Genomic DNA, 43,173 nt, shown 5'->3' with positions numbered 1-43,173 from the left:
ATGCACCACATGGGAGCGGTACGCCGCCAGCGAGCGCAATAAGGTGCAGAAATGCACCACATGTGAGCGGAATGCTACCAACGAGCGCAATAAGGTGCAAAAATGCACCACATGTGAGCGGTACGCCGCCAGCGAGGCAATAAGGTGCAGAAATGCACCATATGAGTGTCCAACTACCGCCCACGCGCCTCCGCCCAGCGCCCCCTTAATATAGTGAACGCCATCTAAGCCGTTTAACTGCAAGCTTTTCTCCACCAGCTTGTCATGCTCGTCAAGCTAGTCTGCATATTTGGCCAAGTCTGCACATAGACATGTTATCAGTTGTTCACACAAAGTGCTGAAGGGGTTGATCGCATGCGTCGGATCGTATTGATCACGGCCATTATGATGCTCATCACGGTGGTGGCATCCGCCTGCGGAGCTAAAAATGCAGACTCGGTCGTAAAAGAACTGGACAAGGTGCAGAACAAGCTGCAAAGTTACCAAGCAAAAGGAACGATGACGCTCAACACAAGCCAGCAGCCGCTCGAGTACAAGGTAGAGGTATGGTACCAGAAGGATCATTATTATCGGATTGCTCTGACGAATGCCAAGAAGGATATTACGCAAATTGTGCTTCGTAACGATGACGGCGTGTTCGTGCTGACCCCTAGATTGAACAAAGTGTTCCGTTTCCAAAGCGACTGGCCGGACAACCAAGGACAGGTTTACCTGTACCAAACGCTGCTGTCCAGCATCCTGCTCGACCAATCGAGACAGTTCGCAACCGAGAACGATTCGTACGTATTCGACGTTATGGCCAACTACCAGAACGGATCGCTCGCTCGGCAAAAAATTTGGCTGAACAAAGAGGACTTCGCGCCTCGCCAAGTCGAAGTGTCCGATACAAACGCGGCGGTGATGGTGAAAGTGACGTTCGATGAGTTCAACTTCGATCCGAAGTTTGAGAAGAACGCCTTCGATACGCAGGCTAACCTGAATACCGGCAGCAGCACGCCGTCGACGGGTGATCAAGCCGGAACGACAGATAATACGAATACGCAGCAGCCTTCCAAGGATAATACAGCGACTAATGGAACGGAAGAGCAAGGCGGCAACACGGACACGACGGGCGATCAAGGGGTTAAGGATGAGCAAACGGATGAGCAGGAAGCGGATGAAACGACAGCGCAGCCGCTTGACTTCCTCGAGCTCGACCCAATGTATCTGCCGGACGGCGTAGCGTTCAAGGATTCGCAGGAAATTACGTTCGGCGGCAACCCGGGCATCATGCAGCGTTATCAAGGAACGTACAACTTCAGTATCATTCAGACGCAGCCGAAGGATGTCGCAACTTCCTATATACCAGGCTATCTGCGCGACCTCGGCTTTACGATGGGCTCCATCAGCGATGGCGAAGAGCAGCAGACGCTGACGTGGACCTATCAAGGCATTGAATACCGCCTGACGAGCGCGGACCTGCCAGAGGACGAAATGGTGCTTATCGCCCAATCGATGGATGAAGGCGCGACGAAGTAATTCGGCAGTACAATAAGGACAGCGTGATCCGATGAGGGTCGCGCTGTCTTTTTTACGCATAACTTACCCTAGGCGGGGATGCGCATCATCGATTAGCATTAGCAGCATCCCTGTTCATTTCAAATTTCTTCCGTACGGAAAACGGTTCAGTTTCATTGACACTGCTAGCCTCAACCTTTAACATAGTTTTTATTGGATTTGTTACGGCATGAGAAGAAGGTGACGATGAGTGGAAGCTTTTTATCGCGCAACGCGAGCGGAAATTTCGCTGAATGCGCTGCGCAGCAATTTGACGGCATTTCGACAAGCGATTCCAAGTGACATGCTGCTGATGGCATCTGTGAAAGCGAATGCTTATGGACATGGTGCAGTACAGATTGCGCGGGAAGCGGAAGCGTTCGGCGTTGATTACATGGGGGTTGCATTTCTGGATGAGGCGCTGCAACTGCGGCTCAGCGGGATTCGCACTCCGATTCTAGTGTTAGGCTATGTACCTCCTGCAGGGCTTGCCGTTGCTCGGGAGCATAATATTGCGATTGCCTTGTTTCGAGATGATATTCTCGAGGCTGCGGCTGCACTGCCGGATAACGGGAAGAAGCTTAAGGTGCATATTAAGATCGATTCCGGCATGGGCCGACTTGGGAAGCTGGCGGGCGGCGAAGCGGAAGCGTTCATCGAGCGAGCGCTGAAGGTGCAGCAGATCGAAGTCGAAGCCTTATTCACCCATTACTCCAAAGCGGATGAGCTGGACAAAACGTATACGGCGCAGCAGCATGAGCGATTCCGGGGCGTAGTTGACTACGTGAAGAAGAATGCGCTGCCGATCCGATTGTTTCATGCAGCGAACAGTGCGACGGGGATCGATACGCCCGAATGGGGACTCGGCATGCTCCGACTTGGCATTGGCATGTACGGCATTTATCCTTCTGAAGAAGTGAATAAGCAGCGTATCCAGCTTGAACCCGTCATGTCGCTGAAGACAGCGATTGCTATGACGAAGACAGCCCCGCAAGGCTGGGGGATCAGCTACGGTGCGCGTTATATAACGTCCGGCGAAGAACGAATCGGCACGCTGCCAATCGGATATGCAGACGGCTACAGCCGAATGCTGACCGGCAAAGCAGAGGCGCTCGTGCGCGGCGTACGTGTTCCGGTGCTCGGATCGATCTGTATGGATCAATGCATGATCGCGCTTGGACCTGCTGAGGCTGACGGCTGCGCGATCGCGCCAGATGAAGAGGTTGTGCTGCTTGGACGCCAAGGCGAAGAATGGATAACGGCGGATCAAATCGCAGAGCAGCTAGGCACGATTCCTTATGAAGTGACCTGCATGCTCGCAGCGCGCGTGCCTCGCGTCTACAGAAGAGGCGAAGAAGTGACAGCAGTTGTCAATCCATTATTGGACTAGTATTAATTTCCTTTGCGTAAATTGTGATTTGCAGCAGGAATATTGCATTTTACCTCGAAATTTATTGCAATCAGATTTAAAGTGGCTTATCCGGCGTCCATTCTCGAATAGGAATACATGCAGCAACTAGACCGTTGCATAACGCTTCTATTCGCTTCATAAGTATGTGGAGTATAGCGCCATCGTTAATTTGACATAATGGTTATAAGGGTCTGGAAAAGTTTTGGAGGTGCGAGTTCGGTGGCCAATTTGCAGAACACCAAGAGGATCATGATCAGCTTGCCGGATCAGCTGCTGGAGGAAGTCGACGGCATCGTCGCCAAAGAAAATTCCAACCGCAGCGAATTTATCCGTCAGGCTATGAAGCTGTATCTGATGGAGCGAAAGAAGCGGCAAATCCGCGAATCGATGCAGCGCGGATATATGGAGATGGCTAAGATCAACTTGAATATGGCCTCGGAAGCATTTCACGCGGAGGAAGATGCCGATCATACGCTCGGCCGTCTCGTAAGCGGGGTGTAAAGCTTGATCGTAAAACGCGGCGATGTATTTTTTGCGGACTTGTCACCCGTTGTGGGGTCTGAGCAAGGCGGCGTTCGTCCCGTACTCGTTATCCAAAATGATATCGGCAACCGATTCAGCCCGACGGTCATCGTGGCAGCCATTACCGCTCAGATCCAGAAGGCGAAGCTGCCTACGCATGTCGAGATCGAAGCGGAATCGCACGGCTTCGATCGGGATTCCGTTGTGCTGCTCGAACAGATCCGTACAATCGACAAACAGCGGCTCACGGACAAAATTACGCATTTGGACGACGAAATGATGCGTAAAGTCGATGAAGCGCTGCAAATCAGCGTTGGATTAATCGATTTCTAAATCAACCTCTTCAGCCTCTGACGACATTCGTCAGAGGCTTCTTGTTTTCCTTTTTGTACGTCAATTGTTCGGGCAAATCCTGCTATGTGGGAAAACAGGACTGCGTATTCCGCGCCTAGAAGGTACGATTACAGCATAGAGAAGACTTGAATCCGGTACGCGGATGACGTTTGGAGGGAATCGCATGAAGGTGCTGGCACTGAAACATTTTGAATTCGATGATACGATGGCGCTGGAGCAGTGGACATCCCTTGGCGCGCATGAGCTGCTTATCGTGGACCCGGCTAATGGGTTAGTAGAAGCGTGGCTGGAAGCGGCCGAGCTGCTCGTCATTCTCGGCGGTCCGATGAGTGCATACGATGACGAGAAGCTCGATTGGCTCGTAGAAGAGAAGCGGTTTATTGCACGGGCGATTGAGCAGGATAAGAAAATATTAGGCATTTGCCTCGGGGCGCAGCTATTAGCGGAGCTTCTAGGCGGCAGTGTGCATCGTCACGAAACGAAGGAGATTGGATGGCATCGGATCGAGCGGACGGCGGAGCGGCATCCTTGGGTTGATGATCTGCCGGAGGCGTTTCATTCGTTCCAGTGGCATGGCGATACCTACGTTCTGCCGAAGGAAGCGCGCCGTCTGGCGGAGTCGGAAGCATGCGGACAGCAGGCTTTCGCTTGGGGCGATCGCATTCTAGCGCTGCAGTTCCATCTCGAGACGACGCCTGCCTGCATCGATCAGATGCTTACGCGTTGGGCGAATGAGTTGGTGTCGGCGCCCTATGTGCAGGATGCGGCTCACATTCGCTCGGAGATCGGCCGGAGCAGCGAATCGTTCCGTATGCTTCACATGATTTTGGATCGCATTGCGGCGAGTTAGCCCTATTTCTATTCAAAAAGGCCCAGCAGCATACCGTGCTGCTGGGGCTTCTTTCGTTTCGTTGCTATTTCTGACCCAAAGCTGCCTTGCCGTGCTCGCCGGTTCGTATTCGGACCACGTCAGCGATTTCGGTGACGAAGATCTTTCCGTCGCCGATCGAGCCGGTACGTGCTGCGTCGACGATCGCTTCGAGCGCTGGTTCATAGATGTCGTCGCTGACGACGGTTTCGATCTTATTTTTGAGCACAAAATCGGTCTGGTACTCAACGCCGCGATACTGAGTGCGCACTCCTTTCTGAATGCCCTGGCCGCGCACATCGCTGATCGTCATGCCGCTAATGCCGACTGAGTGGAGGGCAGCTGTTACATTGCTCAGCTTCTCGGGTCGAACGATGATCGTTAGCAGTTTCATGCGTTGTTAGACTCCTTTCATCTCTGGGATGGCCGCAACCGGGGAGCCGCCTGGGCTGAAGTCGCCTTGTCCAAGCGGTCTAGGCAGCTCGCTGCGAACCGCTTCGAACGTGTTATACGCATTCTCGCCGTGGAGGCTTAAATCGAGGCCGGTCAGCTCTTGTTCTTCGGTAACGCGGAGAGGAGTGAACAAGGAGATGACTTTCAGGATAACGAACGTGCCGACCGAAGCAAGACCGACTGCAACGAGCACGTCGACCGCTTGAATGCCAACCTGCGCGGCATTGCCGTGGATTAGGCCGTCCGCACCAGCTGGATTCACTTTCGTGCTGGAGAAAATACCGGTCGCAATCGCGCCCCAGATGCCGCCGATGCCGTGAATGCCGAAGACATCGAGCGAATCGTCGTATTGCAGCTTTGCTTTAACGACATGAAGTCCCCAGTAGCAGATGACGCTTGCGAGCGCGCCGATCGGAATCGCCGACAATACCGATACGAAGCCTGCTGCAGGCGTAATCGCGACCAGTCCGGCAATGACGCCGGTAACGCCGCCGCCGAGCGTCGCTTTTCCGCGCAGCATCTTCCCCATTGCCATCCAGAGAACGCCGCCTGCTGCTGCAGCTACTTGCGTCGTAACAACTGCGAGGCTTGCCAGACCGCCCGATGCAAGAGCGCTGCCGGCATTGAAGCCGAACCAGCCGAACCAGAGACACATGCCGCCGACCATGAAGAAGATGAGGTTGTGCGGTGGCAGCGTCTTGTTCGGGAAGGAGCGGCGCTTACCGACGACTAAGGCAGCGACCAGTGCGCTGACGCCCGAGAGGATATGAACGACGGTACCGCCTGCGAAGTCCAGACCGCCAAGCTTGGACAGCCAGCCGCCGCCCCAAGCCCAGAACGCCATCGGCGCGTACACCAGCGATACCCACAGGATGCAGAAGGGAACCCATGCCGAGAAGCGAATCCGTTCCGCGACGCCGCCGGAGATGAGGGCGGTTGTAATGGCGGCGAACATGCCTTGATAACACGCGAATATGAGGTGAGGAATCGTGAGGCCGTCTTTGGCATCCATGCCTACACCATCGAAGCCGAGGAAGTCGAATCCGCCGAACATGCCGCCTATCCCTGGGCCGAAGGCGAAGCTGTATCCCCATAGTACCCATACTAAGGTGACAATGACGAATGCGCTTAAGCTGTGCATGACCGTCGATAGAATGTTACGTTGACCGACGAGTCCCCCATAGAATAAGGCAAGTCCGGGCATGAACATGAACATGACAAGCACGGTCGATACGATAATCCAAGTCGTGTCTCCTGTGTCGATCGCAGATGTCGCGGCAGCCGCATCTTCTGCGAATGCCGCCATTGGCAGCGCCGTGAGGCTAAGCACGAGTAAAGCCAGAACGAATACATACTTCTTCCAACCATTGAACCTTCTCGTTGATCGCATCGTTCAATCCCTCCTAATATTTATGTAAGAATTACTGACACGATTATGGCCTAAAGTCGCAGGTCTCGTACATTGAACTATCCCATTATGTGATAATTGGTCAGAGTTTTCAGAATTTACTTTCTTTTATCTCGATATGCGGGAAATGAGTATTTGAGGTTGTTCTTTTACGGGATATGATTGTCACATAAGTTAACATCACAAACGAAAAGTGAGGGAGAAACATGACACAACTTTCTGTAACGTTAGCGAATCACCCGCTTGAGCCGCTCTCGCGTGAAGAGCTGAAGGCAGCCGTACAAATTCTGAAGGATCAGCGTCAGCTGACCGAAGCGGACCGCTTCGTATCCGTATCGCTGAAAGAGCCGAAGAAGGAAGTTGTGATCGGGTTTGATGGGACGCAGCCGTTCGATCGCGAAGTGTTCATTATTATTCTGAACAAACAGGACAATGCGACGTACGAGGCAGTTGTATCGCTCGCTTCTCAGCAAGTCGTATCTTGGGTTCATGTGCCTGGGGTGCAGCCGATGATTATGCTCGATGAACAAGTCGAATGCGAGGCGGCCGTTCGCAAGAGCTTGCTGTTTATTGAAGCGCTCGAACGTCTCGGCATCGATACGCCGGAGCTTGTTATGGTCGATCTGTGGTCGCCGGGCAACTGGGGGACGGAAGAGGATGCGACGGAACGCTTGGCGCGGCCGCTTTGCTTCCTTCGCAGCGATGAGAAGGATAATGGATACGCTCGTCCGCTCCCGATTGTGCCTATTGTGGATCTGAACAAGATGGAAGTGCTTCGAGTAGAGGAATACGAATACACGGCGATTCCATCGAAAGCCTTCAACTATACGCCAGACCGAGTAGGTCCGCTGCGCAGTACGATCAAGCCGGTAGAGATTACGCAGCCGGAAGGTCCAAGCTTTGCAATCAACGGCCATGAAGTTGAATGGGAGAAATGGAAGTTCCGCATCGGCTTCAACGCCCGTGAAGGCTTGACGCTCCATACGCTTTCATACAACGATCAAGGCCGCGAGCGGCCGGTCATGTACCGCGGCTCGTTGTCGGAGATGGTTGTTCCGTACGGTGATCCTGGTCCGATCCAGAACCGTAAGAATGCATTCGACAGCGGCGAGTACGGCATCGGCCAGCTGGCGAACAGCTTGGAGCTCGGCTGCGACTGTGTCGGGTATATCAAATATTTCGACGGCGTTATGTCCGACAGCAAAGGCGAGCTTTTTGTCATCAAAAATGCGATCTGCATGCACGAAGAAGACTTCGGCATTCTGTGGAAGCACACGGACTGGCGGACAAACGATGTGGAAGTAAGACGTTCCCGCAGATTGGTCGTCTCCTCGATTTCGACCGTTGCGAACTACGAGTACGGTTTCTTCTGGTACCTGTATCAAGACGGCAACATTCAATTCGAGGTGAAGCTGACGGGCATTCTGTCTACTGCCGGTCTGCACCCTGGCGAGAAGCCGAAGTACGGCAATATGGTAGGCCCAGAGCTTTATGCGCCGAACCACCAGCATTTCTTCAACGTGCGGATGGATATGCAGCTGGACGGCAATGAGAACTCGGTGTACGAGGTGAACGTTGTCTCTGAGGAGCTTGGGCCGGACAATCCGCGCGAGAACGCGTTTTATGCGAAGTCGACGCTGCTCGAAACCGAGCAGCAGGCGAAACGCGACATTAAGCTGGAGACGGCTCGTTATTGGAAGTTCGTGAACGATAATGTGAAGAATGAGCTGGGCCAATCGGTCGGGTACAAAATCGTAACGGGGGAGAACTGCTTCCCGTTCGCGTCGGACAATTCGAGTCTTCTGAAGCGCGCTGGCTTCATCAAACACCACTTGTGGGTTACGCCTTACAACGAAGATGAAATGTACGCTTCCGGCAAATACCCGAATCAGCATATTGGCGGGGATGGACTATCGAAGTGGGCGGAACAAGACCGCAGCATTAAGAATACCGACATCGTCGTCTGGTACACGATGGGGCATACGCACGTGCCGCGTCCGGAGGACTGGCCGGTTATGCCTGCGGCTTATATCGGCTTCATGCTGAAACCGGTCAGCTTCTTCAATCAAAGTCCGGCGCTGGATCTGCCTGCGCAGCCGAAGAAGAACTACTGCGGCAGCAAGATGAAAGCGGACGGCTGTCAGAGCTAATCGTTCAAGTCCTTGGCAGAACAATCGATATAATGGGATGGTGGTGTCTGTGTCGCAGCTTGGCATGCGTTGGTTGGGGTCGCGAAACGCCACGCTCTCTGTTTATTCCGCCGCAGGCGCAGCTGCGCTGCATCTTGTGCATTATCTGTCTGCTCCAATCTTGCTGGGATCGGCAGCGGAGATGCATGCGGGACATCATGGGATGGGGCATGAAGCGGCAGGCGATGGTTCGTCGCTCATGATGAATATACTGATGCTGCTGCTCTTCGTGATCAATCTCGTCGGTATGTATTTCGCAGGGCGTCAATTAAGCGAGGCGTATCGCCAGAGGAGCCGATTTACGCAGCATACGATGTTGTGCAGCGGCATCTCGCTCCTTGTTCTTGCCGTCGGTATTTATACGATTATAACGTTATGATGATGGAAGGCTGGTGCGTGTGCTGCATCAGCCTTTCTGCTCCTGACTTAGAGTGAAGGGGGAAAAATTTACACAAACATACCTAACTCTCTTGAACATACAGGTAGATCATACGTTATAATATTGGTGATGTTAGATTACTTAACGTGAATATAACAGTCGGATTGATTTGGGAGGTGCGGTCGTGTCCGTCATTGCAAAAGCAATTCAGATCTTAGACATGCTGGTTCCACAAGGCAGCGACAAAGAAGTCAGCGTCACGACGATTAGTCGAGAGCTGGATATGCCGGTTCAGAGCGTGCATCGTATTCTGAACTCACTCTCGGAGCATGGCTTCGTCGCTCAGAATCAGAAGACGAAGAAATATAAGCTTGGCCTATCCATTATGAAATACGGCTTCCTTATGTGGGATAGCCTGATGTTCCGCTCGGTCTCCCGCCCGTTCATGGAGGAGCTGAGCCGCCATACGAAGGAGACGATTTATCTCGCCTCCCGGGAGAATACCGAAGGCGTCTACATCGATTGCATCGACTCGCCGCAAATTCTCAAGATATCCGAGCCGATCGGGCTTAAGCTGCCCCTCTTCATCGGCGCCTCGAATCGTGTCATTCTAGCTTACATGCCTCAGCCGCTGCGCGATGCGATTTTGTCCGAGACGGACTGGATCGACCATCCAGCGCTGAAGCCGCTGACGCGCGAATATATCGAGAAGGATATGGAGCTGATTCGTAACCGGGGGTACGCCATTACGGACGGAGAGATGACGGAGGGGACGACGGGAATCGCGGCGCCGATCTTCTCATACGAGAATACCGTCATCGGCTCGCTCAACATTGCGGGACCATCCATCCGGTTTACGCCGGACAATATCGAGAAGTACAGCTACTTCGTGAAGAAGTATGCCGATCAGATCTCCAAGGAGCTTGGCTATAGGAACCTGTACCGAATAAGGGACTAATATTTCCGCTATGTAAAATAAGGCTGGCCTAACGAAGCAGTGTAACTACTTCTTCGTTAAGCCAGCCTTTGTTGCTTCTATCGAGTGTTGTCGGGCGTCTACTCTAAATTCGCGTGGTTGCCGAACATGGCGTCAGCGCGCTGACCGGTTCGCTCCATTAGCCGCAGAATGACTGCGTCGAGGATGAGCAGCATGCTCTGTTCGAACAAGCTTCCCATCGGCTGAATGGACGCTGCCGTCGTACCGGCTTCTTTGGTCGCTGCGGGTACATGAATGAGCGTCGAAGCCAGCTTGCCGATCGAGGAAACAGGCACGACCGTGATGGCCGCGACATTCGCCTGCATCGACTGTGCTTTCAATGCCATCGAGACGAGTCCCTTCGTCTCGCCGGAGCCAGAGCCGATGAGCAGCAGATCGCCAGCGGCAATCCCTGGCGTAACCGTCTCGCCCACCACATAGGCTCGGACCCCCAAGTGCATCAGACGCATCGCGAATGCGCGCATCATAAGCCCGGAACGGCCGGCACCTGCGACGAAGACGGCGCCAGCGTCCGTGATGCGATCAGCGAGCTTATCGATCTGCTGATTGTCGACGGACTTAAGCGTCCGCTGCAGCTCCAGCAGGATGGACGGGATAGGCGCGGCAGCAGTGGCGCTCATCGATTAGGCCTGTTTAATCAGCTGCTGCATTTGGGCAGCGACTGCTTTCTTATCCGATTGGCTTGTAATGCCGCCGCCAACGATGACGAGGTCTGGCTTCGCGCTAATCACTTCAGGCAGCGTGTCGAGCTTGATTCCGCCGGCGATTGCCGTTTTGGCATTGCGCACAACACGCTTGATCGTCTCGAGATCTTGGAAGGAGTTGATTCCGGCCGCTTGATGATCGTAGCCGGAGTGAACGCAGATGTAATCGACGCCGAGTGCGTCAATCTCTTGTGCACGCGCGGCCATGTCCTTCACGTTGATCATGTCGACCATAATTTCTTTGTTCTGCTTGCGTGCTTCTACGACAGCGCCTTTGATCGTCGAATCGTCAGACACGCCAAGAACCGTGATGATGTCGGCGCCGGCTTCGGATGCTTTCATCACTTCGTAGCCGCCGGCATCCATGATTTTGAGATCGGCGAGCACTTGAAGCGAAGGGAATGCGTTCTTCAGTTCTTGAACCGCACGCAGACCTTCGTTGATGACAACCGGAGTACCGATCTCAACGATATCGATATATTCAGCAACCTCTTGGACAACCTCTACAGCTTCCGGAATGTTAACGAGATCAAGCGCTAATTGCAGTTTCATATGGGTAATCTCTCCTTTGGGATAATGGATTTCATCGGATGTGTCCATCTTAGTCCGTCAGGAGAGATTGCGGAAGAACGCACTTTGAAGTAATGGGGTTACCTCGGCGTTACTGGGGCAGGCTGTTTGAGCTTACTTGATCCGATCCCACTTCACGACATTTTCTACGACTAGTACGAGCAGAACGCCGATAACCAGGCCGTTAGACAGCAGCGGCGTCAGCAGCGGCGGGAGGTCCGAGAAGGCCGATGCCGGCAAATTCATAACGCAAATGCCTGTCAGAATCGGCAGCGCAATGCGGTAAATCGTCTTCGGCGTATACGTCGTGCTGGACAACGTACGGAATGCGGTGCCGAACATTTGGAGGTATGCGGCGAACAGCGCCGCACCGCCAACGGACAGCGGAAGCTGGACAAGCCATCCGCTTAAAGCCGGAACGGCACCGATGATAATGAACAGGCTTGCACCGACGATGAGCGCACTCCGCCGCAGTACGCGTGTATTTTCGAGAAAACCGATTGATGATGCGAATGTTCCGAATGGAATAAGCCCGAAGCAGCCTGCGATAATGGAGAACAGGTTGGTGAATACGACGGATTTGACTGCTTCTTTGTCAGTCGATTCACGTCCGTAGAGCGTACTTGCAGCTGTTAGGCTCGTCAGCGTATTCATCATGTTCACAATACCGGCGAGCATGCTGACGACGAGAATGCCGGGATCGATATGCGGCGTGCCCCACGGCAGCCAGTGCCAGATCGAGATGACATCGGTGCCTGCGGCATCGATGCGGCTTGATTGTCCGAATAGCAGAACGTATGCGATCCAACCGAACACAATGCCGCCAAGCAGCGAGAATTGGCCGAATGCGCCTTTGCCCTTAATGTGAATGAGGGCGACGACAGCGATAATAACGACGGATAAGCCTGCGATCGGCAGGTCGAACCGACCGCCTACGTCGAAGCCGACCATTCCTTTGAAGAACGTGTTCTCGAGCTGGAAGGCGATCAGGAATAAGAAGACGCCCATTACACTCGGGGAAAATAATCGTTTCATCACGCTGAGGAAGCCGCATACCGCTAATACGATGACGAGTGTCCCAGACAGAATGAAACCGCTGGCTAGGCTTGCGGCGACCGTGCCAAGGTCCATGCCCATCGCTGGCGCAGAGGCGCATATGCTGAGCACAAGTCCCCACCAGACGCCGGCGGGGCCGTCCATTAATGCGAATCGGTGTCCCCATGCAGCCTGAACAATGCAGACCGCGCCGGTCAAGATGAAGGAGCGCTGCATCGATTCGGCGATGTCGGCAGGCGATAATCCCAGCGCATGTCCGATCGACAGCGGCACCATGACCGTATTGGTGAAAATAAAGAACAGCCATTGCACGCCGGCAAGCAGCACGCTGGCTGTTGATTGAGAAGTATTTCGTTCCAACATTGTTACTCCAGCTTTCTTCTAGGATGTGCGCATTATGAATGCTGCACCTATGGTATCATGGGAGTAAGTATATGAATAATATGAATAAAGTTCATAATGTATATGATAATCATATAGATAACATTGCCGACAGGGGCTGTAACTTCATGGATATAAAACAGTTGCGATACTTTATCGCGCTTGCAGAGGAGCTGCAAGTCACATCGGCCGCGAATCGGCTGCATATGTCCCAGCCGCCGCTCAGTCAGCAGCTGAAGTTGATGGAGACCGAGCTTGGCGTTCCGTTATTCAACCGCAGCGGTCGTCATCTGGAGCTGACAACCCCAGGTCAGACGTTGTATGAATACGCGCTGACGATTACGCGGCTGATGGATCAAGCGCAAGCGGAGGTGCGCGAATCGGGACTCGGACTGCGAGGCAAACTAGCCGTTGGCGTCAACACGTTATCGGACGAGCGGCTGCCGCGCGTGCTCAGCATCTTTCGCGCGTTGTATCCGCATGTTACGTTCCGTATACAACAGAACGAGACGAGGATGCTGGCCAAGCTTGTGAAAGAAAAAGCGCTGGATTTGGCTGTTGTACGTCTTCCGATCGCGCTTGACGATTTTGATTACGTGGAGCTGGGCGCTGAGCCGCTTTATTTTGTCACGTTAGATCCTTTAGAGCGGCTTCCTGCAGAGGCGGTTACCTATGCAGAGATCGCAGAGCATTCGCTTGTGCTGCCCAGCACGGAAGGACTCGGCTTGTACCATCTCATTCTGGAGCAGTTCCACGTGAGAGGATTGTCGCCTGTCGTTGCAGCGGAATGCTCCGATATCGGGATGCTGATCGAGCTTGTCGCTTCGGGTTTCGGGGCTTCGATACTGCCCGCCGCGTCGCTTCGACGATATGGCGGTCTGCATCTGCATGCCTATCCGATTGACGGTCCGCAGGAGCTGTCGCGCTCGGCTTTAATTTGGCCCAAAAAGCAATATTTGAGTAAGGCGGCGCATCGGTTAATCGAGCTGCTCCAATCGCATTCGGACGATATTCGACAAAATGCACAAAATTAGGATAGACAAATGTCTACACAGTTGTTAATATATAGACAAATTTAGCAAGTCGTCGATGACGAGGCTGCTCTATACAGGAACGGATGCGAAGAACGCATGCCAACACGTACGAATACGTGCGATGGCTGCGTTCTTTTTGCGTTCCAGAGTGCAAGCGGCGTCTGTCCTTTAGTTAGCGCTAAACTGTCGAGAGAGAGGAGATTCATCGTTCCATGAATAGAAAACGGAATACGGCAATCAGCTTGGCGGCTGCAGTATTGTCGGGCGTGCTCGTGTATAGCATTTATGTCGTACAGCTGCGGCATGTGCAGGAGCAGGAGATGGTGCGTGTCGTCGTGCCGAAACGATTTATAGCGGCCGGCGAGCGGATTGCCGCTGAGGATTTGACTTATATGCCGCTGTCTCGATCCGCGGTCAATGAGGCGATGCTGCTGCAGCCGCAGGAGGCGGATGGCTGGGAAGCGGTCGTTCCGCTCGGAGTCGATGAGCCTGTGCTGAAGTGGAAGCTGGATCGTTACCGTCTCATGCCGAATCGATCGGAGTCTACGTTCCAGATTCCGCGCAGCTATGTGTTGTCCGTGTCTAACGGCATTCGTGCCGGAGACCGTGTCATGGTGTATGTGACAGGCGAGAATACCGCTTCTGTCCGATTGTTCGATGAGCCCGTAACCGTCGCTTCCGTGAAGTCATCGAACAATGTCGAAGTCGACAACGCGGATCAATCCAATCTCATGTCGCTCGCGGATAACGATAAGGAGCGGATGTATGCTTCGCGTCGCGATGCGAATGCGATGATCGATTACGTGAACTTGAATTTGACAGAGGAACAGTGGATGCGAATCGATGAGCAGTGCAAAGGCGGCGGAAAGCTCGTTATCGCCTATAGTCCGACCTCGTTTGATGCGGTGCAGGACGGGAGGAGTGAAGAGCAATGACAGCGGGTGCCGCTCCTCTGCTCGTTTTCGTTGGAACGACTCCGAACATCGGTACGACGATCGCGGCTTTTGCCGCGGCGTGCCGAATCGCCGAGAGCAGCGATGCCAAGATCGGATATCTCTGTTTGAACTTAAAGAGCGCCAAGCTGCAGCGGTACATCGGCGTGGACCGGCCGGCGGTAGGAATGGAGCATATTCGTCCAGAGCTGCGTGACCGCTCGCTCCGGCCGGAGCAGTTGGTTCGATGCACCTATCCGGTTAGAGGCGTATCCGGGCTTCATGTATTGTTCGGCAACATGGATCGGGATCAGGCAGAGTTCTATACATCGGATCAGATCGAATATTTGCTGGAGACAGCCAGACGGGCGTTCGATATTGTGGTCGCGGACGTCGGCGCATATTGGGATAATGCCGCTACGGTCTGCGCTGTACGCGAGGCATCTTCGCGGGTGCTCGTAACGACGAATGCACTGTCACACTTTCAAGAGGATTGCAGCCGTTGGATTGGTCAAATATCGCCGTTGTTCGGTGTTCCATCCGACGGCTACGAGCTGTTAGTCATTCATTCGCCATGGGCAACGGGGGGATTTCGTGTGAAAGATGTGAGCAAAGAGACGGGGCTTCCGCTCGCTGGTGAGCTTCAGTTGACCAAGCCGCTCCTTATGCAGCTGGATAGCGGGCAGTACGATCAATGGCTCACTGCTGCCGAAGGGCAAGCGGTTATGAAACAACCTGCGAAGCAGTGGATGCAGCAGTATGGCATTCAGCGGGCGCAGAAGGTGCATCGCCAGCCCTGGTATCGCAAGCTGCTCGCTCATCGCAATGGGGTGGGCTCATGAGCAGTGGCGTTCGGCAAGGTCAGGAACGATTCTCGCCGGCGGGTTACTCTTCTAGACTACGATCAGAGGGGATGCCGGCCGAGCGGGTGGCCGCTGGAAGAAGCGGAGATGAGGAGGATAGCAGCGGCTTCGCCAGAATTGCCGACGAGGTGCGAACCTACTTATCGGTACCGCGCGGCATGACCGAAGAGGAGCGACGCCAGTACAGCGAACGGCTGAACCGTGCCGTACTAGGTTTCGCGAAGGATCGGGAGCATGTGCTGGCGCTTATTAATGACTGGTTGATTCGGCATCGCATTCACGATATGCCGGAAGTCAGCCATCCGTATGAATCGCTGGCAGAGGCGTTGTTCGCCGAAGTTATCGGCCTGAATGTGTTGGAGCGGGTGCTTGCGGAGCGGTCGGGGCTCGAAGAGATTCAAGTGATCGGTACGCGAATTTATGAGGTTCGCGGCGGCATGCCGGTTCTATCGCGCTATTCGTTCATATCGGTTCGCGATGTTGAACGGATTCAGCAAAACCTTGTTCTGTACAACAACGACCGAATAAATCCGCGCAAACGTTGGGCGGAGGTGATGCTGCGCGACGGCTCACGCGTCACGATGACCGGCTTCGGCTTTACGGCTTCGCCGACGCTGACCATTCGATTCTATACGGTGCAAGTGTTTCGGCTGCAGGCCTTATGCGAGCCTTCTTATGGAACGATGAATGAAATCGTTCGCCAGTTGCTGCTTCAGGTTCTTGAGGCCCGATTCAATCTCGTGATCATCGGACCAACGAACTCAGGGAAGACGCATCTGATGAAATCGCTCATTGCGGAGCTGCCTGATGAGGAACGGATTATAACATTGGAGAATCGGCTTGAGATGATGATTCACCGCGATTTTCCGAACAAGAATGCCGTGGAGTACGAGTTCGATGAAGAGGACTCCTCGCATCGTTCGGCGCAGGCGTTCAAGCTTGCGCTTCGGCAGTCTCCTCAGCGAATCGTACATGCAGAAATTCGCGATCAGGACGCTAATATCTATGTGCGTGCCTGCACGCGTGGACATGAAGGGAGCATGACGACCGTTCATGCGAACACATTGGAGGACGTTCCGGAGGCAGTCAGCGACATGTGCATGCTCGACGGACGGGGAATGAATCCAGAGCGGCTGACGAAGCGGATTGCGGAATATGTGACACAGCTAGGGATCGAGCTTCGAATCGTGAACGGTAAACGCGTTATTCATCGGATTGGCGAGATTGGCTGGAAGGACGGCGCAGTAACTGTGAACGACTGGGTGCGGTATGACGAAGCAAGCAGGGAATGGACGTATCCCGAGCAGCCTACGACGTCAGCGATGGAGCGGTTTCGGCGTCATGGCGTCCGATCGTTTCTTTCCGAGATGCTTAAGTTGACCGATGGTATGCAGGAATTGAATGCGGAGCATGCCGATGCTTGAGCAGCCGCCATTGATCATGCTGCTCGTGCTGGCACTGTTTTTAATGATCTTCATCGTCATTCGTGTTGTTCTTGCAGGGCTGCTTGCGCACAATCATCGCACCGGCAGACTGCACTATAGGCAGAAGCAGGGGTGGATCGGAACGTTGGAAGCACTGCTTGTGCGGCAGGAGCGGCTGTATCGGCATCTGTCCGATCTGCTGGAGTCGGTGCGAGCGCCGCTTGCTCCATTGTCCTTCGCTGCCTTATCGATGGTGCTTGGCATTGTCTGTTGCGTTATAGGCCTGCTTTTGTTCCAAAGTGCGAAGGGAACGCTGATGCTTGCTGCGATTGGCGGGTTGATGCCTTATACAATCATTCGAATGGCTTTGCTTCAGCATCAGATTCAGGTCAGAATTGATTTTCTGCCTTCAGTCGAGCTGTTCTATCAGAGTTATCTGGTCACGGGAGAACGGCATATCCGTTACGCACTGCAGCGAACGATTGAGGAGCGGAGGCTGTCAGCCCGAATGCAGCCTGTGTTCGACCAGCTGTACCGCAACTTGTCGGTCCGAGGTGATGACGAGACGAGTCTGCGGATTTTTGCCGGAGCGCTTGGCCATGTGTGGGGAGAGTATTTTGTAAACCTATTGCGCGTTTCGTTAATGGAGGGGAGCTCGATTAGCGATGGTCTTCGCGAACTGCTGACCGATATGCGTAGATCGCGGCGTGCGAATGAACAGGAGCGGAACAAGCTGCTGGAAATTCGGATCGCCAATTTTACACCTGTGTTGTTCCTTATCTTGTTCGTTGGATTAAACGTCCATTACAGCCCTAAGAACGCATATCACTACTATCTCGTTGACCCGAAGGGACGCGATCTGATACTGAATGCGATCGTACTTATCTTCGGTTCATTCTTAATGGGCATCTGGCTGTCCCGCAGGAAGATGTAACAGCCTGCTAGAGGAAAGGAGGATTGGAATGTCCGCATCGATCTGGATTGGCGCTATTGTGCAAGGAGCGGGCGTGGCTGCGCAATTCGTCTTGCTGTTCTTTGGGTTATATATGCTGCTCCGTCTATTGCCGAAGCGCAAGCAGCGTTGGCAGCACTTGAGCAGCCTCAACTGGCGGACGACGACCGTATCCGATCGTTGGCTGAGGAAGCTGCGGTTGGCAAGAAATCAGGCCTCGTTCATGGAGCGAGAAGCACTGCTCAGCGGCTGCGGGGTTGAAGGAGATCCGGCGCTGTACATTGCACTGAGAAGAATCGTGCTGACCGTTGTAGTGCCGGCTGCAGCGGTCGTTATCGCCTATTGGCGAATAAGAGTGGGAAGCTGGCCGTCTATCTTTATTCTTGGCGGAGTGGCTATTGCGGTACTGCTGCTGTACTTTGATCTGCCTTGGCTTCGCTCCGTTCATCGGATGCGTTCGCATCGGATCACGAAGGATGTGTTTCAGATCAGCAATCAGCTGCTGTATTTCGCAGGATCGAATTTACATCTGCATACGAAGCTTTCGCGTTGTGTGCCGTTCGCCTCGGTCGTGCAAGGCGATCTGCAGCGGCTTCTCGCGGAATGGTATCACGATGCGGAAGAAGCGCTGCGACGGTTCAAGCAGCGGCTCGGCACAGACGATGGCGCCAGCTTCGTAGAGACGCTGGACTCGCTTCGCTTGCATGATAGTGAAGAGTTCTACAAGCTTCTTCGCCAGCGCATTCAAGATTATAAGGAGAAACTGGAACTGGCGAAGGAAAGCCGCAAAGAGACGACCTCGTACGTATTGTTCACGGTCGCAGGTTTGCCAATCATGTACATGTTTGAAGTGTTTCTCTACCCGTGGGTACGGGAAGGGCAGCAGCTCTTCCAGTCTTTGAACTGAAGAGGCGAGCAACGTTTCAGTGAAGTTATTAAAGGAGGTGAGGCGGATGCGCAATATCCTGATGGCGGTCATGATGATTGTTGTTGTAATCGTACTGTTCAATACGATTATTGCTGGCGACACAACAGGCACGAAGCAGCAGATTCTTACCCAGGGCTCGACGGCGAACGGGAAGATTTCTTCGCTCGCGCCGTAAGCGTTCATCCCAGAGAATAGGAGGCATGCAGGATGAGATCGATATTGATGACGCTGCTCCTGCTGCTGGCCGTCATAGCCATTTACGAACAGGTAGTGGAAGGGGAAGAAGGAACGAACAAGCAGCTGCGGAATAGCGGCAGTCATATGCGCGACTCCATACAACGAATGAACCCGTAATAGGCAGGGCATTGAGCAAGGAACAGCTTATGACGTGATCACCTAATGGCGAAGGGAGGACGGGCATGCGAAGCATATTAGTATTCGTTTTGTTCGCGGGGATGTTGTGCTGGATGATGTTCTCGCCTATTTACAAACATATACTCATCGTTCGCCAGGCGGCGCTTCAGCAGGAGGTTGATTATATGCTGGAGATCGGCGCGAACGGCAGTCACGGTTATATTGATGAACTCATGATCGAGCAATCCAAGCAGCGGCTTGCATCGCTTGGGCTGGATCCTGAAGCTTTGGCGTATACCGTGGAATCGAGCGATGGCAGTAACGCAGCGAACGCATCCGCTCCTCTTGTTCGCGGTATCGGGCTGTCCTTAACGATCAGTTATCCCTATGAAGGGTTGTTCACGCTTGATCGGTTGATTGGCGTCGAGCCGCCGCCTTCGACCGATCGAATGAGTGCACGCGGCATGAAGATGAGTGAATATGTACCATAGGATGAAATGGGGTGTCGAGTGAATGGAGAAGCTGCTGCTGTTTGCGCTGATGGCTGTTGTGTGGGTAACGGCGCATGCGCAGCAGATAGACGAAGAGCTCGCCATGAAGGCGCTGTTTCAAGCGAAGCATGCGGTTAACCGCGCAGCGCATGCTGCCGCGCAACAGCTGGACGAGGAGCAGCTGGCGCATGGGAATGTGTGGATTGATTCCGAGCGGGCTTCGGCTGCGGCTAAGACGTATCTCATGGGAAACTTGCAGCTGGACAACAGCTTGAAGCCGATTGCGGGATCGTTCTTGCACCGGCCCGTGGAGATCGTGGTCTTCAAGGTCGTTAATAGCGATGAGATGTTTCCTTATACGTATCGCAATATGTCGTATAACTACGAGGTTACGCTCTGGCATCCCGGCGTCATTCTCATTATTCATCTGCATTATCCGCGAGTGTTTGGTGCGCTGGAGCCGATTGATTGGTATGTGAAGGGGGCGGCGGAGCTAAGCGGTTGACGGCATACTTGAAAACTGTTGTAATGTGGGGGATGATTGATGAATCGGAGTTGATGCATAATGACTGATGCGAATGAGTTTGCTGCGGAGCAAGCGGCGTATGATCATATTCCAGCGGATGAGGTTGCGGGCAGAATCCGTCATTTGCAGCAACAGCTTGCCGCTGACAAGCTGGATGCTGTACTCGTCACGCATAACGTTTCCATTCTCTACTGGACAGGGACGATGCAGACTGGTTATTTGCTCGTGCCGGCCGTGGGGGACCCTACCCTGTACGTTCGACGGAGTGTAGAACGGGCGAAGCGGGAGTCTTCGATTCGAACGGTTCCGCTTGGTTCATTCAGCCGGTTCGGCCAGACGCTTCGGCAGGATTATACTTCATTGTTCGAGAGTGAAGCGCCGCCGCGTATTGGTGCGGATCTCGATACGCTGCCTGCTTCGACCTATTTGAAGCTGGCGTCATTCATAGCGGAAGCCTATGACGGGGGTAAGGGAGGAGCGGCGCTTCCGGATCGCGGTTTGAGCAGACTGTCGGACGCATCTCCCCAGCTTCGCCGAGCTAGAATGGTGAAGTCGGCTTGGGAGATTGAACGAATTGAACGCGCAGCGAAGGCGCTGGATGAGTCGCTCGCAGAAGCGCTGCCGGAGCTCAAGGAAGGCGTCTCGGAGCTCGAATGGATTGCGCGCGTGGAACATGGTGTCCGCCGCCGTGGACATATTGGTGTGATGCGGCTGCGCGGCTACAACCAAGAGGTGCCGACGGGTATGGTCGGTTCGGGCGCTGCTGCATCCGAGCCGACGTATTTTGACGGACCGGCAGGCGGCCGAGGACTTGGGCCCTCCGCGCCGCAAAGCGTCAGCATGAAGCGGTTCGCGCGCAACGAACCGATCCTGCTCGATCTGGGCTGCTGCATCGATGGTTATGTCATCGACCAGACGCGTACGGCTGTTATCGGCGAGTTGTCGGATGAACTTCTTGAAGCGTATAAAGCGGCTGAGCATATTATTCGAGAAGTTGAGAAGCTTATGGTTGAAGGAGCTCGCTGCTCCGATATTTACGCGGCTTCACTGAAACTGGCAGTCGATCACGGTCTCGCGGACCATTTCATGGGCTATGGCGCCGATCAAGTTCGGTTCCTTGGCCATGGCATTGGCCTTGAGATCGATGAGTGGCCGGTGCTGGCTGGCGGCTTCGATATGCCGCTTGAGCCAGGCATGGTGCTGGCGGTCGAGCCGAAGTTTACGTTCCCTGGCGTTGGCGTCGTCGGTATCGAGAACAGCTATGTCATCACGGCAGGCGGCTTGCCGCCAAGAGCGTTGACGCGCACGAAGGAGCAGTTGTTTAAGTTGTAAGAGAGACGACGTTGACGAGAGAGGACCATGGTCTAAGCATAGCCTCTTGAAGTCGATTGTTGGAATATGAAGCTGTTCCCGAAGACTAATGGGGCAGCTTTTTTCATTTTTCTGATGAGTAAATGAGGAAACGTCGTTCGGTTAGGAAACCCGTTGAACTCCATTTTTGTCCAACTTGGTGTAGTATTGTGTGCAACTTTTGTTATTCTGATAACCGCAATAGTCCGCTAGAACGCTAACGGTTGCAGCAGTGCTTATTTGCCTTTGCACCCAGGCATCGTAACTGTAACGGTGGTTGTAATTGGGTTTATTCGGTCAGATTTCATTCGTACGAAGGCAAATCTGCCTGAATAGCCTCTGTGAGAACCGTTGCTATGAATTGAGCGACTGAGTGATTTGTATTTTTTCATCCTATCACTATGCTTGAAATGGCGTCGGTGTGCGATAAGTGTGCCGTACTTCGCTTGGTGCCGTTCCCTTTATGGCTGTCAACTTTGTTGTTTCCATGATGGAGGTTGTCATCAGTTTGATACTTTTTGTTACTTGAGAGTACATTTTGTTACCTATATCTATTTACAACAGTTGGAAACCTATTGTATATTGTTCCTGTTGATCTTATTGTTACCTTTTGTTCCCTTCTGCAACATTGGGGTAACTCGAAATCATACACTGGAGGCAAATGGATGGAAGATTGGTTTGATTCAGATCAGCTGGCGCAGGCATGGGGGATGCACGTCCGTACGATTCGCCGATACATCCGGGAAGGCAAGCTGCAAGCGAGCAAAATCGGCGGTACCTGGCGAATTGCGAAAGAAGATGCGGAAATGTTCGTTGGCAGAATCTCGAAGGAGATCAAGAAGAAGACGGATGAAGAGATCCAATCTTTTATCGATGAGGGCAAGGACAAGAACGGTGTAACGTTCGAGGTGTGCGCAGTCGTTGAATACCCGATGGGCTCGAAGGAGGCTCAGCTTCTATCGCAGCATCTAGTCTCCATCATGAATAGTGATGATCCGACTCGTGGACCGGCCAAGATGCAATTTCAAAATTTTCCTGACGAGCAAAAGTGCCGCTTTGTTATTTGGGGAAAAACAGGCTTCGTAGGTAAGCTTCTTACAACGGTAGCCGAGCATACAGAGTAACTCTGCATCGCTCAACAAGGCTATTCCTCAGTGTCTAGTCATAACACGATTAGTCAATATAAGAGGGAGGAACAGCATCCATGACACCAAACCAAGTCTCGGAATATCAAGGCAAGCTTCAAGAACTTGTGGAGCTGCAAGCGGCTATTAAGGATAATCATATTTTATTAAACGAGCATTACCCCATCGTTATTTACGAACCCGATGAACGACAACTGCACATTTATGACTTCAATAACGAAGCCCACGGGTATCAATTAGTTGGCGTCGAGCCTGACACGATGGGGTTATTCCCAGGCATTCGAGCAGCTTTCCCGCTGGCGTGTTATGACAATCGGGCTTGTGTCGTGGTCAGTGGGGAAGTGTTTGATTCCATATGGGACCAAGTCATCGTTTTTCATGAGATGGTTCACTGTTATCAATTCAACACATGTGAGCTTGGGCTTAGAGCGAATCTACAAATTGAACGTACATCCGTGAATACGAACGACTATTATTGGGAGCTTCATTATCCATTTCCTTATGAGGACGAGAACGTGGCAGCGCTTATTGGCCATCTGCACGGCAAATTAGTGGCCGGTGAACTGGAGCAAGCTTTTCGCATTCGAAATGAATTAAGGCTATCCCTCAATAATGAACAATATGAATATATGGTATGGCAGGAGTGGAAGGAAGGCTTTGCAAGATTCGTTGAAAATAAAGTCAAGAAACAATTGGGCATAGAGGAACAACATGCTGGAACAGCCATTCCTTATAGCAGAGTGACCTTTTATGAAACAGGATCAAGACTCATTGACCTCATCGTGCAAAAGAATGCTGACTGCGAAGTGGATATAAAGAAACTGTTCCCTATCATGATGAACAATTCAACGGGGGCTTAGCTGTAACGAATACCGATACAATTTCAGGCATTTGATCGTTTTGATACCTATCGCATTCGACCTTCCAATCTTTTTCCAAAAATGATTTCATTCCGATTGGACTTCCCTCTTAATTTTTAGTAGGATAGAGTCACGAACACTTCGGAAGCTTGGAACAGGGGAGGCAGCGAATCATGCTGAAACTTGGAGAGAAAGTTATTATTGTTGATGATCGCTTTGAGCAAAATTTGCCGATCGGCGAATATGGCTACGTCATTGCTTATGATCGGAATGCCGATAATATATTTGAATATGTTGTGCGTGTCCCGAAGGCGGGACGCAACTTCCTCGTGCCTGGCGACGATATTGAGCGTGAAGATGTGCTCGTTCGTCAGGAGGTTGACCGGATCGAGCGCGAGGCGTTGATCGACTATGCGCTGATGACGCGCAACGAGGAGCTGTTCCGCTTCATTATGAACGGCGGCGAAGCGCAGGAACAAGCCGCTGAAGAGTCAACGGAAGAGACCCAGAGCCCTGAAGATTTTGTTCGTCAAATTCGTCTCAAAGCTTGGATCTAATTCGACCTGATATCTAGCGCTCAGCACTTATTCTCGAATTGAATAGCGCAACAATGGCGTTCCTGCGACAGCATCAACATAAGCAGGGCGCCTTTTTTGTTCGGTTCAAATCTACGCGGATGTATCGACTGCTTAACTTCATAACTCCCATATAGGAAAGGGCTGTGAGCGCGCTCAGCACCTTTCTTTTTTTGTCGACCATCGGCTATAATAAGGGGATGATTGCATGAATGGAAGGAGAATGACAATGAGCATTACGACGAACGATGTGCAGCATGTTGCCAACCTGGCGCGTCTTGCACTGACGGACGAAGAGAAAGAAACGTTCACGGGTCAGCTTAACGCGATTTTGAAATATGCGGACAAGCTGAACGAGCTCAATACGGATGGCGTCGAGCCGACCAGCCACGTGCTGCCGCTCGCGAACGTGATGCGCGCCGACGAAGTGCGGCCTTCGCTGCCGATCGAAGCGGTGCTGCGCAATGCGCCTGACGAAGAAGATGGACAAATTAAAGTGCCGGCGGTGCTCGAGTAGCACGCGGACCGGTTGATAGATGAAGGGAGGAACGACTGTTGGCACAATTTGATTTGCGCTTGCAGGATATACATAACGGATTGAAGGACAAGCAGTTCTCCGTATCCGAATTGACGGAGGCTTCGTTCCAACGAATCGCGAACACGGATTCGGCGGTTCAAGCATTCCTTACGCTTAATGAAGAGGGCGCTCGCGCGCAAGCGGCAGAGCTCGATAAACAACTGCAGGCAGGCGGAGAACGCGGTCTGCTATTCGGTCTGCCGGCAGGTATTAAAGATAACATTGTAACGGAAGGTCTGCGCACGACATGTGCGAGCCAGTTCCTGCGAAATTATGATCCGATCTATGATGCGACGGTCGTTCGCAAGCTGAAAGCTGCCCAATCGGTGACGATCGGCAAGCTGAACATGGACGAATTCGCGATGGGCGGTTCCAACGAGAACTCCAGCTTCTTCGCAACGCGCAACCCATGGAATACGGAACATGTGCCAGGCGGCTCCAGCGGTGGTTCCGCTGCATCGGTTGCAGCCGGACAGGTGTACTTCTCGCTTGGTTCCGACACGGGCGGATCGATCCGCCAGCCGGCTTCGTACTGCGGTATCGTTGGCCTGAAGCCTACGTACGGTCTCGTATCGCGTTTCGGTCTCGTTGCATTCGCATCGTCGCTGGATCAGATCGGTCCTCTTACGAAAAATGTGGAAGACTCCGCATACGTTCTGCAGGCGATCGCGGGCTACGACCAGATGGATTCCACGTCGGCTAACGTTGAAATCCCGGATTACACGTCCGCCCTGACAGGCGACGTGAAAGGACTGCGCATCGGCGTTCCGAAGGAATACTTGGGACAAGGCGTCGATCCGAAGGTGAAGGAAGCTGTGCTTGCAGCGCTCAAAGTGTATGAAAGCCTTGGCGCTACATGGGAAGAAGTATCGATGCCGCATACGGAATATGCGGTTGCGACTTACTACTTGCTCGCATCGTCCGAAGCTTCGTCCAACCTGGCTCGCTTCGATGGCGTTCGTTATGGCGTGCGCGCAGAGAACCCGGACAACCTGATCGACCTGTACCGCAAATCGCGCAGCGAAGGCTTCGGCTCCGAAGTGAAGCGCCGTATCATGCTTGGTACGTACGCGCTCAGCTCCGGTTACTACGACGCATATTATAAGAAAGCTCAGCAGGTTCGTACGCTTATCAAACGCGACTTCGACCAAGCGTTCGAGAAGTACGACGTCCTGATCGGACCTACGGCTCCGACGACGGCGTTCCGCATCGGCGAGCAAGTCGGCGATCCGCTCACGATGTACTTGAACGACATCCTGACGATTCCGGTCAGCCTCGCAGGCGTACCAGCAGTCAGCATTCCGTGCGGACTCGCAGACGGCTTGCCTGTCGGCCTGCAAATCATCGGCAAAGCGTTCGACGAATCGACGGTGCTTCGCGCCGCTCACGCATTCGAGCAGCACACCGACCACCACAAAGCGCGTCCACAGCTGTAAGAGCAACTAACTTAAGAGGAGCACCGATCAGTTTCAATCGGTGCGACCCTTATAATAATTAATACTTCAAGCAAGATGAACGTCGCTCGCGAAGAGGGCGGAATCATTCCGTAGAAGCGGAGCTTATGCTTCCGAAGTAGCTTTCCTCTGGAAAGCTTGTAGTTCGCCTTTGTCACTCGGATTGTTACCACATCTGAATTTATATATTCAGACAATCCGAGGACAACAGCGATCGAAGGAATGATCCGCACGCGCAGCGAGCCAGACGACATCGAGCTTGCGAGAAATAGCAGGAGGATCAAACCATGTCGACCCAATACGAGACGGTCATCGGCCTTGAAGTGCACGTCGAGCTGCACACGAACAGCAAAATCTTTTGCGGCTGTTCCACGGCGTTCGGCGCTCCGGCGAACACGCACACGTGTCCGATCTGCCTTGGCCATCCCGGCGTGCTGCCGGTTCTGAACCGTCAAGCCGTGGAATATGCGATGAAAGCGTCGATGGCGCTCAACTGCACCGTTGCAGACGTGAGCAAATTCGACCGCAAGAACTATTTCTATCCAGACAGCCCGAAAGCGTACCAAATCTCGCAATATGATCAGCCGGTCGGCGAGCATGGCTGGATCGATATCGAAGTGAACGGCGAGACGAAACGTATCGGCATTACGCGCGTCCACCTCGAAGAAGATGCAGGCAAGCTGACGCACGTTGACGGCGGGTATGCCTCGCTTGTCGACTTCAACCGTGTCGGTACGCCGCTCATCGAGATCGTATCCGAGCCGGACATCCGCACGCCGGAGGAAGCGAAAGCTTACCTCGAGAAAATTCGCGCCATCATGCAATACTGCGACGTTTCCGACGTGAAGATGGAAGAGGGCAGCATGCGCTGCGACGCGAACATCTCGATTCGTCCATATGGACAAGAGAAGTTCGGCACGAGAGCGGAGCTTAAGAACATGAACTCGTTCCGCGGCGTGCAGCGTGGACTTGAATACGAGCAATGGCGTCAAGCGGACATCCTGAACAGCGGCGGCGAAGTTGTGCAAGAGACGCGCCGTTGGGATGAAGCGCAAGGCAAGACGCTGTCGATGCGCGGCAAGGAAGAAGCGCATGACTACCGTTACTTCCCGGACCCGGACCTTGTTCGCTTGAACATCGATGCAGAGTGGAAGGAGCGCATCCGCGCTTCGATTCCTGAACTCCCGGATGCTCGCAAAGCGCGTTACATCGCGGAGTATGAGCTTCCATCGTATGATGCGGAAGTGCTGACATCCTCGATGAAAATGGCGAACTTCTTCGAAGAGAGCCTGAACTACACGAAGGACGCCAAGGCCGTATCCAACTGGATCATGGGCGACCTGCTCGGCTACATGAACGCGAATAACCTGGAATTCGGCGACATCAAGCTGACGGCGCAAGGCCTTGGCGAGATGATCGGCCTGCTGGAATCGAACACGATCAACAGCAAAATCGCGAAGACGGTATTCAAGTCGATGCTCGAGACGGGCAAGCTGCCGAAGCAGATCGTCGAAGAGCAAGGGCTTGTCCAAATTAGCGACGAAGGCGCAATCAAGACGATCTGCGAAGAGATCGTTGCGGCTAATCCGCAATCGGTTGCGGATTACAAGGCAGGCAAAGAGAAAGCGATCGGCTTCCTCGTCGGCCAAGTGATGAAAGCGTCGAAGGGCAAAGCAAACCCTGCGCTCGCGAACAAGCTGCTGGTTGAAGTATTGGCTCAGCTGTAAGGCGAAGCAAGCAACCAATTAATCACGCAAGAGAGGTGGCTCACAGCCGCCTCTTTTTTTGTTTTGTAATAAAAAAGATGATATGTACATGGTAGCGCATACGATATGATACAATCATTTAATCGAAAGGATGGATAGCTTTATGACGAATGAGGTCGCTAGTCCTTGGTTTATTGATAATACGCATATGCTGCTGCGTATGGGGCTTGCATTGCTGCTGGGCGGCCTGATTGGTTTCGAGCGGGAACAATCGAACCATGCCGCGGGCCTGAGAACGAACACGCTCGTCTGTCTTGGCTCCTGCTTGTTGATGATGCTGTCCATGTACGGCTTTGGCGATTTTGCCGATGAGCCGAACGTTCGACTTGATCCCGCACGTCTTGCGGCTCAAGTCATTACGGGAATCGGATTTCTTGGAGCGGGCACGATACTTTTTACAGGGAAGTCCATTACAGGTTTGACGACGGCAGCGTCACTTTGGGTAGTCTCGGCCATTGGCCTCGCGGTAGGAGCGGGCTTTTATTTGGCAGCTGTGACGGCGACGGTGACGGTTTATTTTATACTGTGGGCGATGAACAAGGTCGAGAAGCGTTTTCTAAGAGGCAAACGTGAGCGCTTGATACGGATTTATGCGGATGATCGGGCGACGCTGCTTCAAGCGATGAATGCCATTATGGTTGAGCAGGATATTGTCGTTCGCAAGATGACCGTAAGCGATCAGACAGACGTCCACGAGGGCCGTGTTATGGTGCAAATGTATGTGACGCTGCCCAAACAGCTGTCGGTCATGCTGCTCGTCAATGAGATTAACGATGTCGGTGGAGTAAGAGGTGTGAGTGCGGAATGAGTGAGAATAGGCGCAGCATGGGTTCCTCCATGCGACGCTGGGCAGCTGTGCTCAGCTCTTGTCTACTGCCCGGGGCTGGGCACCTCATTATTGGGCGGCATGCGCGAGGATTGTTGTTAATGGCCGTTGCTGTGCTTGACGCGGCGATGATCGTACGGCTGGCGGATGCGGCGGGCGGCAAGCATTTGCTTCTCATCGTCTATTTGGGCATGGCGCTGCCGGTGCTTTATTTTTATGGTGTATTCGATATTTTGCAGACAACAGCCGCAGTTCATACAGATGGACCAACAGAACCAATACATCCCTCGGGGCAAAATGATGACGATAGCAGCTACCGACAACGTGTTCGCAACGCCATCGGCATTGTGGCTGCAGGACTGCTGCTCACTGCTTTGCTCGTGACGCCGGACAAGCTTCGTCCCGCGCTGGATGCGATCGGCGGCTTCGGCGCCCCGGTTCTGCTGCTGGCCGTTGGTACATGGATCATCGTTCGCAAACGTACAGGCGCTCCGCGGCTTGGCCGCTGGACGGCTGCTGTTGCAACGATAGCTGCTGGAGTCCTGCTGTTGATTGATGAGTGGACAGGAGGGCAAGAGCGAATCGCGCTGCTCGGGACATGGTGGCCGGTTCTGTTCGTCCTCATCGGAATTGAATTGTTAATTCATACGTTACGACGTAAGAAGCCATTGCCGCGGCTGACGGCTGATGCTTCAGGAATCATATGGGCTTCCGTAATCGCCATCACAGCCTACAGCGTTACACAATACGCAGAGCTGCCTTACCGCTGGCTCGATCAATGGGCTGCGCAGCGGAACGGATACAGCAACTACGGGGAAGAGAAAGGCTTCAGCTTCGCTAAGCCTGATCTAGCAGCAGAACGTGTAGAAGATATGAAACGGATAACTATCGATAATCCGAACGGGAATGTCCGCCTGTTGCGCGGGACGGAAGAACAGATTATCGTGAAATCCACGGTCTGGATCGATGCAGGCGATAAGGAAACGGCGGAAGCGGCGGCTGAGCAGACGACCGTGGAGCTGACCGTTGGAGAAGAGACGACGATCGTGACGAAGAGTGTGGGGTTTGGCGATAAAGGCGACCGCAGGCCAAGGGTGAATGTCACTGTCTATTTGCCGCCTTCGCTGGCAGATGCACCTCCGCCTCCAGTGGAGGAGGAGCCGATGCAGCCTTCTTCCGATATCGATACGACTGAAGGAATCGTTACGGAACAAGCGGCCGGTGATGCGGCCGAAGTCCAGCAAGCGCCGAATGCAGAGGAAGTGTCGCATGATTTGACCGCTGAAACAACGGCTGATAGCGAGAATAACAAGGTGGATTCAGCTGCGAATCCTTCCGATGCCGCGAATCCTTCGGATACAGACGTAAGCAATGATACCGATCAACCACCCGCATCCACCGACGATGAAGCATCAGCTCAGGATGAAGAGCCGGCAGTGCCGATTTTAGACGTACATGTTTCCATCCAGCTCGGTGACGTGGACATCAGCAGCATTACAGCCCCGGTAGGGCTATCCGTTGAAGTTGGCGACGGACGCATCCAAGCGGCGGATATTACGGGCAATGTGACGGCACGAGCCGTGAACGGAAGCATTGAGCTGGAACGAGTCGATGGAGACATCTCAGCGTCCGTCAGCAATGGATCGGTTGAGGTGAAGCAGGCTTCTGGCAATGTAACGGCATCTACTGCGAACGGCGGCATACACTTAACTGACGTGGCGCATGATGTCGAGGTGGATGCGAAGAATGGTGAGATTATCATCCATGAAGCCGGCGGAAGGGTCAAAGCCGATACGCTCAACGGCTCGATCGAGGTGTTCAGCGCTATCGTCGGCGGTGACTGGGACATAGTGGGACTCGTCGGCGATATTCGACTGAAACTGCCGACCGCAGCGGACTATGAGTTGAATGGCACGGTAACGTTTGGCACGATCGATGTGAAGGCGGGATTGCCGCTGACGACAACCAAAAAGACCGTTCGAGGCACGACCGGCAGCGGCGAGCATCGCATCTACATTAATGCGAACAACAGTATTTCGATTGCGCCGTATTGACGAGCTGCATACAAATATTGCCTATTTTTGTTTGCGGAGCTGAGCGCTTACATTGACAAAAAGTTTAATCTGCACGTACAATAATTTTAACGATGCAGAAGGGCGTGAAGGTTATGGGTGCGACCGTTGAGAGAGCACTAGAACAACTGAAAAATAACGGCGTCCGAATGACTCCTCAGCGTCATGCGATTTTAAGCTATTTGATGAATGCAATGTCTCATCCGACAGCCGATGAAATTTATAAGTCGCTGTCGCCGAGCTTCCCGAGCATGAGTGTTGCGACGATTTATAACAACCTAAGGCTGTTTGTTGAAGCGGGGCTTGTACGCGAGTTGACATATGGAGATGCTTCCAGCCGTTTCGATGCGGATTTGTCTGATCATTACCATGCGATTTGCAAGTGCTGCGGACGAATCGTCGATTTCGAATATCCTCCATTGTTGGAGGTTGAACGGGCGGCATCGCAGACGACGGGCTTCACGGTCGAGGGTCATCGGATGGAAATTTACGGCGTTTGCGAGCAATGTGTAAAATAGGAAACGCGCAAAAGTGTTTCAAGATTGAATACTCTGCGTGAATAACGTGCAGAGGGAGGCTCGCTTCCCGCTGCACGTTTTTGTTTGCGCAGCAAGCATAAGCTTAAATACTTTTAGGAGCGTGTATAGGTGGAAACGATACGACTGCGCGTCAACAGCCGTAGGCGGCGCCGGCGCGGTTTTGCTGGAATTTCTGTACTTGTTTTGATTGGACTAGCCCTCGGGCTTTGGATTGGTTGGATGCAGTTCGCACCGAATAAGACACAGGTGAAGCCGGATTATGGCGATCCTTTTGCTCTTTTCTATAAAGGTATTCGTCTGGAACAAAATGCGATAATCGATGGCGATGAGTTGAAACTGCCGCTGTCTGCGCTCGAGCAAGTGTTCAACGATAATTTGATTCGTTATGAAGAAGCAACCGGATCCATTATTATGACGACTACCGATCATGTGCTGCGAATGAAGACGGATGAGCTTACGGCGACATTGAATAGCAAGCCTTATGAACTGCATGTCGCGGCGGAGAAGCGGGGAGACGATGTTTACTTGCCGGCTGCGCCGCTGACGCAGCTATATGGTCTCCAAGCGGAGTATAAGCCTTCTAGCGGAACGGTGACGCTGATGCAGGCGGGCGATCAGATTGAACGCGTGAAGCCTAAGAATAGTGCCAAAGGATTAGCGATTCGTACGGAGCCTTCGATTAAAGCGCCGATTGTCGAGCAGGTTGTCGGCGGTGAGTTGGTTAGGCAGTGGCGGCAGGAGAATGATCATTGGACCATTGTTCAAGGTCCTAATGGGGCAGTTGGTTATGCCAAGCTGTCACAGCTGGAGGCATCAGACAGTCAAGGTGTGCCGATGCCCGAACTGCCTAAGCCGTTCGAAGCGCCAGCGCTTGAAGGCGGCAAGATCAATATGACCTGGGAAGCGGTATACGATAACCCAACGGATACATCCAAGATCGGTGAAATGCCGGGCGTTAATGTTGTAAGTCCGACATGGTTCGAGCTTCAGAACGGTAAGGGCGATATCCGCAGCAAGGCGGATGCCAAGTATGTCGCATGGGCGCACAATCGAGGCATGCAAGTTTGGGCATTGTTCAGCAACGGGTTCGAGCAGGAACGGACGACCAAGGCGCTGGCTACAGCGGAGACGCGGTTTAAAATGATTCAACAGATTCTCGCGTTTGCACAGTTGTATGATCTGCAAGGGATTAACGTCGATTTTGAGAATGTGAATGTATCCGACAAGGAGAACCTCGTGCAGTTTATTCGCGAGCTTACGCCGCTGCTGCATGAGCAAGGACTTGTCGTATCGATAGACGTAACACCGAAGTCGACAAGCCCGACATGGTCGATGTTTCTGGATCGGGTCGCGCTCGGCAAGACCGTCGATTACATGATGCTGATGGCGTATGATGAACATTGGGCATCAAGTCCGACAGCAGGCTCGGTTGCTTCGCTGCCGTGGACGGAGCAGTCGCTCACTCGTATTTTGAACGAAGATAATGTTCCGCCTCAGAAGATCGTTCTCGCGATGCCGCTTTATACACGTCTATGGACGGAGAAAGATGGCAAAGTCAGCTCCAAGGCGATTGGCATGGAGAAGGTAGCAACGATTATCAAGGAACAGAAGCTGACGCCGAAGCTGGACGAAGCAACGGGACAGAACTATGTGGAATATGAGGAAGACGGCGCGCGTCAGCGGATTTGGATTGAGGATGAGGTTTCGCTTCAAGCAAGAATCGCAATCGCGCATCAATATGGATTGGCCGGTGTGGCAACATGGCAGCGGGCATTCCAAGGCGGCGACGTATGGACGACGATCAATAATGCGTTGAAGAAGCAATAGCACTTATAAGATTTGATGAAATGATAAAATCCCCAGGCCTTAGCGCTGCATTCGCAGTCATAGGCTTGGGGATTTTTGTTGCACTCGCGTGAGACTAGGCTTGAGGCGGTACAGCGGCAGCCTTAGCGGCAGGTGCCGCCGGCTCGTCCTCGTAAGCGCTGAAGTCGTTCGCAAGCTGCTCGTCCATCGTCATTTTCGTTTTGCAATGCATGCAGCGGTCGGTCTTGCCGATCATCTTCGTCTGTTTAAGGCATGACGGGCATTCGATCGTCTTCACGCTTGTCGACATCATGCCGGCCCAGAAGTAGATGCCGCAGCTGACCAGCAGCAGAATGGAGCCGAGCACCATGAAAGTGCCGGCGAATATCTTACCGGCGAGCCCGCCCCAGAATACGATGCCAGCGGTCCCGAAGATCATAAGTCCCATGCCGGCGAGCATGAAGAATAGACCCCAGAGGCGAAATTCGTTGATTTTAGCCGTTTTGAAGAACAATATAGAATCTCCTTCCAGTAATTGTCGAAAATACCCGTTAACGAATTCCGCTTATTGAGCAGGAATCCGTACGATCTTTGTCGAACAACTACATACTGATGACTAATATTATAGCTGAAACCTCGCGGTGAAGCTATATGGAGGCCTCACGTTGGAACATATCAAACAACACTTTATCGATTGTTATTCTGCCGACAACGGATTGATCAGCCTTGCTGCGATTGAGAATCCAGTTCGTTATAATCCTTTGATTGATGGGCATGACTTGCTGCTGTTGGTCGTTACGGAAGAGTCGTCTCGGGTCGGTCGGACCGAACATTTGCGCATTGAAGGCGAGCGTGTGCTTGTTCGAACGGTAGATCCGGAGATGCTGCGCCGATGGATCTATGGCGGGGAGAATCGGAGCATTATTCAATGGTTGGCACGTGGGCAGCTGCTTATAGATCGCGACGACTATTTGCTGAACATCCGCAACGACTTGATGCAATTTCCTGACTTGTGGCGGGAGCAGCGGCTATTGGTCGAATTCACAGCATATATCCGCACTTATCTGCAGACGAAGCAGGATATACAAGACGGCAATCTGCTGGATGCATACACGAGCATATTGTCGGGGCTGCACTATTGGGCGCATATTGCGCTCATTGAAGAAGGGCAGCATCCTGAACTGACCGTATGGCGTCAAATTCGGCGGGTGCACCCGGGCATCTATAAGCTGTATGAGGAGCTGACGACGAGTGCCGAGACGCTCGAACAGCGTGTACAGCTCGTCCTTCTGGCTTGCGAATTCACGGTTATGAGCAAAATGAAATCCTGCTGCTCGCTTCTCCTGCGCACGCTTGCGAGCCGCGAGGAGCCATGGAGCATCATGGAGCTGCAGCATCACCCGAACTTCTGCGACCTGCACGTCGATCTGTCGCTCGTGCTGCAGAAGCTCGTCAACCGCTCTTACATCCGCGAAGTCGCCTACCTCTCGGAGTCCGGCGATCAGGATGCGCTCGAGCTTCGCTACACGGTCGTTGCGCACTAGGTACAGCTGAAGAGCGGAATCGACAGACAAGATTCCTCTTGTCGAATGAATGCCTGGCACTTATAATATTTGACATATCAATCAAACGGGCAGGAAGCACCTGCTCGCATGTGACTGTTTTATTCAGTCGCGTGCGGGCAGGTGCTTTTTCGTTGTTTGGATGTGGTGAGCAAGCGGGCGTCGCTGTTAATGGTAGTGATCACAGGACTGCGGTCCTGTCGTGTGGCCGCCTAACGGTTGCAATTGAGCCTGTTGTACATTTACTAGCGGCAATGGGGATGTAACGGATGTCACAGGCGTTATTCGTTTACACAGAGTATGTGTTAGGCGAATTCGGGGAAATAAGCTCTGCTGTAACCGTTAGGTCCCAATAAAGCGGCCTATTGAGGAGAATAAGAACTGCAGCATCCGTTAGGCTGTTGCAGAAATAATCGAAGACAGGAGTTGATGATGTCGATTCTTGCAATAAATCATGTTTTCGGCAAAACCATCTAATGTTACCATATGATGTATAAATATTTTAATAGAAAAGGGATGATTAATTTATGAAAAAGCAATTTATTTCTGCTGTTGTGGGAGCGTCTTTATTGGTTGGTTCAGTTATTGCAACGCCTGCTCAAGTGGATGCTGCTGGTCCGGATAAGATCACGTACTCACTGTCGCTAGAGGTGCTGGTAAATGCACGTAAAGTTAAGTTTCCGGATGCAAAGCCCAAGATGGTTAACGGTTCGGTACTTGTCCCTATTCGTGTCGTAACGGAGAAATTGAATGGCAAGGTGCTGTCGGTTGAAGGAAAGGATATCGTTCTGCAGAAGGGAGATCGCACCGCTAAGCTTTCGATCGGATCGAAGGCTGCTACGGTGAATGGAAAGGCGATCACGCTGAATGCCGCGCCTGAAGTATATAACAGTCGTACATACGTGCCGCTGCGGTTTATTAGCGAAGCGTTCGGGGAGCAAGTCGAGTGGGACAGCATGAATCAGTTTGTTTGGATCGGCAGCAAGGCTGTACCGAAGCTGGAGGATGCGATTAAGCCAATCGATATTAAGCCGTTTGAGCACTATTATAAAAATCCTTACTTCTTAGAGGACCCTTTTAAACCAGGTCAAAACTATAAGACAGTTCGTGTGATCACAGAAGATGATTTCCCGCTCATTATCTCCAAAGATATTTACTACCGGATGGACCCTGCGAAAAGAAATGGCGAAGAATATATCCGTTCAAGTACGAACGATAAAGGGGTAATGGGAAGACCATTCTTGCTGTTAACATCTACGCAAGAACGGTTCAGAGATGAATTGAGCGGAATGCGTGAATCGGTCGGAGATTTCAGAATTCATTATAACGCCATTGTTTCTGATACAGATCTTCATGCAGACGGTATCAAAGACTACGCCAACTTGATGATGAAGAATATCGAATATTTCGAAATTCTTGCTGACTCCGATGCAAAGATCCTGTTTAAAAATCCGTGGAGGTAGTCCATGTATAAATCCAAGCTATATCAATTAATCGTTCGGACATCGGTACTGGTGATTGCATTGCAGCTTATGCTGCAATGCATTTATTTTCCAAGCGACAATAGAGCGGATGCAGAAAGCTTAGATTTCGGTAATGCATATGTCAAGGCAGTGGAAGTTGGTACGAAGCGTTACGCTGTTGGCTTTATGTCTTATGAGATCTGGACAAACTCTGCTGGCGTTTGGACGACGAAGAGCCCAGGAGATACTGTAAATGATAGTGAATTGACGTATCCGTATTCCTTCTCCTTTCCAGGCCGAAAAGTTAAAGATGTGAAGGTATATAATTTCGATACAAGTAATACAACTCATATCAATTTCTTCGGTCAATCGCGAAGTACAGATGACTACATTCAATATAGACCCTATTTTTCAATAGTAAACGGCAATCCAATAACAACAGAAGTGAATGGCAAGAACACAAGCAATATTAGTTTTACAGTAGGCTTGCCGGCAACACTTGATTCGAAAAGTGGTAGATTTAAGAACGTTATCGATGAGATGAAAGCAAAGGACCCATCTGTTACTTTTGCTCCAGGCGTAGAGGCTCGTCGCTACTACTATCCGGTCGTCTTTGAAATCGAGCTCTACGGTCAAACTGAAATGAATTACTTCGCAACAGACGGTACGCGTATTGCGCCTACGGAATACGTTGACATGTCCATTGGCGATTCCTATCCAAAAGCCCCGATATCAATCAGCGGTTACACCTATGCAAATAAATACAAATATACAAAGAACGGTTCCGACCCGTCTTCAGCAAGTTTTACAACGGGTACGCCAAGTCTTACCTATGATGGAACATTCGATAAATATCGAGTGAACTACTATTATGATGTGAAATCAACGGACGGTGCTGCCTCTATATATCACGTAGATGAAAATGGAAAAAGTCTATCGTACGTATTTAAAGATCATACGGATGTTTTAAAGAAAAGTGTGGATTATACACCAAAGGCGCCAACATCGTCTGCATATGAATACCTTGGATACATCAAAACCACAAAAGATGATGAGACGATTATTAATTTTTCAAACCCCATTCCTGGGGAGTATAATATAAAGCCATATGCTGGGGGATATAATGTCAAACTCTATTATGTCTACAAACTAATCGACGTAAATCAGAGCGCGGTGGTTCATGTCCGGCATATGGTTCGCAAAGACTCCAGCAGCCCATATGTCGTCATGAATGAAACAGAAGAGTATGTTATGGATCTACCTAAAGACATTAACAAAACGGCGAATCCAGCATTGTATGGTAAATATATAGGCAAGAGTTTTGACGGTTCAAAGTATAACGATACGCCTTTGACGGGGGCGCTGAACCAAGCCTCGCAATCCGTTACGATGCATTTACAATCTCCTAATGCTATGTCGGCTTATATCTCATTCTTTTATGAGGCAAGCACGCCAAAATCATTCACGGGTGATTTTGATGTTATCAATCCAACAATTGCATACAAAGATAGTTTCACGTTAAAACCTAAGAATTTCGTTATGTCCGGATGTACCTATTTAGGCCATCAATATATGATCGTTCGAGATGGTCGAACATATATCAGTGATTTTGTTTCAAGCCAGACCGCTTCGACGACTTATTCGTACTCTAACTATCCACATGTCATCGGTATTGGTGCTCATCAAATATCTATTAAAATTTTTACATCTAACTGTGGCGAGAGTGATTGGATTAATCCTAAGACGCTGACGGTTACAGGTCCGGCAACGAACCATCCGCCTACATTTAAAGGTGGATTTACTGCAGTAGGTGATAGCACGAACAAAATCATTACGCAAGTCGTTGAAGGATCTTATGTTGATCTAAAGGTTTGGGGTTTTCTGGACGAAGATGGCGACGATATATATTTTGACGGGTTTGATTTTGATAATGGTACAAAGTGGGTACGCAATATACCTAACGGTCGACTAAATATTGAGTGGTTATATGGCAATTTAAAAGCGGATGTTTTAGGATCGCATGTCGTTAAAGCGTATGTGCACGACCAGTTTGGGGCAACAGCTTCGGTTACTATTTATATTAATGTCGTACCAAGGAACCCTATTCCTGTTATTACAGGACCAACAAAGGTCGTTGAGGGTAGGCCAGTAAAGCCAGCCTTATCATCAGATGCGAGTTTCAGCTATGTGGGGCACAAGATAGATCATTCCAAGGACGAGTGGACGAACAGGAAGGATGTTTATGATACCGTTAGAACAGAGACGATCACGCTCGATGTAACGGATGATCAAGGTCTTAGATCTCTTGCGCCAGCCGTTTACAAACTGGAAGTCATACCAGATCTGCCTCCTATTCCCGATCTGCAATACAATACACCAACGGTCAGAAATGTGGAAGCCCAGTTCAAAGACACTTCTTACAGTCCTGACGGAGATAAGATCGTCGAGCACAAAGTGCGGCTAAGGTATGACGCGGACAATGACGGATCGTTCTCAGATGAGACGTTTGTAGACATTTCGTTAAGTGCGGTATCTACATTCAGTCGGAAGTTTGCCGCAGTCGGTAAATATCAGTTTGAGATCTATTTGAAAGAAGACTGGGGAAGATCGGCCACTAAAACATTTGATTTTGAGGTAGTGAACGATGCGCCGACCGTATCGTTTGATATTACGAGCGAAAGTCAGAAGCCGATTGTGATTCCAACGGTCTCCGTTGCTGCGTCCACCATGGTGAATAGCACGGATTGGCACAATTCGAACATTAGTAATGAAACGGTTCCGAAAGCATGGGGTGTTAATTCGAGAACAGGTGTTTTATCACATAGTCCTTTGTATGCGGAAAGCGATTATTCGAACTATCAATCTTTTATACTTAGGCATTCTACTGTGTATAGAGTTCCCGAAAGTGGTTATAGTTTGATTTCAAAAGTTACTACAGCTGAGTCTAGATACTCTAGTTGCTCAGAATATTATTGTAGCTTTGGTAAAGACGGGGCTACGTATTTAAAGAATGGTTACTATGTTTATCATAATTATAATTATCGATATAGTCCTTACGAGTACACTGCGGTTATTGCGAACAATGCGGGTGATCAATTCGAAAGAACAGGGGAAGGATTTTCAGGTACACTTGCTACTGGGGATGTACTTGGTGGTGATGAGTTTGTCCTTTTCGTGGATTATGCAAACGAGTTTGTTTGGACTCGCGTTTCAACATGGAATCAAAGCACATATGCAACGAAAAATTATATACTAAAATATCGGATGGACGATTTTATTAATCCGTCTGGAAAAGCAATAGGTGTTTATGCGAATTCTCCATATGATTTTGATCGTGGTAAACTATCAAACTCGACAGAGTACTTTGCGTATGACGGGAGAAATGTTAATTATTATAGTTGGAATAATCCATCTGTTATTCAGCGAACAGAAGCTATGGCTACGGACGAGTTAATGATTACAGGTAAACCAGACGCTAAAATGGAGTACTTCGGCGATCAGGACGGATACCCATATCAAGACTATATCTTTAATTCTAATACAAGAGCTGCGACAAAAGTAAAAATTGCTGACTCTTATGGAAATCAAACAGCTAACTACATTTCACCAAACGGAAAGTACTTGTTTACGATTGGAAAAATAATTGAGAGGGACACTGAAAAGGTTGTTGTTGATCTAGCTGCAACGGGAGGAGTTAATGCTAGTTGGTACTATAATATTATGTTTAATGGCGGGGATACTTGGGTGTCTTGCAACAATAACCAGCTTGATTGCAAGCTTTATAAATGGAATTGGCGAACGGATGGAACGTTTACACTCATCAAGGCGTTGCCTTCAAATATTCCTTTTTATATATTGAACTCGTCTGTATATTCGCCAAGAGATTCCAAAGGTTTTCTTTACTACGTTACGGCGTATGGTATTGAGAGATTTGATACATCAAATGGTGATACGAAGCTAATTGTTTCATATGATTTTGATGCTGAAACTTTACGTAATGACAATACTTATGACAGAACCAGCTATTGGTATGTAACGGTTGTTGGTGATGGGTTAATCAGAGTAGTTAGATATGGTTGGGAATCCCCTAAAGCAACATCTGGTTCCACATACTATACGTATTTGAATTATATGTTTAAGTCAAATGATTTTAAAGATGCTACCAGAGCCGATGTACAAGAGCAACAATTACTTGGTAAAGCTCAATTATCAAACGCGCAGTTTAATTATTCTGTGCGAATTAACAGTGACTATACGAGTAAATACAGTTATGTAGGGTTTTCGTTTAATGCGCAGGATAATCGAAATATGTATCGAGTAGAGTCAAATGCCAATACTATTCGGCTCGTTCGTGTAGACGGCGGTGTTCGAACGGTGCTTGTTTCGAAGGATTACAACTTTGCTTCAAAAACGATCTATGATTTCAAAATCAAGGTGCTGGATTCCAAAATAACGGTTTATGTCGGTGGAGCTCCGCTGTTAGAGGCAACTGATAAGACGTTTGGAAAGGGTTCATTCGGTCCGTATTCTCAAATCCAGAAAACTGAGTTTTTACGAGTGTCTTATTCAGACCTTGATGTTCTTAGTTCGGTAAACAAGCTGCAGGGTATTGCTTTGGTGGACACAAAAATGACCTATGCCATCAACAATGACGATACCGAGAACGATGTGATGGCAAAGGAACTAACCTCGTGGAAGTATGAGCAGGTTTCGCAGAAATTCCTCGACGCGGGGGATGGGAAGTCCGGCGTATCTATTCACAACGGAAAGAGCTATACAACGCAGCTTGAAACATTGGACAAGGTAGGTCTGTACGATGTTTCGTATGAAACGGTAGATGATCCGAACAGCAGCTATTTGTATCCAAGCAACGTATTCGATGATTATCGTAAAAAGTCAAACAAAGCAGTTCGATCGCTGATTGTGCATCGAGCGCCGATCGTTGATTACGATGTCGCACTGAATCCAGATAAGACGGTCAAATGGACGGACCGCTCCTATGACCCTGACAGGTATCTAGGTGCGACGAACTATTCGACAGAAAATACGGGCATCGATTATAAGGCAACGCGTGGCATTTCGGAGAAATCGTTCTACTACATTACCCCTTCAGGCCAAACGGTCTTTGAAAAGCTTGTAGTGGCGCCAGAGCTTGGTACCTATACCGTAGGGCTTGCCGTGAAGGACGAGTACAATGCGTGGAGTACGATACTTGAAAAAACAATTGTTGTAGACGTGCTGCCATCGCCAAACGATCCGCCTGTTCCCGGCTTTACACTAAGCGCCAAAGAGACCTATCGTAATACGCCAGTAACGATAAACTCGATTGCCTACGACAAAGAGGACGGCGACCGTACGCATTTATCGCATGCATATTACATCAGTAATGACGCATCCGCAGGATTGGAGACCCTGCAAAGTACTGTGAGAACGTCTTGGACGAAAACATTCAGTACGATCGGTGTGCAGAGGATTCGGCAGACGGTAGAGGATAGCTTGGGACAAACGACCACCTTTACCGATTATGTAAATGTCATTAACCGAATTCCGAAAGTGGCCATAACTGTGCCGGCAAGCGCAGACCAGAACAATCCGACGAAGTTTACGGAGGCGCAACCCACAATCAAATTTACGTATAATGACGGAGACGGAGATGCACAAACGAAGTATCAGGTGAAGATTTATCGATACGGCGGAGTTCTAGAGTATGAATCAGGCATCAAATCTTCAACTGCAACATCGTGGACAATCGATACAGTTCTTGCGGAGAAAACGTATTACTACGTTATAGCTCGAGTGTTCGACGGCTACGATTGGAGCGAATGGAGTGCGGCGAGGTTCTTCTATATAGAGACAAACCGTCCGCCCGTTGCCCAATTTGATTGGACCCCGAAACCAGTGTGGGAAGGCGATAAACTGCAGCTTATCGATCAATCGAGTGATCCAGACAGAGATAAACTTACATCCTTGTGGGCGATTAAGACTCCATCGGGGTCAGTTCAGAACTATACAGAAGTACCTTCACTATCACGAGCGGAGCCGGGTACTTACACCGTTACGTTAGAAGTTTCTGATGGTAAGCTGAGCGCACAAGCCATTTCCAATGTTGTCGTTTTACCATTATCCATTGAAGCCGATGTTCGTCATACTGAAGAGTGGAAGAAAGTGCACGATCGTGAAGGACATGAGACAAACACGAACCCTAAAGACTTCTATGCCGGAGAGATTATGATAGCCAATGCTCGTCCTACTGCAGGGGCACAGGTAAAGAAGGTAACCGTAAAGTTTGTTGCCACTGGTCTGGATGGTAAGGATCTGACTCGCGAGTGGGAAATGAGTGCAGTTGGTGGTAACGGTCTGTATGCTGCTGAGCTGTTCGACGCCAAGTGGGCATCGCTGCAGGAGGGTGTGCCTCAAGGTCTTTATCGGTTGAAGTTTACCGTTATTTATTCGAACGGTACGATCAAATCAACGGAGGTACCGTTTCAAATTATCGGCTCGGTATATAAAGCGGTAGGCGTACACAGAAGGCAATAAATCGTGTTGCGTGGCCCATAACAGTTGTATTCTTATTGAAAACGAGAAAAATGTCGAAATCGTATTGACTGTTATGGGCTGCTCGTGATAAATTAAATCTCGCCGCTTTTGAAGCGGGCTCACGAAACCACAAACAAGCTTAAATAACTTTGAAAAAAGTGCTTGCAATCGAGTGGGCGAATGTGATACATTATGAAAGTCGCCGCTGACAAGGTGAACGACAAAAGAAGTGAAGAGTATCACGATAAATTGTTCTTTGAAAACTGAACAACGAGCGAAACTGTCAGTTTAAATGTTTTAAATGAGCTA

Annotated in this window: 39 protein-coding genes; 32 read left to right on the top strand and 7 right to left on the bottom strand. The window is 51.1% G+C overall.

What is annotated here, in order from left to right; genetic code table 11:
* Window positions 1-255 (bottom strand): hypothetical protein (locus SBI19_RS25780; protein ID WP_317972396.1); only part of this gene is annotated, 255 nt, incomplete at its 3' end.
* A 99-nt stretch (window positions 256-354) separates the two neighbouring features.
* Here SBI19_RS25780 and SBI19_RS25775 point away from each other — a divergent pair.
* The 5 genes from SBI19_RS25775 to SBI19_RS25755 all read left to right on the top strand — a co-directional run bounded on the left by SBI19_RS25775 (window position 355) and on the right by SBI19_RS25755 (window position 4,673).
* Window positions 355-1,518, top strand: coding sequence for a LolA family protein (locus SBI19_RS25775; protein ID WP_317972395.1), 1,164 nt, complete (start codon window positions 355-357; stop codon window positions 1,516-1,518).
* Between the two features lie 229 nt (window positions 1,519-1,747).
* On the top strand, window positions 1,748-2,926 hold the full coding sequence (gene alr / locus SBI19_RS25770; RefSeq protein ID WP_317972394.1) for an alanine racemase: 1,179 nt from the start codon (window positions 1,748-1,750) through the stop codon (window positions 2,924-2,926).
* A 240-nt stretch (window positions 2,927-3,166) separates the two neighbouring features.
* On the top strand, window positions 3,167-3,448 hold the full coding sequence (locus tag SBI19_RS25765; RefSeq protein ID WP_191205733.1) for a CopG family ribbon-helix-helix protein: 282 nt from the start codon (window positions 3,167-3,169) through the stop codon (window positions 3,446-3,448).
* Between the two features lie 3 nt (window positions 3,449-3,451).
* The gene (locus SBI19_RS25760) at window positions 3,452-3,802 is read left to right on the top strand and encodes a type II toxin-antitoxin system PemK/MazF family toxin (protein WP_040711809.1); all 351 of its coding nucleotides are present in this window, start codon (window positions 3,452-3,454) and stop codon (window positions 3,800-3,802) included.
* A 184-nt stretch (window positions 3,803-3,986) separates the two neighbouring features.
* Window positions 3,987-4,673 carry a type 1 glutamine amidotransferase gene (locus SBI19_RS25755; protein ID WP_317972393.1) on the top strand — a complete coding sequence of 229 codons (687 nt, stop codon included), beginning with the start codon at window positions 3,987-3,989 and terminating at the stop codon, window positions 4,671-4,673.
* A 64-nt stretch (window positions 4,674-4,737) separates the two neighbouring features.
* Here SBI19_RS25755 and SBI19_RS25750 read toward each other — a convergent pair whose 3' ends face one another.
* Together SBI19_RS25750 and SBI19_RS25745 are read right to left on the bottom strand one after the other, a co-directional pair.
* The gene (locus SBI19_RS25750) at window positions 4,738-5,085 is read right to left on the bottom strand and encodes a P-II family nitrogen regulator (protein WP_317972392.1); all 348 of its coding nucleotides are present in this window, start codon (window positions 5,083-5,085) and stop codon (window positions 4,738-4,740) included.
* 6 nt (window positions 5,086-5,091) lie between these two features.
* A complete protein-coding gene (locus SBI19_RS25745) occupies window positions 5,092-6,408 on the bottom strand; it encodes an ammonium transporter (RefSeq protein ID WP_317972397.1) in 1,317 nt (438 codons plus the stop codon).
* A 350-nt stretch (window positions 6,409-6,758) separates the two neighbouring features.
* On the opposite strand from SBI19_RS25745, the gene SBI19_RS25740 reads away from it, so the two are divergent.
* The 3 genes from SBI19_RS25740 to SBI19_RS25730 all read left to right on the top strand — a co-directional run bounded on the left by SBI19_RS25740 (window position 6,759) and on the right by SBI19_RS25730 (window position 10,078).
* Complete coding sequence (locus SBI19_RS25740; RefSeq protein ID WP_317972391.1) at window positions 6,759-8,702, top strand: primary-amine oxidase; 1,944 nt, start codon at window positions 6,759-6,761, stop codon at window positions 8,700-8,702.
* A gap of 49 nt (window positions 8,703-8,751) precedes the next feature.
* Complete coding sequence (locus SBI19_RS25735; protein WP_317972390.1) at window positions 8,752-9,120, top strand: hypothetical protein; 369 nt, start codon at window positions 8,752-8,754, stop codon at window positions 9,118-9,120.
* Between the two features lie 184 nt (window positions 9,121-9,304).
* A complete protein-coding gene (locus SBI19_RS25730) occupies window positions 9,305-10,078 on the top strand; it encodes an IclR family transcriptional regulator (protein WP_317972389.1) in 774 nt (257 codons plus the stop codon).
* 98 nt (window positions 10,079-10,176) lie between these two features.
* Here SBI19_RS25730 and hxlB read toward each other — a convergent pair whose 3' ends face one another.
* The 3 genes from hxlB to SBI19_RS25715 all read right to left on the bottom strand — a co-directional run bounded on the left by hxlB (window position 10,177) and on the right by SBI19_RS25715 (window position 12,810).
* Window positions 10,177-10,737 carry a 6-phospho-3-hexuloisomerase gene (gene hxlB / locus SBI19_RS25725; RefSeq protein WP_317972388.1) on the bottom strand — a complete coding sequence of 187 codons (561 nt, stop codon included), beginning with the start codon at window positions 10,735-10,737 and terminating at the stop codon, window positions 10,177-10,179.
* A 3-nt stretch (window positions 10,738-10,740) separates the two neighbouring features.
* On the bottom strand, window positions 10,741-11,373 hold the full coding sequence (hxlA, locus tag SBI19_RS25720; protein ID WP_317972387.1) for a 3-hexulose-6-phosphate synthase: 633 nt from the start codon (window positions 11,371-11,373) through the stop codon (window positions 10,741-10,743).
* A gap of 132 nt (window positions 11,374-11,505) precedes the next feature.
* Entirely contained in the window at window positions 11,506-12,810 is a 1,305-nt protein-coding gene (locus SBI19_RS25715) for a uracil/xanthine transporter (RefSeq protein ID WP_317972386.1), read from the bottom strand.
* Window positions 12,811-12,956: 146 nt separating this feature from the next.
* Between SBI19_RS25715 and SBI19_RS25710 the strand changes: the two genes are divergently transcribed.
* The 21 genes from SBI19_RS25710 to SBI19_RS25610 all read left to right on the top strand — a co-directional run bounded on the left by SBI19_RS25710 (window position 12,957) and on the right by SBI19_RS25610 (window position 33,323).
* A complete protein-coding gene (locus tag SBI19_RS25710; RefSeq protein WP_317972385.1) occupies window positions 12,957-13,862 on the top strand; it encodes a LysR family transcriptional regulator in 906 nt (301 codons plus the stop codon).
* Between the two features lie 212 nt (window positions 13,863-14,074).
* Window positions 14,075-14,797, top strand: a complete 723-nt coding sequence (locus SBI19_RS25705) for an SAF domain-containing protein (protein ID WP_317972384.1) — start codon at window positions 14,075-14,077, stop codon at window positions 14,795-14,797.
* On the top strand, window positions 14,794-15,636 hold the full coding sequence (locus tag SBI19_RS25700; RefSeq protein WP_317972383.1) for a CpaE/TadZ family protein: 843 nt from the start codon (window positions 14,794-14,796) through the stop codon (window positions 15,634-15,636). The genes SBI19_RS25705 and SBI19_RS25700 overlap by 4 nt, the downstream gene beginning before the upstream one ends.
* Window positions 15,633-17,081 (top strand): ATPase, T2SS/T4P/T4SS family, encoded by a 1,449-nt coding sequence (locus SBI19_RS25695; protein WP_317972382.1) that lies wholly within the window; start codon window positions 15,633-15,635, stop codon window positions 17,079-17,081. Before SBI19_RS25700 ends, SBI19_RS25695 begins: the two co-directional genes overlap by 4 nt.
* A complete protein-coding gene (locus SBI19_RS25690; protein WP_317972381.1) occupies window positions 17,068-18,015 on the top strand; it encodes a hypothetical protein in 948 nt (315 codons plus the stop codon). The genes SBI19_RS25695 and SBI19_RS25690 overlap by 14 nt, the downstream gene beginning before the upstream one ends.
* Before the next feature lie 28 nt (window positions 18,016-18,043).
* Window positions 18,044-18,940 (top strand): hypothetical protein, encoded by an 897-nt coding sequence (locus SBI19_RS25685; RefSeq protein WP_317972380.1) that lies wholly within the window; start codon window positions 18,044-18,046, stop codon window positions 18,938-18,940.
* 46 nt (window positions 18,941-18,986) lie between these two features.
* The gene (locus SBI19_RS25680) at window positions 18,987-19,136 is read left to right on the top strand and encodes a hypothetical protein (RefSeq protein WP_317972379.1); all 150 of its coding nucleotides are present in this window, start codon (window positions 18,987-18,989) and stop codon (window positions 19,134-19,136) included.
* A 32-nt stretch (window positions 19,137-19,168) separates the two neighbouring features.
* Complete coding sequence (locus SBI19_RS25675) at window positions 19,169-19,315, top strand: hypothetical protein (protein WP_317972378.1); 147 nt, start codon at window positions 19,169-19,171, stop codon at window positions 19,313-19,315.
* A 65-nt stretch (window positions 19,316-19,380) separates the two neighbouring features.
* On the top strand, window positions 19,381-19,806 hold the full coding sequence (locus tag SBI19_RS25670; RefSeq protein ID WP_317972377.1) for a hypothetical protein: 426 nt from the start codon (window positions 19,381-19,383) through the stop codon (window positions 19,804-19,806).
* Window positions 19,807-19,828: 22 nt separating this feature from the next.
* Window positions 19,829-20,311, top strand: coding sequence for a hypothetical protein (locus tag SBI19_RS25665; RefSeq protein ID WP_317972376.1), 483 nt, complete (start codon window positions 19,829-19,831; stop codon window positions 20,309-20,311).
* 60 nt (window positions 20,312-20,371) lie between these two features.
* On the top strand, window positions 20,372-21,664 hold the full coding sequence (locus tag SBI19_RS25660) for a M24 family metallopeptidase (protein ID WP_317972375.1): 1,293 nt from the start codon (window positions 20,372-20,374) through the stop codon (window positions 21,662-21,664).
* A 683-nt stretch (window positions 21,665-22,347) separates the two neighbouring features.
* Window positions 22,348-22,806: a helix-turn-helix domain-containing protein gene (locus tag SBI19_RS25655; protein ID WP_317972374.1), complete on the top strand. Its 459-nt coding sequence runs from the start codon at window positions 22,348-22,350 to the stop codon at window positions 22,804-22,806.
* Window positions 22,807-22,886: 80 nt separating this feature from the next.
* Entirely contained in the window at window positions 22,887-23,687 is an 801-nt protein-coding gene (locus SBI19_RS25650; protein WP_317972373.1) for a hypothetical protein, read from the top strand.
* Window positions 23,688-23,860: 173 nt separating this feature from the next.
* The gene (locus tag SBI19_RS25645) at window positions 23,861-24,244 is read left to right on the top strand and encodes an ATPase (protein ID WP_317972372.1); all 384 of its coding nucleotides are present in this window, start codon (window positions 23,861-23,863) and stop codon (window positions 24,242-24,244) included.
* A 247-nt stretch (window positions 24,245-24,491) separates the two neighbouring features.
* A complete protein-coding gene (gatC, locus tag SBI19_RS25640) occupies window positions 24,492-24,779 on the top strand; it encodes an Asp-tRNA(Asn)/Glu-tRNA(Gln) amidotransferase subunit GatC (protein ID WP_317972371.1) in 288 nt (95 codons plus the stop codon).
* A 38-nt stretch (window positions 24,780-24,817) separates the two neighbouring features.
* On the top strand, window positions 24,818-26,275 hold the full coding sequence (gene gatA / locus SBI19_RS25635; RefSeq protein ID WP_317972370.1) for an Asp-tRNA(Asn)/Glu-tRNA(Gln) amidotransferase subunit GatA: 1,458 nt from the start codon (window positions 24,818-24,820) through the stop codon (window positions 26,273-26,275).
* Window positions 26,276-26,580: 305 nt separating this feature from the next.
* Window positions 26,581-28,020 carry an Asp-tRNA(Asn)/Glu-tRNA(Gln) amidotransferase subunit GatB gene (gene gatB, locus SBI19_RS25630; RefSeq protein ID WP_317972369.1) on the top strand — a complete coding sequence of 480 codons (1,440 nt, stop codon included), beginning with the start codon at window positions 26,581-26,583 and terminating at the stop codon, window positions 28,018-28,020.
* A 142-nt stretch (window positions 28,021-28,162) separates the two neighbouring features.
* Window positions 28,163-28,867, top strand: coding sequence for an MgtC/SapB family protein (locus tag SBI19_RS25625; protein WP_317972368.1), 705 nt, complete (start codon window positions 28,163-28,165; stop codon window positions 28,865-28,867).
* Between the two features lie 119 nt (window positions 28,868-28,986).
* Window positions 28,987-30,939, top strand: a complete 1,953-nt coding sequence (locus SBI19_RS25620; RefSeq protein ID WP_317972367.1) for a DUF4097 family beta strand repeat-containing protein — start codon at window positions 28,987-28,989, stop codon at window positions 30,937-30,939.
* A 113-nt stretch (window positions 30,940-31,052) separates the two neighbouring features.
* Entirely contained in the window at window positions 31,053-31,475 is a 423-nt protein-coding gene (gene perR, locus SBI19_RS25615; protein ID WP_110046416.1) for a peroxide-responsive transcriptional repressor PerR, read from the top strand.
* A 129-nt stretch (window positions 31,476-31,604) separates the two neighbouring features.
* Entirely contained in the window at window positions 31,605-33,323 is a 1,719-nt protein-coding gene (locus SBI19_RS25610) for a glycosyl hydrolase family 18 protein (RefSeq protein ID WP_317972366.1), read from the top strand.
* Window positions 33,324-33,417: 94 nt separating this feature from the next.
* Here SBI19_RS25610 and SBI19_RS25605 read toward each other — a convergent pair whose 3' ends face one another.
* Window positions 33,418-33,816, bottom strand: coding sequence for a DUF2614 family zinc ribbon-containing protein (locus SBI19_RS25605; protein WP_317972365.1), 399 nt, complete (start codon window positions 33,814-33,816; stop codon window positions 33,418-33,420).
* Window positions 33,817-33,967: 151 nt separating this feature from the next.
* On the opposite strand from SBI19_RS25605, the gene SBI19_RS25600 reads away from it, so the two are divergent.
* The 3 genes from SBI19_RS25600 to SBI19_RS25590 all read left to right on the top strand — a co-directional run bounded on the left by SBI19_RS25600 (window position 33,968) and on the right by SBI19_RS25590 (window position 42,864).
* Window positions 33,968-34,846, top strand: a complete 879-nt coding sequence (locus SBI19_RS25600) for a nucleotidyltransferase-like protein (RefSeq protein ID WP_317972364.1) — start codon at window positions 33,968-33,970, stop codon at window positions 34,844-34,846.
* A 545-nt stretch (window positions 34,847-35,391) separates the two neighbouring features.
* Window positions 35,392-36,327 (top strand): copper amine oxidase N-terminal domain-containing protein, encoded by a 936-nt coding sequence (locus SBI19_RS25595; protein WP_317972363.1) that lies wholly within the window; start codon window positions 35,392-35,394, stop codon window positions 36,325-36,327.
* 3 nt (window positions 36,328-36,330) lie between these two features.
* On the top strand, window positions 36,331-42,864 hold the full coding sequence (locus SBI19_RS25590) for a glycoside hydrolase family 78 protein (RefSeq protein ID WP_317972362.1): 6,534 nt from the start codon (window positions 36,331-36,333) through the stop codon (window positions 42,862-42,864).
* The last annotated feature ends 309 nt before the right edge of the window (window positions 42,865-43,173 follow it).

This window comes from Paenibacillus sp. CCS19, from assembly GCF_033239625.1.
GTDB lineage: Bacteria > Bacillota > Bacilli > Paenibacillales > Paenibacillaceae > Paenibacillus_T.
The sequence above is the reverse complement of the archived record's forward strand: the minus strand, read 5'-3'. Positions and strand labels throughout refer to the sequence as shown.

What these genes read in the sequence shown, in the direction of transcription:
- SBI19_RS25715 (WP_317972386.1), bottom strand. Translation starts at nt 12,810, where the DNA reads ATGTTGGAACGAAATACTTCTCAATCAACAGCCAGCGTGCTGCTTGCC.
- gatB (WP_317972369.1), top strand. Translation starts at nt 26,581, where the DNA reads ATGTCGACCCAATACGAGACGGTCATCGGCCTTGAAGTGCACGTCGAG.
- SBI19_RS25750 (WP_317972392.1), bottom strand. Translation starts at nt 5,085, where the DNA reads ATGAAACTGCTAACGATCATCGTTCGACCCGAGAAGCTGAGCAATGTA.
- SBI19_RS25700 (WP_317972383.1), top strand. Translation starts at nt 14,794, where the DNA reads ATGACAGCGGGTGCCGCTCCTCTGCTCGTTTTCGTTGGAACGACTCCG.
- SBI19_RS25710 (WP_317972385.1), top strand. Translation starts at nt 12,957, where the DNA reads ATGGATATAAAACAGTTGCGATACTTTATCGCGCTTGCAGAGGAGCTG.
- hxlB (WP_317972388.1), bottom strand. Translation starts at nt 10,737, where the DNA reads ATGAGCGCCACTGCTGCCGCGCCTATCCCGTCCATCCTGCTGGAGCTG.
- SBI19_RS25655 (WP_317972374.1), top strand. Translation starts at nt 22,348, where the DNA reads ATGGAAGATTGGTTTGATTCAGATCAGCTGGCGCAGGCATGGGGGATG.
- SBI19_RS25595 (WP_317972363.1), top strand. Translation starts at nt 35,392, where the DNA reads ATGAAAAAGCAATTTATTTCTGCTGTTGTGGGAGCGTCTTTATTGGTT.
- SBI19_RS25650 (WP_317972373.1), top strand. Translation starts at nt 22,887, where the DNA reads ATGACACCAAACCAAGTCTCGGAATATCAAGGCAAGCTTCAAGAACTT.
- SBI19_RS25775 (WP_317972395.1), top strand. Translation starts at nt 355, where the DNA reads ATGCGTCGGATCGTATTGATCACGGCCATTATGATGCTCATCACGGTG.
- SBI19_RS25690 (WP_317972381.1), top strand. Translation starts at nt 17,068, where the DNA reads ATGCCGATGCTTGAGCAGCCGCCATTGATCATGCTGCTCGTGCTGGCA.
- perR (WP_110046416.1), top strand. Translation starts at nt 31,053, where the DNA reads ATGGGTGCGACCGTTGAGAGAGCACTAGAACAACTGAAAAATAACGGC.
- SBI19_RS25755 (WP_317972393.1), top strand. Translation starts at nt 3,987, where the DNA reads ATGAAGGTGCTGGCACTGAAACATTTTGAATTCGATGATACGATGGCG.
- SBI19_RS25665 (WP_317972376.1), top strand. Translation starts at nt 19,829, where the DNA reads ATGGAGAAGCTGCTGCTGTTTGCGCTGATGGCTGTTGTGTGGGTAACG.
- SBI19_RS25675 (WP_317972378.1), top strand. Translation starts at nt 19,169, where the DNA reads ATGAGATCGATATTGATGACGCTGCTCCTGCTGCTGGCCGTCATAGCC.
- SBI19_RS25645 (WP_317972372.1), top strand. Translation starts at nt 23,861, where the DNA reads ATGCTGAAACTTGGAGAGAAAGTTATTATTGTTGATGATCGCTTTGAG.
- SBI19_RS25695 (WP_317972382.1), top strand. Translation starts at nt 15,633, where the DNA reads ATGAGCAGTGGCGTTCGGCAAGGTCAGGAACGATTCTCGCCGGCGGGT.
- SBI19_RS25670 (WP_317972377.1), top strand. Translation starts at nt 19,381, where the DNA reads ATGCGAAGCATATTAGTATTCGTTTTGTTCGCGGGGATGTTGTGCTGG.
- hxlA (WP_317972387.1), bottom strand. Translation starts at nt 11,373, where the DNA reads ATGAAACTGCAATTAGCGCTTGATCTCGTTAACATTCCGGAAGCTGTA.
- SBI19_RS25705 (WP_317972384.1), top strand. Translation starts at nt 14,075, where the DNA reads ATGAATAGAAAACGGAATACGGCAATCAGCTTGGCGGCTGCAGTATTG.
- SBI19_RS25625 (WP_317972368.1), top strand. Translation starts at nt 28,163, where the DNA reads ATGACGAATGAGGTCGCTAGTCCTTGGTTTATTGATAATACGCATATG.
- SBI19_RS25740 (WP_317972391.1), top strand. Translation starts at nt 6,759, where the DNA reads ATGACACAACTTTCTGTAACGTTAGCGAATCACCCGCTTGAGCCGCTC.
- SBI19_RS25660 (WP_317972375.1), top strand. Translation starts at nt 20,372, where the DNA reads ATGACTGATGCGAATGAGTTTGCTGCGGAGCAAGCGGCGTATGATCAT.
- gatC (WP_317972371.1), top strand. Translation starts at nt 24,492, where the DNA reads ATGAGCATTACGACGAACGATGTGCAGCATGTTGCCAACCTGGCGCGT.
- SBI19_RS25685 (WP_317972380.1), top strand. Translation starts at nt 18,044, where the DNA reads ATGTCCGCATCGATCTGGATTGGCGCTATTGTGCAAGGAGCGGGCGTG.
- SBI19_RS25620 (WP_317972367.1), top strand. Translation starts at nt 28,987, where the DNA reads ATGGCCGTTGCTGTGCTTGACGCGGCGATGATCGTACGGCTGGCGGAT.
- SBI19_RS25680 (WP_317972379.1), top strand. Translation starts at nt 18,987, where the DNA reads ATGCGCAATATCCTGATGGCGGTCATGATGATTGTTGTTGTAATCGTA.
- SBI19_RS25590 (WP_317972362.1), top strand. Translation starts at nt 36,331, where the DNA reads ATGTATAAATCCAAGCTATATCAATTAATCGTTCGGACATCGGTACTG.